The organism is uncultured Campylobacter sp. (assembly GCF_938030145.1).
In the GTDB taxonomy this organism is placed as follows: domain Bacteria; phylum Campylobacterota; class Campylobacteria; order Campylobacterales; family Campylobacteraceae; genus Campylobacter_B.
In genome coordinates this window covers 1-57,127 of sequence record NZ_CALHGM010000043.1, presented here as the reverse complement: position 1 = coordinate 57,127, position 57,127 = coordinate 1, and the positions used below count along the sequence as shown (strand labels likewise).

Sequence of the window (57,127 nt, the reverse complement as noted above, 5' to 3'; positions counted from 1 at the left end):
CTCGCATTTGCTTCGTCCAAGGCGATGTTTGCATATTTTTTCGAGGGTAAAAATTTGAGCGGCAATAACGGCGCGGCTTCCGCAGAGGAAAATTTGATGAGTAAAAATTCCGCTAACGGCAATTTCGGCGAGGCAAATCCAACGGGCGCAAATTTCAGCGGCGCGGAGCTTTACGTCACCGATTACGCAAGCGGCGAAATTTTGCGGGCGCAGGACGCGTTTTATGTTTTCGGCAGCGTGCTGCAAAGCGCCAGAGGCGACGATCTCATCACGTTTGCGAGGCTGCGCGACGCGCAGGACTTCATGCGCGAGAAAAAGGGGCATAAAATTTTGCAGTTTCGAGAAATCTCCGCCAAGCTGATCGATTATCTAAGATGATCGAGCCGCTTGGCAAAATTTAAATTCAGCTATTTTAGTATATTTTATTCATAAAAATTTATCTTTTATTTTAGTGCGCTATTAAGGGAATTTAAAGCAATTAAAAAATACAATCACGTTAAATTTTATCTATAAGAATTAAATAATGTAGTTTCTTAGTATATTTATTGAGAGCTGCATTCTCGCTTATTTTTAAAATAAATTTTAAGGAGACGTCATGGTAAACGACAAAATCGCAAAACAAAAAGGCTCACGCAAGAAGGCTGCTACGGATGAAAATTCCGCTGCGAATACGGGAGAAAATTCCGCCGCAGACGCACTCAAAAGCTCCTCCGCGTCCGTTTTCGACAAAAGTGCAAGCACTGCTAAAAATTCTGCCGCAAATTCTACGACTTTCGCCTCGCTTACTCGCGACAAAATTTCTAAAAATCGCGCCGCAGGTGAGAATTCCTGCGACGAGTGCGATTGCCAAGCTAAAAATTCCGCACCGAGTTACGATGATAGCGCAAGCTCTGCTTCAGGCACGAACTTTGCGGCGCGCTCAAGCACTCAAGGCGCAAGCAACGCCCAAAATTCCGCGATAGGCTCTACGATAAATTCCATAGCTGATTCTTTGATAAATTCCATCTCAAATCCTGCGAAGAGCCCAAGCAGCAAAGACCACTTCTCTTGCTCGCACGAGCATAGCGATAACTCCGCAATCCACTCGCATCTACGCGACGAAGATCTTGCGACCCACCCACACGATCAAGAAGAAAACCTCGCAGCTTATTTGCACGAATACGGCGCAAATTCTGCGGCGTATTCGCACGAGCGCGACGAGGATTCCGTCATCAGCTCACACGAGCACGACAAACATTGCCATGATCACAAGCCCCACTCTCACCGCGCGATTATCGGATTTGACGAACACGGCATCCCAAAAGTTTTAGTGCCCGCAGAGGCTAGTCCGCACACACATAAAGACGCGCAGGGCAATCTTTTCGAGCATTTTCATGAGGCGGAATTTACGGCGGATTATATGAAGGCGTTGCTTGAATACAAAAAGACCTTCCCCACAAAACAAGAAGTACTTGAGAAAACCCCCGATCCCGCCGTGCGTGAAATGATGCTTAGGATGGAGCAGATCGGCGTAGATACGGCGTTTGATCGCTTTGATAAACAGATGCCTATGTGTAGTTATGGACTTAGCGGGGTATGCTGTAAGATCTGTAATATGGGACCTTGCAAAATTACTAAAAAGGCCGATCGCGGCACTTGCGGTGCGGACGCCGATCTCATCGTATCGCGCAACCTACTGCGCCAAGTAGCTGCGGGCGTAGCTCAACACGGCGCACATGCCAGAGAGCTTCTGCTGTCGCTAAAATGGGCGGCACAAGGCAAGCTAGATCTGCCAATCATAGGCGAATACAAAATCATCAATACCGCCAAAGCCTTTGGAATTCCAACTGAAGGCAGAGAGTTAAAAGAGGTAGCGATCGAGCTTGCCGATACGCTTTTGACAGATCTTTCGCAAAGCAGCGGCGAGTATAAAACCATCACTGCGCTCGCACCCAAGGAGCGTCAAGAGGTATGGCGCAAGCTGGATATCTTGCCGATTAGTGCGTATAACGAAGTCTTTGAGGCGTATCACCGAACGGGTGTTGGCACGGACGGAGACTGGCGCAGCGTGATGCAGCATCTTTTGCGCTGCGGGCTTGCTTTTACATTCACCGGCGTAGTAGCTGCAAATATCGCTACGGATGCGCTATTTGGCGTAGGAGATCGCGTAACTTCCAAAAGCAATATGGGCGCGCTTAAAAAAGGCTGGGTCAATATCGCCGTGCACGGACATCTGCCGACATTGGTAAGCCTAATAGTGGAGATCGGAAATTCTAAAGAGTACCAAGACAAGGCTCGCGCAATAGGCGCGCAGGGGATCGCATTTTACGGCGTGTGCTGTTCTGGACTATCGGCGATGTATCGCAACTGGGGCGTCGTACCGCTCTCAAACGCCGTAACTGCCGAACTCGTCATAGGCACGGGAGCGCTTGATCTGTGGGTCGCCGATGTCCAAGATGTCTATCCTGCGATCATGGACGTAGCTAACTGCTTCCAGACCAAGGTCGTTACTACAAGCTCATCAGCTAGGCTCCCCGGAGCCGAGCATATAGGCTACGATCATCACCATAGTAATATCGCCGAGACTAGGAATTTAGCGCGTAAAATTCTAGACCGCGCATTGCAATCTCACGAAAAGCGCAAGGGCCTGCCGGTATATATCCCACCGTATGAAGTCGAGGCCGAAGTGGGCTTTTCGGTAGAATTCGTCCATAAGCACTACGGCGGCATGGAGCCGTTAGCGTACGCGCTAAAAAGCGGTGAAATTTTAGGCATCGTAAATATGGTCGGCTGCACCAATCCTAAAGTGCCTTATGAGCGCGCTATCATAGATGTCGCACAAACCCTAATCGAAAATAACGTCCTAATCCTAACCAACGGCTGTGCGTCGTTTCCGCTAATGAAGCTGGGCTTTTGCCAGAAAAGTGCGTATAAAAAAGCAGGCGCGTCGCTGCGGGCATTTTTAGAAAAAGACAAGCTTCCGCCGGTATGGCACGTGGGCGAGTGCATTGATAATACCCGCTCCAGCGGAATTTTCGCAGGTATCGCAGGGGTGCTAGACAAAAATCTCTACGAGCTGCCGCTTGCCTTCACCTCTCCCGAGTGGGCGAACGAAAAGGGCGTCGATGCCTCGCTCGGATTCCGCCTGATGGGTATCGACTCGTATCACTGCGTCGAGTATCAAATCCACGGCTCCGCAAACGTCATACACTTTTTCAAAGAGGGCACCAGGCGGGCGCTTGGCTCTGTGATGCACGTAGATACCGATCCGGTCGCGCTCGCGCTAAAAATGGTAAGCGATATGCGCCTAAAGCGTAAAGCTCTAGGCTGGCAGTAGCGACGGATGGATTCATTTCGCATCGCATTTTAAGCGATGCGAAATTTCATGATAAAATTTAACCCCTTGCGGGCAAATAAAATCCCGCGGCCAAACGGCAAGTAAAATTCTACAACTAAGCGGCTAGCAAAACCGAGGTCAAATAAAGATAAAATTTTCGCGCAGCATCCGTTCGTGGAATTCTAAATCAAATCTTCAAATCCTACGTAAAATTTCGCCGCACGCCGCGCCTGCTGCTAAATCGGCGGAATTTAGCCGGGCAAATTCCGCCATCAGGTTTAAGTCTATCTTTCGCGAAAGGATGAAATTTTAAAATTCCATCTTGGCGTAAATTTCGTAGACGCTCATCTGAAATCCGCAAGTTAAATTTTGCTAAAAGCCTTATTGCACGGAGCTGCACGCCATTAGATCTCGCCCGCATGTATGAAAGTTGAAATCATAAAAATTTAATATGATATGTGCTAAAATGCCACATCTGTTTAAGGATTTAGATGCATAAATCAAAGCCGCTGCAGTCTTTGCGTCATCATCGGTAGAAGATGTCGTGCGAGGCGGAGGCACTGCTGTCAAGTCCTGCGTTTGGCAGCTTGAGGCGGTGCGACAAAAGCGCGTCTATGCTGCACCTGCAAACATTTTCGGCTGAGACCGCACGGGCGCGAGGGCGTCACTACAAATCTTGCAGGCGGCTAAAATTTTCATCCGGATCTTTTCTGAAGTATTGATCTTGGAGCTATCACGAAGGAGTTTTGCCGCAAGCCTTTCGCTACGAGCCGGAGGGCGGAATTTAAAGCGAAATTTTAAGCGGGTTTCAACGAGGCGAAATTTCAAAGATTAAATTTAAGGCGAAAGATAAAATTTAAATCAAGGGAAGGTATGAAAAATTTTAAATTTATGCTCGTGCTGCTGATACTAGCGACGATTGCGACGATTGCGATATCGCTTTGTATAGGGCGCTTCGGCCTAAGCATCGCCGAGGTGCTAAAAGCGCTTGGCGGCGGCGAGGTAGCGCAAAACGTCCACAACGTCATCATGCAGGTGCGCCTGCCGCGTATCATCGCCGCGGTGCTCGTGGGCGCGGCGCTGGGCATCAGCGGCACGGCGTATCAGGGCGTCTTTAAAAACCAGCTCGTCTCGCCCGATCTCTTAGGCGTCAGCGCCGGAGCTTGCGTGGGCGCGGCGATCGCGATCCTGCTCGATCTAAATATCCTTTTAATTCAGCTTTTCGCCTTTATTTTCGGGCTTGCGGCAGTCTGCATTACGCTTCTGATCACGCGCGCGCTGCGTTCGAGCGCCACCATAATGCTCGTGCTTGCGGGCATCATCGTAAGCGGTCTGATGGGCGCGCTGATCGGATTTTTAAAATTTATGGCAGATCCCGAGACGAAGCTTGCAGACATCGTGTATTGGCAGCTAGGAAGCCTCGCGAAGGTCGATCCCTCCGTGCTAGCGATGATAGCGCCGGTGATGGGGGTTTGTATCGCTATCTTGGTGCTGATGAGCTACCGCATAAACGTCCTATCCATGGGCGATGCGACCGCGGGGAAGCTGGGCGTAAACGTCGTGCTGGAGCGGGGCATCATCATCGTCTGTGCGACGCTGCTAACCGCAAGCAGCGTGTGTATCAGCGGCATAGTCGCGTGGGTGGGGCTTTTGATGCCGCATCTAACGCGCATGATCGTGGGCGTTAGCAACACCAAAGCGATCCCCGCGAGCATATTTTTAAGCGCGATCTTCGTACTCATCGTAGATGACGTAGCGCGCAGTATAAATCAAAGCGAGATCCCGTTAGGGGTGCTTACGGGCTTTATAGGCACGCTATTTTTTATATTCATCCTGCTTAAAAACAAAAGGAAGCTAAATGGTTAGGGTTGAGAGCTTAGACTTCGGCTACGTAAAATCCGCCCCTCTGACGCTGCACGACGTGAATTTCAACCTCGAAGCGGGCGCGATGCTGACGATTTTGGGGCAAAACGGCGCAGGCAAATCGACGCTTTTAAATTTAATCAGCGGCACGCTTACGCCTCTGCGCGGTAAAATTTCAATCGACGGTAAGGATATGGCGAGCCTTGGCGCCAAAGGGCGCGCCGAGATCATCGGCTACGTCTCGCAAAGCGAGGTCTGCGAGTACGACTACAGCGTCTTTGAGTACGTCCTGATGGGGCGCACGGCGCATATCGGGATCTTTTCGCAGCCGAGCGAAAACGACTACAGGCTTGCGCAGCGCTACATGAAAATGCTTGAAATTTGGCACCTAAAAGACAAGATCATCACGCGCCTAAGCGGCGGCCAGAGGCAGATGGCGTCCATCGCGCGCGCCCTTTGCAGCGAGCCTAAGATCGTGATCTTCGACGAGCCGACCTCGGCGTTAGACTTTGCCAACCAATACAAATTCCTCCGCGCCACAAAAGAGCTTTTAAAAAACGGCTACACCGTCGTTTTAGCCACGCACAATCCCGACTTCGCACTGCTTTTGGGCGGATACGTCGCGCTCGTAAAAGGCGGCGGCGAGGTCGCATACGGCAAGGCCGAGCAGATCATAAAAAGCGAAATTTTAAGCAAACTATACGATCTGAAGCTCGATGTCAGCTACAACGAAAAGGTCGGCAGGGTCTGTTGCTTGACGTATCCGTTTTAATCCTAACTTCGCGGACGAGCACAGCTCGTCCTTGCGACGGGGAGCTTCGCTCCCTCGACCCACCTAAAGTTACAGAAATTTTGCTGCGCAAAATTTTAAAATTTATCGGTTTGGCTTTGCGCGATGACCAAGCCGCCGCTGCGATGAGGAGCTTCACTATTTCTCGTGAAGGCTAGAAAGCGCCCCGCGCTTCCTTCGCATTGCTTCGCTCGCCTAAAGTTTCAGAAATTTTACTACGTAAAATTTTAAAATTTATCTGTTTGACTTCTCGGCTCGAACAAAATAAGCGAAGCGCAAGGCGCTGCTGATGTTTCCTTGAAGGTCCGAGCCTGCGAGCGGGGCTATGCCCCACGCCCCGCTAAAGTTACGGCAGGCTAACGCCTGCATTTTTATCGGTTTAAATTCGCGGACGAGCTAAGCTCATCCTTGCGAGCGGGAGTGCAAGCACTCCCTGCACCTGAGCGGAGCAATACGAGCAGGCGTTAAGACGCTTGCGAAGTCTCCGCGAAAGATAGTCAGAAATTTTGCTGCGCAAAATTTTAAAATTTATCAGTTTGGCTTCGCGAGCAACAAAGCTTATATAGCGCTAGCAGCGGTAAAATTTTAACGTCCGCGGCGGAGTTTTTACGGCGGCGAAATTTTAAAATTTCAAAGCGGGCGGCGGGGTCGGAATTTTAAAATTTGCTCCGAATTTTAAGCATAAAAATCAAAATTTATCGTTACAATTACGTAAAATTTTTAAGGAGCAAAAATGAAAAAAATAGTGCTTTTAAGCGCAGCTGCAGCGCTTGCCGTAAATTTAAGCGCGCAGGAAAACAGCCTTGAGATCTACGCGAACTCTGCCTTCTTGCATCAAAACTTCGGCGCGCAAAAATCAAACTTCAGCGTGAACGTGCCGGAGTACTTGGATATCCGCAGCATCGAGATTGTGGGCTCTTGCGAAGTGCGCGAATTGTCTTTGGAAGAGAGCGAGCCCGTGAAAAACGCGGAATTCGCCAAAAAAGAGGCGGACGAAAAGAGCTTGCGCGAGCTAAGCGACCGCCTGGTCGCACTTAAGGCGCAGCAGCGCTTTTTAAGCGATTTTGCGAGCTTAAAAGATAGAAGCTTAGCAAGCTTAAAGGCGGATTCGCAAAAAATTTACGACGAAGTCTTGCTCGTAGCGGGTGAAATTTCAAAGACAGATGAGCAAATCGGAAAGCTCAAAGAGCGAATTTCAAAATATCATATCAAAAACGAACGCCGCTTAAACGCGAACTTTGGCTGCGATCCGAGCTTCGTTAAGATCAACTACCCCGTTGACGTAAGCGCCTACACGCACAACGAGCTCTCTGCAGATCTTGCTAGCGGCAAAATCGAGGTCGCGCAAAAACTCTCGGTGCAAAATCCGCTAAACGCCGAGCTAGCGAATTTGACGATCGCGCTGTATCCTTACGAATACTCCTCGCAGACCGCGCCGCAGCCGTTTTACCCGTGGTACGAGGGCGAACCTGCAAAGCCGGCGCCCGCAGCGGCGTATAAAAAGGATGTGATGCTAGAGGTGGCGGATATGCAGAGGGCGCCTGCGGCGGAGGCTAGATCGTCGTATGCAAGGACGGGCTCGAATATCGAAAGCTCACTCTCAAAGGTGTGGAAAATTAGCGGCGTAAGCCTCAAGGCGGGCGAGGCGGGCGAGTTCAGCTTCGATAAACAGAGTCTGGATGCGAAATTTGATCTGCTCATCGACGGCTACGGCAGCGAGGCGGCCTACGTGCGGGCTAAATTTATCCCCGAAAGAAGCATCGAGGAGAGCGAAACGCTAATAAAGCTCGACGGCGTGCAGATCGGGCTCGTGCATCTAGGCTTTGCCGCAAACGCGGAGGCTACAGCGTATCTGGGTAAAAACAGCCTGATCGAAGTTAAAAAAGAGCAGGCGAACAACTTCACGAAAAACTCATTTTTCGGCGGCGAAAGCAAAAATTCCATGGCTTGGGATTACGAGATCAAAAACGGCTCCAAGCGCGCTTGGAACGTGGTTTTGCAAGAGCGAGCGCCCGTTTCGACGCATGAGGACGTAAAGGTCGCGCTGAAAAACTCGCCCGAGCAGAGCAGCCTCGGCAAGGACGGACTACTTAGCTGGGACTTTGAGCTAAAGCCAGGCGAGAGCAAAAAGATCCACTTCGGCTACGAGCTAAGCAAACCGAAGAAGTAACGAGCTTTGGCGCTCGCGGTTAAATTTTGCGCAGCGGAGTAGCTTTTTGTGGCGCGGTTAAATTTTATGCAGCACCGCTTTACGAGACGGGCCCCTCTTTCGCCGCGCCGCTAAATTTTATACGGCAGACCGACTTTTTGCGGTGCGGTTAAATTTTGCCGGCATAAAACCAAGGCGCGGCTTTAGAGCTTATCTGAAATTTTTGGCGCCGCGTCGCTGAATTTTACGCGCCGTGCCCGGGGAAATTTAAGCGCTGCAAGAACCAAAAATTTAAATGTTGCGGCGATTTAAAATTGAGTAGCGCGGGATATGAAATTTAGCGGTGCAAAGGGGTTTTGGCGCGGGTAGAAAAACTTTTAGCATCGCTAAAATTTATCTCAAATTTAAAAAGCTCAGGGCGATGAACGCGGAGCAAAGGTATGAATTTAACGCAGCGGCGAGGGTGCGTTTGCTTCGCCGGCGGCATTTAAAGGATCGTAATGAAATTTCGCAAACTTAAATTTAAAATCCTAGCCGCGGCGCTACTTTTCTGCGCCGTGTTTATCCGCATCGTGCCCGATTACTCCGCTTCGCAAGGCTCCTGCGTAGTTACTATTTTTAGCTATTACAAATATCAAAAGGGATATTGTCTAAAAGAGAATAGAATTCTGAGCAACGAAGAGCTACTTCAAAATGCCGCTATAAATTATTTTAAAAGATATCACGACTATGAGGTTCTGCGAAATACCATTATCGATGAGCACGATATAAAAATTTTCGGCCATAGTTTTTATACGGCACACATCTCCAAGCTCTATCTAATCGGCGATTTTAATGAAGAAAACTGGTTTGATTTTTTGGTTGAAAATACCGACAGGAAGAGTTTTGATTATGAGATAAAAGACAAGACGCAAATAGATATCTCCGATCTATCAAAATATTTTGTATATAAGGATGAAATTTTAGGCTTTAAAAAGCCTATCATCTTATCCGAAGAGAAAAATCCATTTCATAACGGAAAAATGTTTTTAGAAAAATCATTTTTAATAAAAGAGAATCAATTTTTTGTGAATTATGCCAGACCTGATTATATAAGTTGGTATATTGAGCTTAACAATAAAGAAGATTTAACAAAAATCAAAAGCAAAGAAAATTTAATACGAATAAAAAACGGATATGAGAACTTAGAAAGCCTTAACGAAGTCTTGGCTTATACTCATATGAAAAATCTACGACGTAAATTCTCATACGATAATTGCGGAAATATAAATTTTGATATCAAAGCTCCGGCGGAACAGGAGCTGGATATGTGGATTCACGGCGGATAAGATTGGTTGAAATTTTATCTTAACGAATGTAACCGAAAAAGGATAAGAGATGGGCAAAAAAGAAACTGATTTGAGATTAGAATTAGAGGGCAATTACGGCGCCGATATATTGAGTTATTATTTGTGGGGGAAGAAAACTCCTCCTGGTCCGAAAGAATTAGCCTCTAACGAATGGATGGATAGAAAAGAAACGATATGAAATTCTACAGGTCTATTAAATTTAAAGCCCTAGCGGGCACGCTGCTTCTTATAATAATACTTTGTGCCGCATTTATCCGTATAATCCCCGATTATTCCACTTCACGAGGCTTTGTGATAGTTTCCCTTTCCGACTACGACAAATACAAGCAAGGATACTGCCTGAAAGAGGATAGAATTTTACCCAAAGAGGAGCTGTATAAAATAGCGATAGGACAGTATTTGGATTATGAGTTAAAACTAGAGCAAATGATCAATGATTATAGGATCTACGCCTATGGCAGTTCTTGGCGTAGCTCATATGAAATTGCATACTATGAACTAGAGAACATAAATTTATCTAATTGGTTTGAAGTATTAAAAAAGCATCATGATAATAATGAGACGTTTGAGGAAATTTTTATGAATAAACTAAAAGCTAAAAAAACCGACCCAAAGAAATATTTAAAAATAAATTTGAAAGATATGAGTGCCGGGTTTGATAGACCGATAATTATTCTAGACGGCGCTTATAAAGGACCAAATATTCATATATTGTTAGATAGATTTGTTTTAATTTATAAAAATTATATACAACGCAACCATTCCGAATACTTATTTGATAGAATGAATTTTTCTGAAAAGATCAAAGAATATTACCAGGAGAGAAACAAGGCGTCGTTTGATATAAAACAGGGTTTTGAGCTGGACAACTGCGGAAATTTAAATTATCCATTGGAAGAATATTATTTAGGTAGTAGAGAGGCGAAAGGCGGATGAAAAGCTTTGATTGTAAAATTTAAAAGAAGTAAAATTTGATAAATGCAGAGCAAAGGTATAAATTTCACAGGGCGGCGAGATATTTGCTGGCGGTGCCGATGGCTTTCTTGCTTGATTGGTGGGCGGCGGCATTGATTTTGGCGGTTTTGCCTTTCGATGGCGCGCTAAGGATTGCTGTTTTTGTAGCAATATTTGCGATTTTAGCTTGTGCGCTGCTTTGGTATTTGTTCAAAAGGTATAAAAATTTTAAGCTAAGCAAGCTGTTTGTAAAAAACCAAATCTTAGTTTGCTACTTTTTACGGTAGAAAATTTATCGCTCGGCGCTTTTTACGGTGGGTTTTTGGCATGCCTCGTGGCGGGGTATTTTTGGGGCGAGCGTGCCGCCGGCTGGAGCGCGGCGTTTGCGTTTGCGTTTGCGCCCGTTTGTCTGATCGTTTTCGTGACCTCGTATATGTTTAACGAAAAGAAAAGCTAAGCCTATGCGCCTTTCGCGCCCACTAAATTTTATCTCTCGCGCAGCACGGGCTTAGGCACGGATTTAGCTCGCACAAGCCGAGTATGAAATTTCGCCGCGGACAAAAATTTTGCGAACTGATAAAATTCTCGCTAGCCGCCACGCTTTGACATTTATGCAGAACACGCTTATGTCGCTGCGACATTTACAAAATTTTAAAACCGCGCGGAACTCGCCTCGCAAACGACGATTACGCCGCAGGCTTATCTATTTATTTATGCGGGCAGCGAAGCCTTCGGTGGGCTAAATACGAGACCTTTATCTTAGCCGCAAAGCAAATCCGAGCTTCGGCAGAGAAAAATGCGAGCAGCGCGAATGCAGAAGCAAAAACCAAGCGGGTGCGCCTGCCCCAAATCTAGCCCTTTATTTCATCATTTTTTCTAAAATTTCATAGACGAGATCAAGCTTCGTAAAGCCGTCTCTATCCAAAAAATGCCCGCCCTTCTCCACCTCGTAAAACTTAGCATCGATCTGCCCCGCTAGCTCGCGGCTGAAGCTAAACGGCACGATATAATCATCCTTTGCGGCAACCACCGCGCGCTGTTTTGCGGCGGCTTTTATGCGCTCAAAATCAAAGCCTTTATCCATAAACTCGTCTAAAATTTTAAATTGCGGATCGCTAAGCGGCTTTGTAAGCCCCGAGACCAGCACGATCCCCTCTACTGTGCCGCCCATGGCACTGCTTTGCAAAAAATTTAAGATAGTAGGGCATCCGAGGCTGTGTCCGACCAGATAGACTTCGCCTTTAAATTTTACGCTTTCTCGCAGAGTTTTCAGCCACTCATCAAGCCTCGGATTCGCAGGCGTAGGCATCGTTAAAATTTCCGCCCTCGCGCCCGATTTTTCAATCTCGCCTTTAAGCCAAACAAACCAGTGCTTCTTAGGCGAAGCATCGTAGCCGTGCACGATATAGACGCACTTTTGCATATTTTCTCCTTTAAATTTAAGCCCTTTGCGCGCTAAATTTTAAAATTTCAATCCGCGCGCTAGCCCCTACAGACCGTGATTTTATCGGCAAATTTACCCAAAAAATGATACCCCGAGCCCGCCTGCGCGATGATATCGAGCACCGCGTCCGCATCCCGCACGAGCGTGCCGCCCGCAAAGTCCACGCCGCGCTCAAACAGCGCCTGCGGCAGTAGCGGCGTGGTAGGCCCCACGAGTACGAGCTTGGCGCCGCTTTTTTTCAGACGCAAAAGCCCATCCAGCGTGTCGTTGATGAGCGTCGTAGCCGTGATTATCACGTTATCGGCGCGCGGCACGACGCTTGCAGCCTCGCTTGCAGGTAGGTAAAACGGCAGCTCGGCCTGCTTGAGCGTGCTTTTGTCAAGCTCTAAAATTTTAAAATCCGCGCCCTTTTTCATCAGTGTCTTGATGTAGGGCACCAGCGCGCCCACGACGACGCTAAAGCTGCCGCGCTCGATCTGCAGCTCATCAAAGGGATCGGCGCCGAATTTTACGTCGTAATCCGCGTGAATTTTATCAAAACACGCCCTTCCAAGCGCATTTAGCGCGGCGAGCGCGAGCGTCTTTTTAAGCGGCGCGGCAGAGCCCAGATCGCGTAGCAGATAGCGCACGCTCTTGCCTGCGATATTGCCCGAATCGGGCATCGCGCTTGCTTGCGAGGGGCAGCAAACGGCGCCCGATAGGGACTTTAGCGGCGTATAGCTAAGCCCGCACGCGCCTTCGCTCAGCTTCACGCCGCTAAAAAACAGCCCCACGACCGCGCGCTCGATCTTAAGTTCCAGCGCCTGGGCGCCTAAAATTTCTTTCGCACGCTCCAGCGTCTGATCTAAAATTTCGCTCATTTTAGCTCCTTTAATGCGGAATTTAGCGCCATTATAGCTTAAAATTTCGGCGCCCGTATTGATATAGATTTATTCAGCGCACGGCGGGCGAATGCGGCTTGGAATTCTAATCGGCGGCGGGACGAAGCGGCAGGCGCGAGCAAGCGGTTCGGACGGGTCAAATTTAACGAGCAAGCCGATGCGAGCAGGCAATGCGAGCTAAATTCCATAAGAGCGGACGAGTGAGAGTTTGGACATAGACGGGTAAATTTAACAATGGAACCGATACAGGCTGAATTTTAGGCTAGCTTAATGAGCGAATGCGGGCTAAATTTCAATGAATATGAATGGGCGCGAGCTTGGGCAAATACGAGCAAATTTAATAATTGCGTGCGAACGCAAACTCGGACGCGAGCTAAATTTAACGAAAGTGGCGGCAGCGGGCAAAATTTAATAAAAGGCGCGGGTAAAATTCAAGCCATACGCGGATAAAATTCAAACGACGAGTCGTATCTGCGACAAGTCGCGCCCGCTGCGGAGTTAAATTTTATTTCATATCTGCCGCACGGCTAAATTTTATTTCATATCCGCCGAAGGGTTAAATTTTATTTCCGATCCATCGCAGGACTAAATTTTATTTCCCGATCCGCTGCGAGGCTAAATTTTATTTTCAGATAGCAGGATGTTGATGAGCGGATTTAGCAGCGTCTCGCCGCGAGCGGCGCACAGCACGATCTCGTCATAGTAGTAGTCGCTCCTGCCGTAGTTGTGAAACTCATACGCCCCAAAGCCGTAGCCCATCGGCGTGATCTCGACGCGCGAGTACCAGGCGTCCTTGGCGATGATGTATTTTTCGGTGTCTTGCGAATAAACCCACACTACGATCTCGTCCTTATTTTTTTGCCGCATCAGCCACATGAAGACATTTGCGATGTCGTTGAAAAAATATGTATCGCCGTTTGGCATAACGGCCTGGGCGGTGTTGTACAGATCGTTTATCACCGTGCCGCTCTCGTGGCATAGGTATTTGCCGAATTCAATCTGCAGCGGCTGCTTATCCGTATTGCCGTGGCGGACGGAAATTTTGGATTCGGCTATATCCATAGACGATATGAGTAACCCCATCACGCAGGCGAGCAAAACCGCGGCAAAAATTTTCTTAATCATAGCAGCGCGCCCCGCACGAAGTAGTATTTGACGACGTAAGCGCTGCAGATGAGCGCGTTTAGAATGAGCCAGAACGAGGAGTATTTAAGCAGGTGGGTGTAGGCGCGCTTAGTGATAAGCTCCGTTAAAAACGGCACGATGCCGAAAAATATGCCCAAAAACAGCGAGCCCCAAATCGCGTAGCCGACGAAGTAATAATCCTTCAAAAGCATGCAGTACGGGCATTTGTGATTGGGCTGCTCGTAAACGTAAAGCCCGAAAAAATAGGTGATCGCGTAGTATGCGACGAATAAAAAGAGCAAATTTAGAGCAAAGCTAGCCATCGACTGTTTTAAGAAATTTAAGATCAAAATGGCGCCCAATATCGCGTAGAAAAAGGTCGCCAAAAGCGCCTGCGTGTATCCAAACGGGAGCTTCGGCGCGCGAAATACGACCGAGCAGCAAAACACCGGCACGCGCAGCGGGATGTTGGTAAAAAATAGAATTTCTAAAATAAACTCCGCCAAAACGCCCGTAAAAAGGATGGTAAAGATCAGGTATTTGCGCTTGAGATAGGGAAATTTGCCCGCTTTAAGATCGAGGCTGTTTAAAATAAGCCAGAGCCCAAAGCCGAAGATCAGTAAAATTTTTAAAAGCAACAGGATATTGCCGTAGCGGTTCGAGCCCACGACGCCTGCGGAGCACATCGCGCCGGGCACGACCGAAGAGAGCTCGTTTAAGCAGAGCGCAAAAAATATAAACAAAATGATCTTGCATGCTATCGTGAAGAACAAAATGGTGTTGATGAGATAGTTTCTTTTCTCCAGGGCGTATTGTAAATTTGAGGTGGCGTTAAAGTCCCAGTAGCGCATAATCCGCACGATATAAAACTGCGAGATCGACATCAGCGCTATTACGATCAGCTCCACGGCCAAAAACGCGATCACGCTACCCGATAAAAATACGCTCATGCTGAAATTTCCCCGTCTTTTAAAAACACGTATCGATCCACGAAGCTTAGCTCGTCGAAGAGTATATCGTGCGTCGCGATCAAAACGGTTTTTTTAAGCTCTTTGAGCTTTGAGAGCATCTCGATAAAACCGAGCGAGTTTTGTTTGTCTAAATTTGCCGTCGGCTCGTCGGCCAAGATAATCTGCGGCCCCATCACGAGCGCCCTTGCGATAGCGCAGCGCTGCTTCTCGCCGCCGCTAAGGCTGGAGACGATCTGATCTTTTTTATGCGCGATATTAGCAATCTGCATCGCTTCGTCTATGCGCGCGCCAAGCTCATCTCTGCTCAGCCGCTCAAGGCTAAGCGGCGCAAGGACGTTTTTATAGACGCTAAGCGCCTCAAGCAGGTTGAAAGACTGAAAGATAAAGCCGATTTTTTTATGGCGATACGCGGAGCTTTCGATATCGGCGAGCTTGGAGACGTTTGCGCCGTCAACCAAAACCTCGCCGCTGCTAGGCTTAGCAAGCGCGCCTATGATGGATAGAAGCGTGCTTTTACCGCTGCCGCTAACGCCTTTTAAGATTACGATCTGCCCTTCCTCGACGCTTAAGCTTATATTTTTCAAAGCGCGAAACTCATTCGCCCTGCCCTCGTTGTAAATTTTAAAAAGCTGCTTAATCTCTATCTTGCTCATTTGACCGCCTCACTCATATCGCCGATAGCGATGCGCCAGGATGGGATGATGACGAAGGCTAAAAACGGGATCACGCTAAAGACGAAGATCAAAAAGAGCATATTAAAATTTATCGCAGGCGTGAAGGTGATGAAATTTCGCAGCTCGCCGCCTAAGAATATATCGCGCAAAAGCGGCGCATCCAGGATAAAAACATAAGCATAAGCGCCCGCGACGCCGAGCAGATACGCACTTAGCGAGACGATGAAATTTTGAATAAATTTCATCGCGATGATGTCTTTTATGCAAAAGCCGATGCTGCGCAAGATTGCGATCTCTTTTTTCTTCTCGCCGTACGCGAGCGAAATTTGATTTTTCAGCAAGATGAAAAATGAGATCATCGCCACGGCGTAAAGCACCATAAAAATTCCACCCTTGTAATAATACAGATGCCTCACTTCTGCCACCGCGTCCTCGGCGCTAAGGGCTTGCGTGTTGGGGTATAAATTTACGATCTTAAGCGCTACTTCGCTTACTTCGTTGGGGTTGGGCACGCTTACGTAGAGCTTGGTGTATTCGCCCTCTTTCAGGCTTAGCACCTCGCGCGCGGTATCGGGGTTGAGATAGATCACGTCGTTTGAGACGATGCTGCTTTCGTGCGGCGAAATTTTATTAATCTTAATCGCGATTAGGCGCTGTTCGGTTAAGAAGTGAAACTCGTCCTCGTAGTACCACTCGCCCATCGCCGCTTTTACCCCCTCGCCTACGATCATTTCATTTTCGCTCAGGCTTTCGTCGCCTACGATATGAAACCAAACGCGCTTTTGAGCGAAGTAATACATCCCATCCACGGCGCCCTGCACTTCGCTGACGCCCGCGATTTTAGAGATATCGTAGATATAGCCGTCGTGCATCAGATCGCGTTTGCCCGCGCGTAGAGCCTCTACGACGATGTCGGGTCTGAGCTTGATGACCTTTTCGAGATCGTTTTGAATGGAGCCCGAGATGAAAAGCACCGAGCTTAAAATAAAAACGATAAAGGCAAAGATCGCAAAGCTAAAGAAGTGATCGGCTCTGTCTTTTCGCAGCAGAGTTACGGAGTAGTCGATGAAGCTTTTACTTATCATAGACGAACTCCGCGTAGGCTTTGCTCTTAAAGCTGCTTGAGAGCCGCACGTCCTTTATCTCGCGCGAGAGCTTTTGCAGACACTGTTCACCCTTTGCGCGATCAAAACTTACGTAATGTACCGCAATGAGCGCGTAAAGGGCGGCAAAAAAGATCGTTAAAGCGCAAATGAGCCTCATAGCCCTTCTATTACGCTCTCTTGAATTTCATCAAATTTAAGTACGCTCTTGCCTCCGTGATCTTTAGCGAAGGTCTTAGCCGCGCTCTCGCTATCAAACGCAATGAGCTCGTCGCCCATCGGTCCTAAGACGTTGGAGCCGAGCACGTAAAAGGCGCTTTTAGCGTCGATCTTATGAAGCTTGTAGTAGTCGGTTACGTAAATTTTATCAAAGCCCTTGCCCTTTTGGAAGTAGTATTTCATCATATCTTTTACACCGTCAAAATACAAATTCTCGCCGCCCTGAACCTCTATCATCGCCGCCCAGTTAGGGTTTTTGCCCACTAGCATGCCGCAGACCGGGCATTTAGCGCCCTCAGGCACGACGATCTTCTCAGGCTTTTTCGCTTTTGTATCTTTGCCGCTGCTGCCTAAATCTGCCGGCGCATCCCATAGATACAGCGCCGCGGCTTGTATGTGTTTGTCGTAGTCAGGTGCCTTGTTTGCGCCCTTTGCGTCGCAAGTTTTTTTAAGATGAGCTTTAAGCTCGGAGATGGCTTTGAAGCTTTTCGCTTCAGTTTTAGCGCAGTTTGTTTCGTAAAATTCTTTACCGTGCGCGTAAACGCCGCCCTCGCGCTTGGCTTTGATCATCTTATTATCGCCCGCGAAGTCCTGCCCCGCAATCTCGTAGGCTTTGGCAAAGTTCACTATCTCGCCGCCGTTTTCGGCTTGGAATTCTTTCGCGTCGGCTTCGGTTGAGAAGGCATATTTGCTATTTCGCGTCATCGTGCCTTTGACCTTGCTGCCCACGACGTAAAAGGCTTTATTTACGTCGATCAAATTTAGATTTTTCGTATCGACGACCTGCGCATCGCTTGGAATTTTCCCCTCCGTTAGCTCGTACAAGCAGTGCAGAGAAGCTACTTGCTTGCCGTTCCAAACATGGTTGGTTTTATAAAATTTAACCAAATTCATTCCGCAAACGGCGCAGTATTCTTTGCCCTCGCCGCTTCCTACGAGCGTAGCCTTGCTAGGATCCACGCTTTGAAACATAGGCTTTGCCGGTTTATTGGCCCCGTCCATCGAGGCACCGAAAACGAACGCGACGAGCGCAGCCGAAGCTAAAAACGAACGTAAAATCATACTGTCTCCTTAAAAATTTGATGTTTTAAATCTACTTACTAATCGAATTTAAAAATTCCAAATTCTCGCATCCCATCTTGATGCCGCCGTCGCAGCTTTTTTTGAAAAACTCTTTTGCTTTGGCATTATCGGACTTCACGCCCTTACCTTCGGCATACATTATGGCTAAATTATTGCAACCGTCGAAGTGGCCGAGATTGCACGCCTTTTCATACTGCTGCTTTGCTTGCTTATAATCCTGGCCCACCCCCTGCCCGAAGGCGTATAGATAGCCAAGGTTGTTACAGCCGATGCCGATGTCGCCACCGCAAGCTTTTTCATAAAAAATTTTAGCCTTTGCGAAGCTTTGCTGCACGCCTTCGCCTTTCAGATACAGATAGCCCAGGTTGTTGCAGCCCATCATATCGCCGTAGGTGCAGGCCTTCTCATAAAGGCTCGCCGCCTTAGCGACGTCCTTTGCAAGCCCCGCGCCGTTTGCGTATAAAAGCCCGAGCGAGGTGCAGCCTTCGTTATCTTTGCAGGCTTTTTCGTAATAAGCCGCGGCTTTGGTAAAATTTTGATCAGCGCCGTTGCCGCTTTCGTAGATATAGCCTAGATTATTACATGCAAGCGCAAATTTAGCGCTACACGCCTTCTCGTAGAGGCTGATCGCTTTTTCGAAATTTTTCTCTACGTTGCCGGTGCCCTCAAAATACAAAACGGCTAGATTATAGCAGCCCGAAGCTTTATTTTCCAAACCGCACGCTCGCTCGTAAATTTCTGCGAGTTTTTTATGATCGCCGCTTTGCTGTGCCTGAATGCCCTCGCTGATAAAGCCCGCATTTGCCGCGGCAGCCAAGGCTAACGCTATTAGAAATTTTTTCAAATTTACTCCTTCATATCGTTTTTACGTCCCTGCCTCTGAAAGCAAGAGCGATTATTAAAAAGACCGCCGCTATTATACAATAAAACGGCGCGGGTATCTGCGGCGCATCGCCCGCGGCGTAAGAGTGCATGCCGGTGAGGTAGAAATTTACGCCGAAATAGGTCATTATGATCGAGCTATACGCGAGCGTCGAGCTCACGCAATAAACATAGATCGAGCCGAGTTTCGGGATAAGCTTTAGATGCAGCACGATCGCATAGACGATGATCGAGACATATGACCAGGTCTCTTTGCTATCCCAGCCCCAGTATCGCCCCCAGCTCTCATTCGCCCACACGCCGCCGAAGAAATTTCCGAGCGTCAGCATCGAAAGTCCCACGATGAGGCTGATCTCGTTGATCGCCGTTATATATCTGATCTGCGCGTTAAGCCGCTCGCGATTGGCACTGTTTTTAAGCGCCATTAAAATAAGAGCCAAAAGCCCAAGCAGGCAGCTAAGCCCTAAAAATCCGTAGCTAGCCGTGATAACAGATACGTGGATGCTAAGCCAATACGATTTTAGCACCGGCACGAGGTTGGTAATCTGCTGGTTTACGAAGCTCATATGCGCTACCAGCATCACGATGCTGGCTAGCAAGCAGCTCGCGCTTAGCGTAAGTAGGGACTTTCTAAAAAATATGATCCCGGCAAGCGTCGCCGACCAGCCGATGTAGATCATCGACTCATAGCTATCGCTCCACGGCGCGTGAGCCGCGACGTACCAGCGCAGCGCAAGCGTAAGGGTATGTGCGGTAAAACATATCGCAAAGGCTGCGAATAAAATTTTTTGCGCGAGCATGAAGCGTTTGCCACAAAGTGCGCCCAAAAGCGCCAATATTAGAGCTACGCCGCCTAGGATCATATAGCAATAAACGAGCTTTTTAAAAACCGAAGCTTTGTTGTAAAACACCTCGGCCTTGACGCGGCTAACGCTAGGAAGAATAGCCGCCGAGGTGGCTCTTTGATAGTTTTTCAGCTCTGCAAGTGCTGCATCCGCTTTAGCCCAATCATTATCCGAAATTCCGTCTTGCAGGCCGTTTAGATAGTCATTTAGCACGCCTTTGATCTGCGGAGCGATCCTATAATCCGCAAAGGCGTCGTTCGGCGAGAGCCACGCGTTTTGCGGATCGTTCGGTACGGGGATAAATTTAAAAAACACTCCTCTAAAGGTCAGATATGCGATGTTTAGCCGCTCGTCGAATTTAATCAGCTCGTTATCGAGCACGCCGCGGCGCGAGGCGCTTTTTTCATTCGCCTCGTCCAGGGCGTGGGCGAGCTTGTAGTTGCCGTTTTCATCAAAGACCGAATTGAAGCTCGCATATCGCTCCTGCGGCGCTAAGCCTAGCATCTTTTTGATCTCGTCGTTTTTAATCCTGATGATCTTTTGATCGCGCCAAAACGCGGGATTTAGGCTCATTCCTAGGATCATCTGCTCGGCGCTTAAGCCATAGAGCGAATCCGTGCCTGAAATTTTATTTACGATCTCGCTTGCTTCGGTGCTAAGCGGCTTGATTCTGCCCATGTAATCTTGCACCAAGAGCTCCGCGAACGCGCCGTTTGCATGAACTCGCGAGTTAGTTTTAAGGTTTGCTAGATAGTTTTCATCCGCGGCGCGAAGCTCAATGCTGAAAAAAAGCGGCGCGATCAAAAGGAGCGCGGCGGGCGCGTTATTTTTGATAAATTTAGCGAGCTTTTTAAACCTGCTGCCCGCAGTAAAAAGATTGCCGATAAATCCGACGCAAAGCAAGAAATAGCCGAAATAAGTGGGGATTTTACCCGGATCGCGATTAAGCTCCAGCACCGTGCCCAGCTCGTCGGTGTCGTAGGAGGACTGAAAGAGCTTAAAGCCGTCAAAGTTTAGCGGGTGGTTCATATAAATTTCATGCTCTCCCGCGCTCTTGCTCTCTTTTAAAATTTCAACGTCGCTGGCGTAGGATGATGGACTTTGCGAGCCTGGGTAGCGCTCGAGCTTAAATTTCAAAAGCTTTACCGCAAACGGAAGCCCTATCAGTTTCGAGCCCCAGCTTAGCATTATCTCCTCGCCGTCAAAGTTTAAAATTTTAGGCTCCCCGAGCCAGCCCGCGCCGCCGCGCAGCTGCGCTTCTTGCTCGCTTCCGCCCTCAAAGCCCGCCTTTACCGCAAGCGTGCTCTGCTCGCCTTTGGGCGCGGGTTTGTAGGAGCTAAATTTGACGGTGAAGCTTTTAGAATTTATACTTTGCGTGAAGCTAAAATCGTTATCGCCGATCTGAGACAGATTTAGCGGATGCTCAAACAGCGCGTCTTGCGTGCGGATTTGCAAGTATGGCTTGACGCTTACCATCTCGTTTTCGCTCTCGCCCGCCCTTACGTGCAGCACGCCCTCGGTGCCAAAATAGCGCGTCAGCGCCGCGCCGATAAAGATGACGATAAATGCCGCGTGAAGGACGAAGGAGCCGAAGTGGCGCCACATTTTGGTTTTAATTATAATGCCGAGCAGGCTCAGCGTCGCCGCACCCATGACGCACTCGTACCAGCGCGCCTCATAGACTAAAATTTTAGCAGTTTGCGTATCGTAAATGCTCTCTAAAAAGGTCGCGACGCCGGCACCTGCGGCTAGAATAAAAAGGAGGCAGAGCGCGAACTTGTAAGAGATGAAAAATTTTAATATTTTTAGCGCGCTCATTAACCCTCCGCAGTTTTACATTATTATATCGTAAGTTTGACCTGCGTATAGTATAAACATTCTAAGAAGTAATACCCCGACCACGCTGGCAAGCGCGCTAACGTAGAACGCAAACGCGGTGTGAGCGATCTTTTTGCCCAGTGCGAAATTTAAAACGAGCGGTACGCAAAAACCAACGCCTACGACGCCTAGCCAAAAAAGACGCGCGTAAATTCCCTCGCTAAAGGCGACGCTCGCGGCTTTTTGCACGTCGCTGCCCGTTACTAGCGAGACGAAAATCATGCCGATTAGTAAAATTTCCATCGCTAAAACCGGCCACTCGACCGCGTGTAAAGCTTTAAGATCGCCGCCGTGCTGGTCTGCTTTAAAGAAAAGCGCGGCTATCAGGCTTGAGCCCGCAATGCCCGCCGATAAGCCCGATGCCACGAAAAGCGCGGGTAAAACGGCGGTATTAAGGATAGGAAATCTAACTAAAACCGAGATCAAAAAGCCCGTATAGGCGCAGATCGCGACCGCAAAAACTAGCGTAAGCGCAAGAAGCAGCGGGCGAAGCGCGTTTAAAATTTTCATTACGAGCGTGAAAAGCCCTTTTAAAAAAGTAAGTCTACGCGATAAAAATCCGCTAAGATCAGCTTCAAACGCATAAAGGCAGGCTACGAAGCTAAGCGGGATATAGACGCAAAGCGCCGCCACGCCCACGGACATAACCGATGTAAAGTTATAATTAATCAAAATTTTCCAAAAAAGAAGCGGCCGCTCTAAATCGGCTACCAGGCAGACCATACCCAGAAGGATCGCTACGAAAGATAGCAGCGATGCAGCCTTAAACAGCGGCGTGCTTTCGGTCTGTTTTTTATAAAATTTGACGAGGATCGCGACTACCAAAGCGCCGCCACTCATACCCGCTAGCAAAAGATAGACCGCGATCGGCCAGCCCCACTCCACGCCGTGCGAGAAGGTCGCAGTGAAATTTATAGCTCCGTTCATATCACACCCCCAGTTTTACCGCAGAAATATAGCGCAGGCTCGGCTTCGTACCACACTCAGGATGCATGCGCAGGCTATCTTTTACGCGAAGTAGCTTGCTGATGTGCGAGCCTTCGTCGTTTAGATCGCCGAACACGATCGCCTCGTATCTGCACGCCTCGATGCAGGCAGGCTCGTGGCCGTCTTTTAAATTCGTATCCAAGCAGAAGTTACAGCTCTCTGCGGCTTTGGTTTCGTGATTTATAAAGCGCACGTCATAAGGACAGGCCACGATGCAATATTTACAGGCGATGCAGTCGTCGGTGTTCATCGTCGTGATGCCGGTTTTTTCGTCCTTGTGGCAGGCTTTCGTCGGGCAGACATTCACGCACGGCGCGTCCTCGCACTGCTGGCAAGATACTCTAACATAGCGCTTTTCTTTCAAATTTAGCGGATCTGTTTTGTCCTGGATAAAAAGCCTCATTTGGCCTTTCGGAACCGAATTTACCTTTTTACAGGCGATCTCGCAGTCGGTGCAGCCCACGCATTTGTTCTGATCGAATATCATGCCGTAGTGCGGCTTTTTCGGCTCTTGCTTTTCGGCGCTTGCATTTGCGTCTTGCGCGCTTTTATCCGCGCTATTTTGTGCGAGTAAGCTTGAGGCGATTGCGCCAAGCCCTAAAGAGCCGAGTGCGGCGGATTTTATAAAATTTCTTCTTTGCTTTTGCATATTCTCCTCCGACTAAATTTAAGCAAAACTACTTTGTTTTATTCGCGTCGTGAAAGCTTTTAGCCTCGCTCTCGCTAAGCTTTTTCGCCGCTTCGGCAAGCTCGCCGGGCTTTAGAACCTTTAGTAGTTCGGCTTCAAAAATCACCACAGAACCCGCAGGAATTCTATCTACGTCCACGTTGCCGTAGGCTAAATTACTAGGGATTGTAAATTTATATTTCGAGCCTGTATTCATCAAAAGCAGCCCCTCGCGCAATCCGTCGATTAAGCCTATCATAGAAAGATGCGCCGGAATTTTAGATGCGAAAGTATCGTCAAATACGCTACCGTTCGTCAAATACGCCTTGTAGTTCATCACCACTACGCTCTCAGGCTTTGGCTTTTCGCCCATACCTAGCTTTAGAATTTCATATTGAAGACCGGATTTTGTGGTTTTAACGTCCGGATTTTTGGCATTTTTCGCCATAAATTCCTTGCCTGCTTTTAAATTTTTATCAAGCTCCGCTTTGGAATTTGTTTCTACGATCTTATTTAGCTTATCGGCTCTTTGATTCAAAAGTGCAATAATTTCCTCATCTTTTAGCTTCTGCTGCTTTTTAAGAGCGTCCAAAAACCCCTCTATCACCGCATCTAAGTCGTATTTGACACCTAACGCGGCTTGTGAATGCAGCTGGTTTGAAACATAGCTTCCGGTGGAAGCTCCGATGCTATAAGATTCTTTTTGTTCTTGCGTAGTTAAATTCGCGCCCAACGCGCAGCTTGCCAAAACGATAGGCAAGAAAATTTTTAGTCTTTTTTGCATACATTTGCCTTTTAAATTTCGGGGCCGCGAGCTTACGCGACCCCGAAAGAATTATAAATTATTATTTAAAATTCTTTGAGCCTCTTTAATATACTCTTTAGCGGCCTCTAGCCTTTGCTTAGTATATTTAAAGCCATGCATTCCCCATGAGCCGTCTTTTTCGATAAGATCGACGGTGTCTTGAGCTTTTTCTATTAGCTCGTAAACGCGAGTTTTATCGCTAGAGTTAAGCTTTTTAGTCTCAAGGATAGAGTAAATTCCTTGAATACCGATCTTAACTTGCGAGAAGTCGCTCTTAATCGGAGTTTGCCAGCCCATAACCTCATCGTAAACCTGCTTTTGGTTCTTGAAGTGAAGTGTCTCTTTTAGCTCGGAAACGACAGGGCTGTGGCAGCCTTTGGTATCTTGCATATCTTTATCCGCCCACGAGGTTCTGGCGCACGACCACATAAGATCGACGAAATTTCGTCCATCTTTATTTCTTTGGAAGTGCCAATCTTTCGCATCTCTTGGACCTTTGGCGGCATCGCCTGCGACTAGAGATTTTCTAGCAGGGTCGATGTCGATCTTCCAGATGTGCGATCTTCTTTGAGTATCGAATCCCGCGTTGTCTTGAAACTGAATAGCATAGAAGTTCTCGCAGCTCATCATAAACGGCATGTGGCAAGATGCGCAGGTGTTGTCTTTATGCGTATCAGCTCTTGCAGCGATGTAGGCTTGCTCTTGGTGGCAATCTTTGCACTCTTTTGTGATCTTAGGCTTTGTATAAAACGCACTCAAATAGCCCTGCTCGGAGTTATAATTTACGCCCTTTACGGTCTTGTCGCCAACTACCGGTCCGGTATTATCATGCGGATCGTGGCAGGTTACGCAGCGCATACCCTTCTCGTAGTGAGCGGTAAAGTAAGATTGAGAGCCCTCAGAGCCACATCCTGGTCCCATAGATTTAAATTTAGAGCTAAGAGATAGATCGGGATTTCCGTTGTTTAGCGGATTAGCACGAGCTAAATCAGGGCTATAGTTAAATCTTTGGTGGCAGCGTTCGCAGTTTGAGGTTCTAAAATTTGTAGCGCCGTCAAGGTGACCGCCCGCTCCATGACACTCTTCACAGGTGATACCTTTGGAGATAGTGTGCTTTTGAAGCTCTTTTGCATTACCCAAAGCAGCATAGAATTCTTTTTTAGTTTTAAAATCGAATTTGAATGGGTGGCAGACTTCGCAATACGAGCTGTTTGCTTGGAAAAACATCGATTTTTTGTATTTCGCAGCATATGACGCAAGACCTCTTACGTAACCGCCGTTATCTCCGTATTCCTCAAGCGTGCCTGGGAATTCCGGAACGATCTTTTTAATCTTTTTGACCGTCTCATCGTCTAAATTTAACGCCCAAGTCCTTTGGAATTGGTTGCCGCCGGCTACGATTTGACCGGTACCATCTCTTAGCAAGCCGCCCTCTACGTGATAGGTTCCGCGTAGAAGCCATGCATCTACGTAGCCAAATTTTGTCCTTAGATGTCCGACGGTCGCATAAATTACGTCAGGGGTAATACCTTTTGGAAGGATCGACGCCGTATCCGGGCTAAATACCGGATCAGTTAGGTTGTTATTAACCTCCGGGTGCTCGCCCGGGAAGCGGATAGTAGTGGCGTGGCGCGATCTGCTCCATGTCTCATACTGCGCAGGGTGGCACTCGCCGCATTTTTCAGGACCTATGAATTTATTCGGAAATTGCAAAGAAGAGCCCGCAGGGATTCTATACATCATAGAGCTATAGCCCTTGCCGTCGTCTCTTTTGCTAGCCTTTGAAAAGTCAAATCCATGCCCTTCCGCAAGCCACTCCAAACCTCGGTCGTGAACATCCATCTTACCAACCGTCTTACCGCCGTATTTGGTAAAAATCGGGTGATTTTTAAATAGCCAGTCATACATCTCTCGCTCTTCTACGACGTAGTCCTGCAAGGATATGACGCCTCTGCTTTGCAACGTGCCCTTAGGATTTGCGATGACATCTCGCGATTTTTGCGACATTTCCATCTCATGCCCCATGCCTTCATCAGCACAGGCTCCTGCGGCAAAAATGCTAATACAGGCTAGCGCGCCTAGTAGCATCTTATTCCATTTTTTCATGGCTCCTCCTTTGAAAATCGAAATTTTAAATTAGCAAAGTTCTACGCTCGAAATAATATCAACAAAAAAGGGTGAAAAAGGGAGAAATTTAATGAAATCTAAATTTAACGAAAAGAGATCGTAAATATCGCGCCTTCGTCGGAATTCGCAGCGCTTATGCTCCCCCCGTTTTTTTCGATTATCATCTTGCTCATATATAGTCCGAGCCCGCTGCCCTGCTGCTTTGTAGTAAAGTGCGGCTCAAAAATTTTATCTAGCTGCGCTTCATCGATGCGGCTTGCGTTATTTTCGATCGTGATTACCCGCTCGCCCTGCTTTAAAAACGAGCAAATTTTAATTTCACGCCGTTTAAGCGGTACGTCTAAAAACGCCTCCTTTGCGTTGTTTATGATGTTTATTAGCACCTGGATGAGCTCGTTTACGTTGCCGTAAAGGGTGAAATTTTCCTCTACCTGCACGCTTATGTCGATGACGTGCTTCTTAAGCGAGGCGTTTAAAATTTTACGCGCCTGCTCTATCGCTTCGCCGGCGCTAAATTCCCTCTTCGGCATATTCGGATTGAAGAAATTTTTAAAATCCTCGATCGTATCGCTCATAAATTTCACCTGCTCGCCCGCGTCTTTTATGCCGCCCTCGAGCCTTTCTTTTGAGAGCTTGCCCCGTTCGTTGTAAAGCTCTAAATTTATGAGCGTGGAGCTAATCTGAGATAGCGGCTGGCGCCACTGGTGCGAGATATTGCCGATCATCTCGCCCATGAGCGCGAGGCGGCTTTGATTTATCAGTAAAAGCTGCGTTTGCATCTTTAAAGTCGCGTTTTTTTTGTGAATTTTATAGATACAAAATATACAGATCAAAAACACCACAAGCAAGCTTAGGCCGCTAACGACAAACTCTTTGGTGTGATAGAGCAGAATGCTTTTTATCGGAATTTTAAAGCTTATCATCGCGATCGTATCGCCTAGACCGCCTTTGAAATTCCCCACATAGCCGTAGAGCTCTTGCATCTTTTTAGGTGCTGCGTTGATGCTGTGGCACTCAGTGCACGAAGGCTGGGAGTTTGTTATCGGCAGGCTCAAAAGATACGAGGCGCCACCTTTATCGTAGACGATCTTGGAGTATTCTTTATATCTGTTTTCTTTAAAGCCCTCTAAAATTTCATTCTCAAACTCACTTCCCTCGTGCTCGGGATTGAGCGGATCGGTAGCGACGAGCTTGTAGTCGTAGTTAATGTGATTTTTGGCGAGCTGAATTTTATAAATTTCGCGCGTTATGTAGGTCGAGGACATCAGCCTCGGATCGAAAAAATCCTCACTCAGAAGCTTTTTTTCCTTAAGTTCGTTTATTAACGGGCGCTGCACGGTCGATACGTAATCGCGCACCGCATTCATCGTATCTAGGATATAAAACGCCTCGCGCCTCGTGTCTTTTAGCGCAAGCTCGCGGTAGAAGTTAAAAACCAAAGCCGTAATTACGATATATAGCAGCACGAAAAGCGCTACGATAAATTTAAATTTATACTTCAAAGAGATACCCTACCGCATATAAATTTTTGATCACGTCCTTGCCTATCTTGCGGCGTAGCTCTTTGACGATCGCCTTGATCGCCTCCTTGCTGGGCTGCTCGAACTCCCACATATAGTCGAATAGCTGCTCGTAGGTTACGGTTTGATTTTTGCGCGCTAAGAAGTACTCCAAAAGCTTGCTCTCGCTTTTGGAAAGATGACAGGCGCTGTCTTTGACGTAGATGATCTTTTTGGCAAAATCATACTTCAACTCACTGCTTATGCTAAATATCGGCGCGTGATTTATCAGCTCCGCAGCGACGTCTTGCAGCGCCTTTATAAAGGCGTTTTTGTCGTACGGCTTAGGCAGATACCTAGTGATCTTAAGCTCCACCGCCCGCCACAGATACTCCTGCTCGGTATGGCTCGAAAGGATCACGATCGGCACGCCGATGCCGGCAGCTCGGATCTTTTTAACGACCTCTAGCCCGTCCATATGCGGCACGCCGATATCAAAAACCAGCGCGTCGTACGAGCCGCTCATCGCCTCATCAAGCGCCTCCAGCCCGTCCTTAACCCCCACTACTTCGCCGAAAAACAGCTGTAGCGATTCGGTTATATTTTTTAAAATCCCGGGCTCGTCCTCTAGGCAAAGAACCCTTTTATTGGACAAAACGTCCAATAATTCGTAATCTTGCATACTCTATCCGCCTCCAAGCTTAGCGCATTTCATTCTTAATCATCTCTTAAATATAACTCGCTTAAATTATATAAATTTAGCATTAAACTAACGTTAAAAAATATACCAAAGCGGTTTGCACGCAAATTTAAACCTCAAACCGCCTATGTGCGAGCTTTGCGCCTGCATAAGTCGGCTTAAAAGATCACAAGAACGTAAAAAGGTGGGGCGATAAGCTTGATATTAAATTTTACCGCCTTGCAGGCGGCATATGAAAGGCAGTAAAATTTTATTTGAGAGGTGCTTGCATATGCATTTCACAGACAAAGGCAATCAAATCATAAAGATCTATCAACTCCACAGCTCGGCGGGATAGAATTTTAAAATTTAGCCCAAGCCGGGCATACTAAAGTTAATGTGAATGCTCCATCTTTGAGTGATCCATGCCGCCGTGATCCATGTTCTCCATCGAGCCATGATTCATATGCGAATGATCCATCCCCTCCATCGAACCCATATCGTGGCTCATCCCACTCATCGAGCCATGATCCATCATAGAATGTTCCATGCCACTCGCACCTGGATCGGTCATTCCAAAAATCATCGCGACGTGTCCTAGCACCAAAAATACAATCAGCGCCAAGAAATGAAATTTAAGCCTAGCTCTAAATTCCGCTCCTTTTGCGATAACTCCGAGCTCCAAAAGTAGCAGCACCAGCGCAGGCAGCGCCGCCGCTACGTATGCCGCCAAAGCTAAGGCGTCCGCAGCGCCACGTAAATGAATGACGGGCAAAATTTTAACCGCTACGTAAATGATTAATATCGTAAAATAAGCGCCGAGAATGATGCTAAGGCATTTATTGATTTTTAGTGCCAAAGAGCCCTCCTTCGCGCGGTACAAGCTAAAAAATTCGCTCGCTACTATCGCTTCTGCTAAGCCCATCGGCACCGCCATAAATAAAATCAAATTCCACGGCTGATTTGCCATCAAAAGTTCCATGTAATTCGTCATTGCCATGTTTTCTCCTTATTTTGATTTAAAGGGCGCAATTCTAGCGGCTTTCGGTAAAAAATTTTAAAACAATAGATAAGATTAAGTGCACCTTTAATCTTATCTTTCCATAAAACGATTTGGGCTGCGTCTTAAAGCTCGCCCGCAAATATTAAATTTTTAATCTCGCCTCGTACGCCGCCTCTTCGTATCTAACGCAAAATTTAGAAAATTTATATTTGCAGATGCAGATACATTAAATTTATCCGAAACGCTTTAAATTCCGTAAAATTTCAGTTTTGTAAAGATAAAATTACAAAATTTTTTTAAAAGGATTCAGAATGAAAAATTCCCTCTTGTTCGCCTGCGCAGCGCTGTTTGTATGCGCTTGCTCCAATTCTGAGCAGCCAAAGCCAGGCGTTTCGCATTGCAGCGAGCCTAAAATGGACGAGGCGTCGCATCAGATGATCCAAATTTGCGGCGAAAGCGAGGATCCGCAAATCGAAAATATGCAGTGCAACGAAAACGGACTTTGCTTCGGCACCGCAAAAATCAGGTAGCCGAAGCGTCTCGCGGGCGCAGAGCTAAATTTAACTATTTTAAAGCCAAGATCGAGCGCCCGCAAGCGGTCTAGGCCGCGCTTTAAAATTTAGCCAGCAGTTTAAATTTAGCCCCGCTTCAGGCGCTGATGCATTTTATCTATCTTATTTTTTAGCTGCGCCCGCCAATCAATTTTTTTAGCTGCGCCCGCCAATCAATCGAGCTGCTCTTGGCGTGATAAAATTTTAAAATTTCATCACCAAACACGGCGCGTGATTTAGGATTTAAAAGTAAGCGCGGCTCAAATTTCATAAGTTTAAAATTTAAAAGCGACATGCAATTTAAAATTTTACGCCTCTCAAATACTAGCGGTGCGAAATTTCGCGCAAGCTCAAAATCCGCGCCAGGCAATTTTGTGCCGTTGCAAAATTTCTAGATCGCAACTCCGCTCAGTAAGAATTTTTGGCGGTGCAGAAGGGGACGCAAAATCTGCGCCGTGTAATCCCACGCGGATCGCACCGCACAAATTTCTATGTCGCACGCCGAGACTCATAATCTAATCTCGCTACAAGATCGCTTGCGAAATAGTACAACATCCTTAGTCGCATAGCGCAGCCTTGCTCACTGCGTGGTCGAGGTCCGTAGCTGTAGTGCAAATGGCGCAAAATTCTTTGCCGTGCGGTAGGAGTTCTCAGAGCAAAAAAGACGCGGTATCCTCTATCGGCGGTGCGAGTTTATAGTCTCTAACTCGCACCTTAAAATTCCGCTTCAAACTCATTACTTAAAATTTCGTCTCAAAAAATCACGTATGAGAAATTCCGCTTTATCTTTACGGCTTAAAATTTCGTACGGATTGCACCGAGCAAAATCTCGTCACTGCGCGACGTAATCTTAAAATTTCAGCGGTGAGCTCGTAGCGATATTAAATTATGCTTCATTATTACGACTTAAATTCTATCACAAGCCCGCAGATTTAAAATTTTACTTCAAACGACGCCGTGAAATTTCTACCCTCCTAGATACATATCTCGCGGTGCCTGTGCCACTCGCACTTAGCGGTGACGCTATCCTTTGCCGATAGCAACCCTCGCACAGGGCGCCTGCCACAGCCCATAGAAAATAAAGTGCGCCTCTTTCGTAATCGTAGCCTCTAAAAAATTTTAAGCGACCGCAAAATTTTAAAATTTAAAAGCAACCTTCGATTAAGCCGATTTTTATAAATTTGGATTTGCTTTGTAGCAGCGCAATCTGGTGAGCAAGGCGCAACTATAAGTTACGCAGCTAGCTTTACGTCAGCTGCTTAAACATTTCGATCTGTTCCTTCGTAAGCTCGATCAAATCATCGTTTGCGTATTTAAGCGATGTCTCCAGACTTGCGATGAGCTCCTTACGGACGAAGCTCACGCTAAAAAGCGTCGCCCAAAATCGCGCTCCGCTGCCCGTGCTCGGATCTTCCAAGACCGCTCTAATCGCAGCTACCGCAGCAGCATCGTCCGCTGCACCTAGCACCTCGTCCACGAGCGGATATTCACCTGCGCCGTCGCCCTCGTTTAGCGAGCGCAAAAGCGGCTCAAGCGCCTCGTCACAGGGATTATCACGCAAGAACTCCCGCACCGCGCGAAACTCTGCCGCGAGCTGATCCGAAAGCTGCGTAGGCATCGGCTGATGAAGTCTCAAAAAGTCTAATGCCGTTTGCTTGTCCATAAAATTCCTTTTAAATGATATGCGCGATTGTAGCTAATTTTGGATTGCAAAGAGATAAATTTACTCTAATTTATCAGCTACTTCCGTCATAAATTCTCAATAATCTTAAATAATTAGATAGTGATTTTATAGTGGCTTTTAGGGGCGATTTTCGATGGGCTTTGCGCGGATTACAAAATAAAATTCCAAAATTTTATCCAAACAAAAAAGCCCCTGCGAAGTGCAGGGGCTTACAAGCTTGATCTGTTTAGTCCGGCAAAATTTAGCAGACTAAGAAGGATTATTCCTCGATCTTGCCGGTTTTGATGCGGCGCTCATAGATTTCGCGCATCTCTCTGATGTCGTTTTTGACCTCGAATATGCCGTGCCAATGCGAATAATCAGGTCCTCCCATTAGCGCACCTTGGCGCATTCTGCGACCCTCGTGGTGCCATGAAACATAATAGATTCGCTGGAACGCATCCGCCCAAGGATCGTCTTTTAGAAGTTTCTTTTCCTTAAGCTCTTTTAGCATCTTAGTTGCTTCGTCGTTGTAAACATTATATAGAAGTACCTGCTTATCGCCCACCTCAAAGAAATTATTCGTATGGGTGCTTGCATGGCACTCTTTGCATACTTGCTTCATCTCGGCACGTGCCGCCTCAGGACCGTTTAGGTTACCTGCCAAAGGATTGCCGACGTTTAGTTTGCCGGTATTTAAAAACTCGCTTACCGCAGTCTCATTACCGCCGGTGCGTAGATTGCTCTTAGGCTGCCACAAATTCCACTTCAAGCGTTGAGATACGTTGTGAGTGGAGTTTAAATCGCCAACACCGCCGCTCATATGGCAGGTCGCGCATGTAGGGGCGCGGTAATCAGGAACCGCCCAAGTACCAGGAGCGCTATCGAATTTCCACTCATTGCCTTCAGCGTTAAATACGTGTCCGTGCATTGAGTTATTGTAAATTTCGATATCCGGATGATCAGGTCCTAAGTGGCAAGATGCGCAAGCAGCAGGCTTACGAGCTTCAGCAATCGAAAATTTATGACCAGAATGGCATGATTTGCATCCGCCTACGCTACCGTCCGGATAAACCGTACCGATGCCGTAAACGGGCCAGGTCTCTTTGGTAGGCTTGTTATGCTCATCCATTTTAACGACGCCACCGTGGCATTGAGAGCAGCCGGTAATATCAGGCGCATGTTTAAGATCAGGGATATCACGTCCTTCGTAGTGATACATTAGATCAACCATTCCTTTGTTGGCTTGCATTTGCATAGCGCCTCTTGCGTGACCGCTGTTTTCAAACTCTTTAACCTCGTTGCTGTGGCATTTGGCACAGGTTTTTGGGCTAACTAGCACCGAAATATGATTGTCTGTGTCTTTCGGATGCGGCTCTTTAGCTGCCATAGGGCTATCTGCTGGCTGCGAGTGGCAGTCGGTACAGCTAACGCCTACGTGGGCGTGGCGACTCATCTTCCAATCCGCAACGACGCCCGGAGTTTTTTCGGCATGGCACTCGACGCAGCGTCTAGCTAGCGGCGTAAGCTGCCTATTTACCTTTAAATTCTTCGTAAGACTAACGTTTACAGAATTGCTTACGTTCGCGTCCGACGCGGACATATTCGCATGCTGCGCGGGCATTTCTGCGAATGCAAACGATGCGATACAGGCTATTAAAATAGCGACTTTTTTTAGCATTACTTCTCCTTTACTTGGTTTTGTTATTTTCTCGGTTGTATTTATCCCAATATTTGGCAATCTCTATACCCATATTTTTGTGGCCGACGTTTTCGTGGCACTGCACGCAGGTTTTGCCGGTAGTGCCCGCGAAATAATCCCTATGCGCGAGCCAGGCTTTATTTACTTGATTATTCTGCTCTTTTAAATTTCGATGGCAACTTAGACAGCCGCTTTCATAAACGAAATGATTTCGCTCCTTGCGTTTTTCTTGCCAGTCGATCTTATCGGCATCGGTAAAGACCGTTTTGTAGACATCATTTGCGGAGGTTAGAGCTTTAGTCCAAAGATACATAAAGGTATTTTCATGAGAGACGTGACAGGCGACGCAATCGGCCTTGAAGCCTTGCGGGTTGTTGCCGCCGTGAACATCGTTGTGAAAGGCGTTTGCCATCGGCTGCATCGTATGACAGGACACGCAGAATTTATCGGTGCCCGTAAGGTGAACCATCTCCGCAATCCCAAGAGAAAGTATCATTCCTATAAGCACACAAGCGCCCACGAGTAGCACAAGAGTTTTCTTTTTCATAGGTTTCCTTGATTTTAAAATTTCTTCGCAAAATTTTTAGTATTTGATAATTCGTAAAGCGGTATTTTATTATAAAAAGATTAAAAACCGCTTATTTTCTAGCCTTTTGTTAAAATTTATTAAATGAAGATAAAATTTTAAACTAAGTTTTTAGTTTAACGGAATATAATCCATTAAAATTTCAATACAAGGAGAGATCATGAAAACGATCCAAGCGAATGAAATTACCAAAGTAGTCAGCGAGCTTTGCAAAAAAGCCTGTTATCAAGTCACGCCCGACATGCGCGCAGCATTTGAGAAAGCGCGCGAGAACGAGACTTCGCCTATCGGCAAAGATATCTTAGGCAAGCTCTTACAAAATGCCGATTTGGCGGCAAAAGAGGTCGCGCCGATCTGCCAAGATACCGGTATGACGGTGGTTTTTGTCGAACTTGGTCAGGATGTGCATATCGAGGGCGGATATTTGGAGGATGCTATCAACGCAGGCGTCGCGGACGGCTACGTAGGCGGCTATCTGCGTAAATCCGTGGTCGCAGAGCCGCTTTTTGAACGAAAAAACACCACGAATAATACCCCTGCGGTCATCAATACCCGCATCATCCCCGGCGACAAGCTTAAGATCAAAGTAGCTCCTAAGGGCTTTGGTAGCGAAAACAAATCGGTGCTAAAAATGCTTGTTCCCGCAGACGGCATCGAGGGGGTAAAAAAGGTATTTTTAGAGGCGGTCAAATACGCAGGTCCTAACGCTTGCCCTCCTATGGTCGTAGGCGTCGGTATCGGCGGCACGATGGATAAGGCGGCGCTTTTAGCCAAGCAAGCCGCGGTTCGCTCGATCGACAGCAGAAATCCCGACGAGCGCTACGCCAAGCTAGAGGATGAACTACTGGAGATGGCGCGCGCTACGGGCGTCGGTCCGCAGGGTTTGGGCGGCATAAACACCGCCGTTAAGGTAAATGTAGAGTGGTATCCGACCCACATAGCGGGGCTCCCGGTCGCCGTTAATATCAACTGCCACGCGGCTCGCCATGCCGATGCCGAACTATAAGGAGGAAATTATGTCAGAAGTTAAAAGAATTACCGCACCTTTCGATAAAAGCGTAGTAAAAAGCCTAAAGGCGGGCGATAACGTCCTAATCAGCGGCACCATCATCGCAGCTCGCGATGCCGCGCACAAGGCTCTAACCGAAACCCTCGCTCGCGGCGAGAAGCTACCTGTAAATTTAGCCGGCGAGACTATATATTATCTGGGGCCGACCCCTGCCAAACCGGGTCAGGCTATTGGCGCTGCAGGACCTACGACTAGCGGGCGCATGGACAAATACACTCCGACGATGATAAACGAGGTAGGCATCAACGGCATGATCGGCAAGGGCTACCGCAGCGACGCCGTCGTCGAAGCGATGAAAAAATCTGGCTGCGTCTATATGGTCGCTATCGGCGGCGCGGGCGCGCTAATCAGCCAAAGTATCAAAAAATATGAAGTATTAGCCTATCCCGAGCTCGGCCCCGAGGCGGTTGCGCGACTTACGGTCGAGGATTTCCCAGCTATCGTAGCGATCGACAGCGAGGGCAATAACTTCTACGAAGTCGGACAGGCACCTTATAGAAAAATTTAAATTTTGCTAGCGGCGTCCGCGCGGTGCTTTTTTGTGGCGCGAGCGTTCGTAAATTTATCGGCGTCCGCTCGGGCACCCTAAATTTCGCAGCATAATTTGCGGCGTTTATTTCGCGAAATTTTACGACTCGGCGCAGTGAAATTTTATAGCGAATTTAAAGCGCGCCCGTAAAATTTTATCTCTCTTACGACACGGAATTTTTAAAATTTCGTGCCGCTTAAATTTCTACCAAAATTTCGCCTTTGCTTCATTTAGACGATCCACCGCTAAAATTTAACCGTAAATTTACGCAAGTCTAAATTTTAAAATTTCGGCGTCGTTCGTAAGCAAATTTAAAGCTCGCTAGCGCCATAATCGGATTTAAATTTTAGGAGGGGCGATTGAGCGCAGGCGAGCTGGAGCAGATCAGACTGGAGCTTTTGTATAAGGCGAAAAGAAATATGATCTTAGCGGCAGCGTGCATGCTCTTTTACGGCGCGTTTTTGTTATACAAACTGCGCGACGGAGGAAGCATGGCGGATTTGTTGTCCCTTATCGGATTATTCGCGGTTGTTCTTATAGTGGCCGTTTTGTGCGATGAAAGCTCCATAAAAGCTAAGATAATCTACGCTGCCTGCCTTTTTGCTATGAGCCTATTTCTAAACGATTTACAAAATCGCCCCACGATTTCCAAATATATCTTACTCGCGATTATAATTTTAATCTTGGCTGCTTATAGCTTATTCGTATTATTTAGAGTCTTCAAACGAGATTATTCGATAAAATTTCGGCGCGCTTTTAAAGAGCACTATCTAATGCCTTATTTCAAGGCGTTCGGCTATCGATACGATATTGGAGGCAGTATCGATCCCGCCAAGCTTAAGCTCTCCGGGCTCTTTTTTCGACTAGATAAATTCAAAGGCGGCAACGACAGGGTCTCGGGCGTTTATGACGGCGTGAAGTTCGCATTTTGCGACGTGAGCTTATTTAATAGATTTTCGGAAAGCGAAATCCTCGGCACCTTTTTCTACGCAGAATTTAACAAACGCATAAGTGCCAAAACCCTGATTTTTCCCGCTCGCGCCGGCGCGCCGAACACAGGCGGGCTAAAAAAGATCGATATGGACGATGCTGAGTTTAACGCCGCCTTTGCTGTGTATTGCGAGGACGCGATGGGCGCGATGTATATTCTAACGCCAGCCTTTATGCGCAGGCTCTTGCGCTTCGCAAGCGCCGTAGCCGCGCCCGTCAGTCTTAGCTTCGCAGATAGCAAAATTTATATTTTCGTAAATACGGGGCGCGATAATTTCGAACCGGACATCGACGAAAGCGTGCTGCGCCGTGACCCTGCCGCGCAGCTCAAGCGCGAGCTTTCGCACTTTTTAGCGATCGTAAAAAACCTAAAACTAAACGAAAGAATTTGGAGCTAGCGAGCGGCTCGCCGCAGTTTGGCATGCTACGGTCTCACGCTCCGTGCCGCGGTCTCGCACGCCGTGCTGTGGCTCCACATGCTACAGCTCTGTGCGCCTTAAAATTTGAAATTTTAAAACTCCGCTTTTTGATTTCGCGCTTTGGAATTTTAAACGCTTTAAAATTCCGTGCGTTTTGAAATTTAAAATTTTAATACACACCGAGGAATTCTGCACCGCAAAATTTAAAATTCTGAAATTAAAATTCCGCGCCTTGAAATTCTACGCTTCAAAATTTAGAATTTTAAAATTTCGCAGCCGAAATCTTATGTGCCTAAAATTTGAAATTTTGCCGCGCCTTAAAATTTAGCGCACCCGCCAAGTATCGCGGTACCCATCAAAGCCCCTGCGCGCTAGAGGGCGCGGCCAACTCCTCTATAATTTTACCGTGCTCGCAATGAGTTATTTTACTCTCTATCGTAAATTTTTCGCCGTCAAATTTAAAATATCTATATTCATTGATTAGCTCGCCGTCAGGGTATTTGTCGCTAGATTTTACCTTAAGAGCGCCCAACGCGCCGTTTTCAAAGGTCAAAAACGTCTTTTTAGCGTATTTGCTCTTTATCTCGTCGCTGCCGTCTAAGTATGAGAAAAAATCATATTCTATGCCGAAGCGAGCGGAGTCGTGCGGCGCCAAAGAGCTCATCTTAGAGCAGTCGCAATCTGCGCCGCATGAGCGGACGTAATGAAATATATCAGCCATTTTTATACCCGTTTCGCTTGCTTCTACCGCCTTAAGCTTATCGCTTGCGAGTTTGCTAGAGCCTTTTGATACTCCGTAAACTAGATATAGATTTTCTTTAACTTTAAAAATTTTTATCACTCGCTCGCCACCCCATGCGGTATCAAGCGCCCATTCGCCGCAGTCGCAATCCCGCCTGCCGCCAATGACGCAGTTTTGCAGCTGCTGCGCACCCTTGTCCGCAAAATCCATAATGAAATTCTGCCCGCCGCTTGCGTATTGATACGCTACGTAGCTCGCGCCCATCGTGCCGCCGGTGCTGATATCTACCGAATATGCCCGAAACTTGCCGTCCTGCGAGATCGCCATATTCGGGGCGAACCTCAAGGATTTTAAAATTTGCGGAGCGCTCTCGCCCGCGCTTTGCAAAAACTCCATAAACGCAGCCCTTAACCTAACGATGCTCTCGCAAGGCGTACCATCGGGGCGATGCCCGGCTTCGTCAATCTCCTGAAGCGCCGTGCTTAAATTTGCGGTTAAAATTTCTAGGCTTTGATCTTTTTGAGCGCTGTTTGCACCTCCTGCCAAAGCGGGCGCTGCCTCGGCGAACATGAAGCTTAATAAGCACAAAAACGAGATTAAAATTTTCAAGTCGCATCCTTTAAATCTTTGATTTTCGATAGATTATAGCGCAAATTTGCGCCCTCAATTTAAAACCCGAATCCGCTCGCTGCGAAATTCTATGAAATTGCGAAATTTGAAATTCCTTGAAGTTGCAAAATTCCGCGAGGCTGTCGCTTGAAATTCTCCCTTCAAAGCATAAGGCTAAGCAGCAGCAAAAATCCGATGAAGCTTAGAGCGTTGCCGAAGGAGCCGCCGATGTGATCGCCGAGCCGCGTCAACACGAGCGCGCCGCCTAGACGCAGACCTATTTGTAGCGCCACGCTCGCGATAAAATCCGCTACGCGCCGAAGTCCGCTGCGCGTATCGCCTAGCTCGGTGCTGCGGTTTTGGTTCCACAGTCCGCTTACGCGGTAGTCTTTGTAGCGGGCGCGGAGAATATCACCGTTTTGCAGCTCGAAGCTCTGCGGGGCGTCCTTTGTATTGGCGGGTGCCGCGGCTTCGGCGAAGCTGGCGGAATTTATAGAATTTGCTACGCTAGTAGAATTTACAGAGCTTGTAGAATTCGCTGATTTCGCAAAATTCTTAACGCTCGTAGAATTTTCTGCGTTTAAATTCTTAAATTCCGCAGAATTTTCGCCGTCCACAAGCTCCGCTAAATTTTGATCTGTGAGTATCCCGTCGGAAACGATCTGCAGCTTGCTATCGCCCGATAAATACACTCCGTCCAGCGCGAAGCCAAAATAATAAACGTCATCGCCTTTTAGCACGCGCACGCCGCTAGCACAGCCCTCCGCTTCGCCGCTTCGCTTGGGCTCTTTGGAGTGCGGAAGCGCTGCGAATATGCGTCCGAACTTTGCGGCGCGCCAGTCTCTTCGCATAAATCTAAAGCTGCAATACGCAAAAGGCGCGAGGACGGGCAGGGCTATCGCCACCGCAGGATCGCTCTTTTCAAAAATAAAGATTATGCAGTAGATGCTCATCGCGGCTAGCACTACGCCGAAGGCTGCGAATATCGCGGCAAGTGCCGTGCTACCGGCGTCCTTCCAGCGCTGCGCGCCTAAGCTTAGATTAACGAAATCTAGCGGAAGGGCGGAGGCAGTGGAGTTTGACAAAGCGCCGCCACGGCTCTCGCGGGTAGAATTTAAAGAGGTGGAGCCGCTTAAATCTTTGCAATTCAAACTCGAAGTATAAAGTTCCGTATTAGCGTTCGCCTGCTCGTTAAAGCCTTCGCGGATCAAACCCAAAGCGGCGGAATTTATGCCGCTGCGATCTTTGTCCGATAAATCAGATGCTGTAGAATTTTGGCGCGCACTTGCCGCCGTATCGCTATATGCGTCGCGGTTTGAATTTGCGGCAGCGGAATTTCCGCTACTTGGAGTTTCTCAGCTAGAGCGTGGCTCGGAATTTTCGCCGCTTAAACCTACGCCGCTTAAAGCCTCGCGATCGGAATTTAAGCCTCTCAAAGCTTCGCGGCTGGAATTTGAGCTTGAAGCCTCATATATCACCGCCAGCTCGTCGCCCTCGCGTATCGGCAGATAAAGTCCGTCTCTTTTTAAGTCTAAATTTCCCGCAAAGCGCAAGCCCTCCAGCGTAAAGCTAAATTTAGCCGCACCTGCAGCCGCGGGCTGTAGCTTCAAATCCCTGGCCGTGCCGCGAGCAAGCTTGATACGTAGCGGCGAAAGAAATTTAGCAAACCTCATGCGTGCCTTTGAGATCTCGCAAAATTCCGTTCCTCCTATTTCGCGGCGGATTTTTTGCGGATCTGGATATTGATGAGCTCAACAAGCAGCGAAAACGCCATCGAGAAGTAGATGTAGCCCTTAGGTATGTGAAAGCCCAGGCCGTCGGCGATCAGCGAGACGCCCACCAAAATCAAAAATGCAAGCGCTAAAATTTTGATCGTCGGGTTTGTGTCCACGAAGCGCGCGATCGCGCTGCTAGCGAGCATCATCACGCCCACGGCGATGATCACTGCGAGGATCATCACGGGTAGGTGCTGCGCCATGCCCACGGCGGTGATGACGCTGTCGAGTGAAAAGATAATGTCCAAAACGGCGATCTGCACGAGCGTGCCGCCGAAGCTTGCCTTGCCGCTGCTAGCGCTGCGCTCGTGTGCCTCGCCCGTAGCGCTGGAGTGGATCTCGAGCGTGGATTTGACGAGTAGAAACAATCCGCCGCCAATCAGCACGAGGTCGCGTCCGCTAAAATCGCGCGCAAGCACGCTAAATAGCGGCTTAGTTAGCCCCATGATCCAGCTTAGGCTAAGAAGTAGCAGTATGCGCGTGAACATCGCAAGCGCGAGCCCCATTATACGGGCGCGCCCGCGCTGCGCCTCGGGCAGGCGGCCGCACAAAATCGCGATAAAGATGATATTGTCGATGCCAAGCACGATCTCAAGCCCCGTGAGCGTCGCCAGGCTGATCCATGCCTCAGGTGAGGCGATCCATTCAAACATCGGTTTCCTTTGGGTGAAATTTAAGCCGTGATGATAGCGAAAGTTTGGTTAAAATTTCTAAATTTTACCGCCTTCGTGTGCGAAACTGCGCGGGGAATTTCGGCGATGCGATGCGGACGGTTTATCTTGGAATTTTACCGCAAATTTATCGTGGCAAAATTGCGGCGCGCGGAATTTCGTAGATTAAGAGCGTAGAATTTTGGCGGCGAAATTTTAAAATTTAGGCTCTAAATTTATACGTTTTTAAGCAGGGGGGGGGGTAGCATTATTTTCAGAATTTATCTCAAAGGAGCGAAGATGAAATATGCACTAAGTGTCGCGCTTGCGACATTGATTTTAACAGGATGCGGCGCAGACGAAGTAGAGCTCGTGAAAAACTATACTCTGCCCGATTTTAAGTCGATGAGTATCGGCACGGCGATCGAGGGCTCGAAAATGTGTAAAAATATCACGTGGAGCAAAGAGGAAAACGGCGGATTAAAGACGGTCAAAATGGTTTGCGACCTGAATATGGAGAAAGTACTGGCAAATATTATAGAATCAAATAAAAAGCGCGAGCAAGATATGTTGAGCCGTATTTTAGATAGTGCCATGATCTTTTGTGGAGGAAAGACTTATGATAAGCAAGATCTGCTTAAGATAGCGAACGAGCATTGCAAAATAAACAATGCGAAATTTCAAGAAACGCTCAAGACTAAAGGGAAAATAGATTATGACGATCAAAAAATGCTAGTTGATTGTGACGATACGTTAAAAGATGAAATACTAAAGCCCGGCGATTCTAGAATTAACAAAACAAATTCTATGGGTGAGATTACGATGTTTTTGAAAGAAGCCGCTTATTTGTCGCAACTAACGCCCGAACAAGAAAAAGCGCAGCTAGGAAAAGCGGCAAAGCTATCATCCTCCACGATTGAGCTAAATTTTGTGGTAAATGCCGACAAGAGCGTGAGTTTATCCGATAAATTTAAATTTACCCAAGACGGCAAAGAAGATTCCAATAATAGAATAAGCTCAAAAAAGATTCTTACGGGCTTCTACGAAAGGCAATAAGCGCCTGAACTAGCAGCTAAATTTGATAAAATTTTAAAATTTAGCCGCCTTTTTATATCAAAATTTCATCCAAAATTTTGCGCGCGGTTTTAAATTTAAAGCACGATGCCTTCTCGTCGCCAAGGCTAAATTTAAATTTTAGCTTCATTGCGGCGCGGGGGCTGAATTTTCGCTGCGCGAAATTTTAAATTTTATTCAACATACCGCGCGGCGCGGATAAGCTAGCGAGCCGAGCTTGAGGTTTTAGATAAAATTCGACCTTGTACGGACTCTTACGAGATACAAAAGTACGGATTAAAATTCCTGTAAACAGCGCAAGAGTAGACTATAGCCGAGAGCGCAGGCTGTGGGCTATTAAATTTCTTGCTAGCTAGCCAAAAAGCGTATTCTGCCCGCCGAAACTAGCGACTCGCCGTATTAACCAAAATTGGAAGTTTGTGCCTTCGAGTATGAGTTTCGGCGCCGTTTTCCGACGGAGTATCAGTCTAAATCAGCGCACTTCGTCTTTGGATATTAGTTTTGTACCGTCCAAAATATCAACCGAAATCGGCGGTTTTTCCTCGCTGATCAAGCAAGCTTGCTGCCGCGTTAATCAAACAGCGAGGGTTGCAGCGATTTGATCTTGTAGCTTGCGCGGTGAAAAGGCGTGAGCCCGTACTGCTCGATCGCCGCGATGTGTGCGCGCGAACCATAGCCTTTGTTTTGCGCGAAACCGTATTGCGGGTAGCGCTGCGCGAGCTCATACATCGTGCGGTCGCGCGTGACCTTGGCGAGGATGCTCGCCGCGCTTACTTCGGCGATTTGAGCGTCGGCCTTTACGAGCGTCTGAAGCCCGCGTACGCCGAAGTTTGCGTTACCGTCGTAGATGATCTGTCCGCTAAAACCCATAAAATACGCGAGAATCTGCTCAAGCGCCGATCTTAGACACGAGCTTAGGCCCGCCTCATCGACCTGTGCGCTTGAAATTTCGACGATTTTATAGCGCGAGTTTTTGGTGATCTGGGCGTAAAGCTCCTCGCGGCGCTTCTCGCTTAGCTTTTTGCTATCGGCAAGTCCCGCGATCTCGCGCTGCAAGACGCAACCAGCGACGCAAAGCGGTCCTGCAAGACAGCCGCGCCCTGCCTCGTCGATACCGCAAATCTGCCCGCTCACTGCGCGTCCTTTCGCACGACTGGCGCAGCCCCGCTTAGCAGGTCGTGTAAGTTCAGCCTATCTTTGCGAAAGAAGCAGATCAAAAGCCCGATGACGCTAAAGCCCGCAAGCACGAAGCATCCAAAGCGCGCTAAGGCTCTAAAGAAGCTTACTTTGCGCCCGCTGCGAACGTCGATGAGGTAAAGCCCCGCGAGCTTGTAGCCCGGCGTCTGGGCGCTGCGAGCGTAAAATGCCGCGCAAATCGCGCCGTACGCGAGCCAGATAAGCGCGATCGCGGCTTGGTTGCGCCACAGAGCTTCCTTTGAACCCAAGACGAGATAGGTAACGCCGTAGAATAGGGGCATCGCGATGATGAAAAGATCGACGATGAAGGCCTTTACACGCAGAAAAATCGGTGAAATTTTAGCTTTTTGTTTTGCCATTTTGCTTCGTTTTGGATTAAATTTTAAAATTCCGGCGCGCTAAATTTAGAGCCTAGAGGATAAAATTTAATCTCGTTGCGGTTTGTTAGCAGCAAATCGGCGCCTAGTTTCCGCGACTACCGGGCTTGATCGCCTTGCTTCCGGTAGCACAAAGCGGGCAGGTCGCAGGCTCGTAAATTTCAAACTCGAAATTGCCTAGCGCAAAAAACGGCTTATCCGCGGGCAGCTTGGCACCGCCCTTTGCATCGCTGCCCGCTAAATTTGCGACCTTACAAAATCCGCGATTGGCAAGCGCGGCAAAGCCCACGACCTCTCCGCCGAGGTCTTCGATGAGCTTTACGCTCTCAAGAGCCGAGCCGCCCGTCGTGATGATATCGTCGCAGACGATAAATCTCTCGCCCTTATGCACTTCAAAGCCGCGGCGCAGGCTCATCACGCGATCTACGCGCTCGGTAAAGATGAAGCGTTTTTTTGCCGCTCGAGCTAGCTCGTAGCCCGCTAAAATTCCGCCCAGCGCGGGCGAGCAGACGCTGTCAAACTCCACCCCCGCCCTTTTAATAACGGCGGCGAGCTCGTCTGCGAGCTGCCCTGCTAGCTGCGGATCTTCAAGTACTTTGGCACTTTGCAGATAGAATTCCGAATGGTTGCCGCTTGAAAGTAGAAAATGCCCTCGCAAATATGCGCCGCAGTCGCGATAGATTTTTTCTATATTCACAGCTCAGACCTTCAAAAGCTCGGCTTCTTTGGCCTTAACTGCGTCGTCGATTTTACTTGAGTAAGAGTCGGTGATCTTTTGCACCTCGTCATAGCCCTTTTTGGCGTCGTCTTCGGAGATCGCTTTGTCTTTTTCGAGCTTTTTGATCTCGTCGTTAGCGTCTTTGCGGACGTTGCGAATGCCGATTTTGGCCTTCTCGCCCATTGCTTTTGCTTTTTTAGCGTTTTCTTGGCGTTGCTCGACCGTCATCGGCGGAAAAAACAGCTTCACGCTCTCGCCGTCATTAGTTGGGTTTACGCCGATATTCGCCGCTGCGATCGCGCTTTCGATCGCCTTTAGCATCGGTTTTTCCCACGGCGTGATCGAAATCGTTACTGCATCGGTCGAAAGGACGGTCGCGACCTGATTTAGCGGAGTCTGCGAGCCGTAATAATCCACGAAAATATGATCCAGGATCGCCACGCTTACCTTGCCGGTGCGTAGCGTCGTAAAGTCCTTTTTCAAAGCCTCGATAGCTCGATCGCCGTTTGCTCTTTGCTCTTTGTAGATAGCTTCTAGCATTCAAATCCTTTAAATAAAATTTGCGAAATTATAGCGTTAAAAAAATAAGAATAGCATTTAAAAGCGCGGATTTTGCGCTTTTAAATTTTAAAATTTAGAGTTTATTTGGTTGTGTTTTGATCTGCGGAAGCAGCGCTGGCATTGGTATCGCTTGATGCTTGCGACCGAGCAGGTGCGCTAGCTGCGGTAGTGCCGGTCGCAGGAGCTGCTGGCGCTTCGATTTTCGTATCCGTCGCATTGCTCTCGCCGCTAATTATGGAATTTGACTCGGTGCTTGCCGGAGCGAAATTAGGCTTTGCACCAGAAGCAGGTATGGATGGCACGCCAGGGACAGCGTTTGGCACGGATTTAGTAGCATTTGCTTCGATCTTTACGCGATCGACTACGGAAGATTTAGCATCTTGCTGATAGAAATACGCAAGCACCAGTGTATTTATCACAAATAGAATTCCCATTGCGGCGGTAAATTTAGCTAAAAACCCCGCCGGACCCTTCGCTCCGAATAAGCTTTCGTTGCTTCCGCTGTATGCGCCAAGCCCAATAGAAGAGCTCTTTTGCAGCAGAACGGAGATCGTAATTATCACGGCGAAGACGACTTGTAAAACTAAAAATAACGTAGTCACTATAAAACCTTTTGAAAAAATTGAATTTGCGATTATAATAAAAGATTTATAAATTTTAAGTTAAGAGTGCACCGCACGAAGCGGTGCGTAAAATTTAGTCTCTACTTGCGCCGAAAATTCTTAGCAGCGAAAGGAAGAGGTTGTAGATGTTTAGATACATATCTACGGCAGCCATTATCGGTGAAGTGTAGGTGCCGTTTATAATATTTTTAGTATCGTAGATGATATACATCGAAAAGATTAAAGCCGAAAAAGCTGAAATCGCTATATCAAGCACGGTGCTTTTGAAAAAGAAGTAGTTCAAAAGGCTTAGCACGATAATAGCCACAAGCGATACCAATAGCGGCTTGCCCCAAGAGTCGAAATTTGTCTTTGTATTCATCGCATAAACGGTAAGAGCACCGAAAGTAATCGCCGTAGCCACAAACGCATGCGTTACTACATCTCCAGCGCCTGCTGCGATATAAATAGCGATCAATTTACCTAGAGTAAGACCGGTAATAAAAGTAAATGCAAAAAGCAAAACTAGCGCGATCGTGTTGGCGCCGCGATTTACAGCTGCTTGCATACCGAAGATCAGCCCCATTAAAACTACCAGATATAAAATCGGATGAAGAGCCAAGCTCACGCCGAAACTCATCGCCACAAAAGCCCCTGCCGCCGCAGCTATCATCGAAGCGGTTAGAAGCGCGTAGGTTTGTTTAATGGTCTGAGAGATTCGTCCTTGTTCCAGTGACGCGTCCGATAGTTCATAGCCGTCCGCGTAATTTCGTCTGTCGTATAGACTCATATTTTTCTCCTTCTTTTGATTTATGAGCGGGGAGTTTAGCGAAAATTTGGTAAATATATAATTAAAAATTCCTAGAATTCTATCTATTTATGAAAGTAATATATAATTCCCGACTTTTTTAAGGAGAAAGTATGCCCAGCCAGTTAATAAATGGAGCTATTAAATTTATGGAAGAAAATTTTGCCGAGCATGCCGAGCTTTTCGGGAGTCTGGCAAATCATCAAAAGCCCCACACACTTTTTATCGGCTGCTCCGACTCGCGCGTGGTGCCAAGCCTAATTACCTCGACGCTTCCAGGAGAGCTTTTCGTCGTACGAAATATCGCAAACGTCGTTCCTCCATACCGCATTAGCGAGGAATTTTTAGCGACTACCTCAGCGATTGAATACGCGCTGTATTCGCTAAAAATCAAAAATATCATCGTTTGTGGGCACAGCAACTGCGGTGGCTGCGCTGCGCTATTTTACGACGCAAAAAAGCTCGAAAAAATTCCAAACGTAAGGCGCTGGCTAAATTTAATGCAGCCTGTAAAAGACGAGGTCGAAAAACTCAAAGATCTCGGCACCGACAAGCGCGAGTGGATCACCGAGCGGCTAAATATTATAAATTCCATGCAAAATTTACTTAGCTTTCCTGGCATCAAAGACGCCTACAAAAACGGCGAGATTAAAATTTACGGCTGGCACTACGTCATCGAAACGGGCGAGCTATTCAACTACGACGACGAAGGCGCGCATTTTACGCTATTAAATAAGGGAATGGATTATGAAAAAATCTATAATTAGCTTTTTAACGATTAGTCTTTTTAGCGCCGCTTTAGCGTTTGCAGACCTCAACACGACCGGTGAGGGAAGCTTTGTAGAGACGAATTCTTCTACTCCAGAGGCAAATCTTACTTTAGAAAACAACAAAACCGAGATCAAAAAAGAGGTCGCTAAAATTTTATCCAAATCTCTCGGTGCAGAGGATGGTAATAAAACTGAAGTAATAAATATGATCGCAGAAAAGGTTGCTAAAACGGAGACTTCGCAGAAAAAAGCTCCTAACGGCGAGACGCTTATCTCTGTAATCAAAGAGATTAAAAAGCTAAATTTGCAGCGCAGCTCCCTGCTTAACGGCGGCGATGCCAACGCGAGCAAAAACGAGCTAGACGCCATCGATCGCAATAAAGCTAAGCTCTTTGATCGCCTACCTTTTGCGATTACGCAGCAGGATATGGATATCGAAAGCATAATGTCGTATGCGCAAAATAAAAAGAATATCCAAACTACGCTAAAAAAATACGCCAAAAAGCAGAGCTCTCCCGAATACGTAAATGCAAGCGCGGATTTAGAAAAGATGGAGATGGCAGAGATCTTTTATACCTCGCTTATGAAAATTGAGGATATGTTTGTAAACGGCGCAAGCAGAAGCGCGCTTGAAAGCGAGCTAAGTAGCACGCTACTAAATATCCAAACTAGGGATTTTAGCAAACTTAATGATTTGAAAAATAATCTAAGCAGTCAAGAGCAGATAGACGCCTTAGAGTCTAAAATCAACGATTTGAAAAACGACAAGCAGACCTACGACGAGGTGCTTACGTATCTATCGCGAAATAGCGATCTACTCGCAAGCAGCGTGGTTTTTACGAGCTTAAATTTTAAATCGGTGATCGATTATATCAACGATAAAATTCCGTTTAAGCTCAGCCACGTAAATTTCGGCAAGCTCATTCTAATCACGCTGATTACGCTATTTTTCTACTCGCTTCGCAGGCTACTTGCCAACATCATCTATTTCGTGTTTAAATTCTTCAATAAAAGCTTTTCACTAGATAGCGAAACTCTAAAAACGCAAGTAGTGGGCATTATCAAGCGTCCGATGGGTATTTTGCTGATCGCTTATTCGGTTGATATCTGTCTTAGTATCTTTTATTATCCAGCGCCTGTGCCGATAAAATTTGCAAATTTATTCTCGATCGTTTACGTGGTACTTTGGGCATGGCTCATCATTGAAATCATTGATGGTTACGGCATTGTCGTGCTTGGAAACATCACGAAAAAAGGCGTCAGAAAAGACATCATAAATCTAGTCGTTAAAATTCTATATGTCATCGTAATCATCATCGCCGCACTTTTGGTACTAAAGCGTCTGGGCTTTGACATCTCAGCGCTTATGGCATCGCTTGGAATCGGCGGACTTGCGATCGCGTTTGCGACCAAGGACATCATCGCAAATTTCTTCTCATCCGTGATGTTATTATTCGATAACTCGTTCTCGCAAGGAGATTGGGTCGTATTAGGAGACATAGAAGGAAACGTCGTAGAAACGGGCTTTAGAAAGACGACGATCAGGACCTTTGATAACGCTCTTGTTTTTGTGCCGAATTCCAACATAATGGCGCAAAATATCAAAAACTGGAGCCGCAGGAAGGTAGGACGGAATTTAAAGCTTACCGTAGGCGTCGAATACGGCGCGAGCACGGCTCAACTGCGAAAGTGCGTAAACGATATCAAAGAGATGCTAAAATCTCACCCGGGCATCGCTCAATCTGCAGATACAGCATTAAATTCTAAAGATTTTCGTATGCGCTATAGACAAAATATGGTCTCTATCGACGATTTAGCGGGCTATAAAAGCACTATGTTCGTGGCGTTAGATAGCTTTGGCGATTCGTCTATTAATATTTTAGTTTACTGCTTCACAAAAACCGTAATATGGGCAAATTTCATCCAAACTAAAGAGGATGTTTTATTTAAAATAATGGAGATCGTGGAGCAAAACGGACTATCGTTTGCCTTCCCATCGCAGAGCGTTTATATCGAAAATATCCCGGAAATAGCAAGCGAATGCGTAAAATCAAAAGTAAATTCCAACGACAAAGGAGAGCAAAATGGCTGATTTCGATGACTTCGAAGACGAAGAGTTCGATGAGGACGAATATGAGGACGATGATTTAATCGGAGGTGACGAGAGTTACAACTACAACTACGACGAGGATGATTACAGCTACGAAGACGACGACGGTTTTAACGATTATAGCGATTTGGACAGCGAGGATTATTAGTGTTTAGATCCAGGGCGCTGCCTTTTGATCCGCGCACGAATAAAATCGCGAGCTTGCAGAGTTTGAAATTTCATCACGGCGGGCTTTGCGAGGACTATGTCTCCGCCCTAAATCGAGACATTGCGGATACGCCGATACAAAACGCGGATCTTTTTACGATCATCACGCAGTCGTTCAAGGAGGCTCGCGGAGAGGAGTGCGAGTTTTCGCAAATTTCAAAGCTTTATCAAATTTGCCTAGGTTTTAGCCGTATTTTTAACAATGCCTCTGAAATTTACAACCACGATTTTTACTTCGACTGCATCGCGCAGCCAAGCGAGCCTAGTGGCGAGCTGGAGGACGCTTTGGCGCAGGCTTTCGGCGGGATGGAAAATTTTAAAAGCGAGTTTTTAAAGCGCGCGATGGGGCTTTTTGGCAGCGGCTGGTGCTGGCTCATATGCGACGAGCGCGGCACAAATTTAGAAATCATCACGACGCAAAACGCGGATACCCCGATCGCACGCGGCAAAATTCCGCTTTTAGCTTGCGATCTTTGGGAGCACGCCTACTACATAGATTATCAAAATGCGCGCAAATCCTACGTGGAGAATTTCTTGCATTTTGCGGATTTCGGCTTCGCAAGCGACGCCTATTCGTGGGTAAAAGAGCAAGGGCTTGGCTCCGTGAAGCTCTACATCGGCGAGCTTCATCCAGCCGCATCTTCGCGCTGCGATTGCGGCTGCTGCGGATAAAATTGGACTTTCGTTACACAGCTTCGAGCGCTGCGGATTTTCGGTTCTCTATGCCCGCCGCGCTCTAAATTTCAAATAGCTCCGCCTTTCAACGCTTCTTTTGCCGCACGGATACTGCGCCATATAGCCTGCGTTGCTCTGCGAGCGCTCACGGCTTGTCGGTTTGCCGCGTACTAAATTTACGTAAATTTGATTTTGAACCCATTTAGCGTCCACGGATTAAAATTTAAGATTTTTAATTTGAAGTTTGCTTGACTATAGTTCACCGCTCGTTACGCGCCAAATTCCGAGTGCTTCTTCTTTTCAGCGCTTATATCTTGTGCGCAAATACCGCGTTGCACGGACTCCTATACGAAATTTAGCTCTATATGGCTCTGCTTTCTTAAAATTTTTGCCACCTGCGTATTGAAATTTAACGCTACGAGCGAGCATCTTGCAAAATTTTAAAGTTGCAATAAGCCCATGAAATTTTCATACCGAAATAAGCAGCGCATTCTTTGCTTCCGTAATTATATACAGAGGCACTCTCTGCATCCCTGCTTTGTTCACCCATGCCCTATTCGTAAAATTTTGTTTAGTAAAGCGGTCGGCAAATTTTAAAATATCAGCCAGATAAAATTTGCCGCGCCAAAGACAAGGTTGCGGTGAATTTGAATTTGGGCCTGAATAGCACGGCTTGCGACTTGCGAACCGCGGTCTAAATTTAACAAAATTTGATCATCAAATTTTACTTTTTGGCAGTTGAAATTTTTAGCGTCGTTTCGGCTTGAAATTTCGCTTTAAATTTTAAAAATTTGCACCGTGCCAAAGTTGCTCGTTACGCGGAAAAAACAAGCCGCATCGAAACCAAGCTATGCCGCGTCAGGCGATACATGCGCGCTATGTGTGCCAAAATACAGCGTGGGGTTTTAACCGCATCAGCTCAAATTACGCGGCGAGCTGCGCTGTGCGAGACTTCGTTAATTAAAGCGCCGAGCCGTATTCGCGTGCCGTGTAAAGCCGCTCGGCGTAGAATTTTACTCGCTCGAAATGCAGCGTGCCGCTTCACAAGCACAAAATTTAATCCGTTAAGGCGCCACTTGACGGCGCGGTATATGTGTCGAAAACCAAAAGCCCAAGGCTCGCTTGCTTAAAATTCAAAGACATACTCAATAAAATTTAAAACCACGCTCGCTCGAAAGGTAAAGCTAAATTTATTTAAAACGCGAAGCTACGCTCGTTAAAACGCAAAATCTCGCTCGCTTTAAGTACGAAGCCGTGAGTGCTGAAAACGCGAAGCTACGCTCGTTAAAACGCAAAGCCGCATCTACTCAAAATTTTTAAGCCTTTTCAAAATTCCAAGCCCGCAAAATTTTAAAATTTAGCCCGCTTTACTCCCTCGCTAGCCCGTTTTTATCGGATTTGTCGCTGATTAGTTTGCCGCTTTCGTCGTATTTTTTGGCACGCACGAGCCTACCGCGCTCAAACTCGCCCTCGGCTTCGAGCTTTCCGTCTGCGTAGTAGTGCTTCGCCGTGCCCGTCTCGAGCCCATCCTTGAACGTGACTCTGGCCTTGAGTGCGCCGTTTTCGTGATATGTTTCATAAAGCCCGTGCTTACGCCCATCTCTGAACATTACCTTCGCCGCAAGCGCGCCGCTTGCGTAGTATTGCTTACTTGTGCCCGTTTGCCTGCCGCGCTCAAACTCGTATTCGCCCTGCAGCGCGCCGCCCTCGTAGTATTCGCGCACGACGCCGTCACGCTCGCCATCTTTGAAATTTTCTACTACGCGCGTCTTACCGTCCTCGTAAAACAACTTCCAAACGCCCTGTTTGCGGTCATCCTTGTATGCGCCCATCTGCTTTAGTGCGCCGCTTTCGTAATACCATTTTTCCGTGCCTTGGCGCTTGCCCGCTTTGTATGTTCGCACGCCGCGCGCTTTGCCGCTTTTGTAATAATCCACGTCCTTGCCGTTTCGCAGCCCGCCCTTATACGGATGGCGCGCGCTTACTTCGCCGCTTTCGTAGTAGTCGGTGAAAACGCCCTCGCGCCTATCCGCTTTATACGTGCCCTGCTGCTTTAGCTTGCCGCTTCCCTGATAATACAGCTTGTAAAAACCCTCGCGCTTGCCGGCTTTGTATTCGCTCTGCGATCTCAGCTCGCCGCCGTCTGCGTAGTAGCTCTTCGCGACGCCGTCGTATAGGCCGCCCTTTAGCGGATATTCGTTTGAGGGCTTATCTCTGCCGTCAAAGTAATCGCGCTGAAGCACCGCGGTGCCGTTCTTTACGTCGATCTCTCTGATAAGCGTGGGCGGCAGCGGCTTTGCTCTGGGGTAGACGACGCCCATAAAATTTACGTCGTAGAGATCCTCGACGCTATAATGCAGTACCTTGAGCGTCCCGCTGTAGGGCTTGTCCGCTACGAAATACAGGCCGTTTTTTAGGATCGGCTCGGGTTGCATTACGATTTTTGGCTCCAGAGCTTGCGCGCCTAGCGCCAAAAGCGGAAGCAGAAGCAGGAGCTTTAATGCGCTTGAAAAGATAAAACTTCGCATTAAATTTAAGCTCAAATTGAGCGAATTTTGCGCGGCTTTGCAGGTTTTCATATTTTGCTTCCTTTGGCTTGGTTAAATTTGAAGAATTTTAAAATTTGAAGCTAAATTTTAGATAAATCCTCACGGAGTTTAGGCTGTGGGTTTGGTTTATGATGCGGGCAGAGCGCAAGCCGTACCCGTAAGCCTCGCGCGCGCTGTTTAATGGAGCCGAGCGCTAAATTTAGGCGCGCTTTAACATATCCGCGACGATCGTCCACTCGCGTACCAGCCTTTCAAAATTAAAATTTGCATTCGCAGGGCTCGTGGACGGCAGCTTGACGGGCTCTTTGCCGGTCGCGTTTAAAATTTGAGTTTTTAGGTATTTTTCGCAGATTTCGTGCGCCCTGCTGCCGTTTGCGTAAACTTGTACGATGCGCGCGCCGCTAAAGATCGGCTCCAAATTTGCAGGCACGACGGCGGTCATTTTGGCGTCGCTCGAGCCCTTTATCTCGCAGCAGATCGCAGCGTCGTAGATGGCGATGCCGCGGGCGAGCAGGAATTTTATCTTTTCGTCCGTACTCGCAGGCGGCGGCGCGTTTAAAATTTGCGCCAGCACGCGCCAGAAGCGGTTTTGCGGATTTGCGTAGTAAAAGCCAAATTTACGAGAAACGACGGAGGGAAAGGAGCCGAGGATTAAAATTTTAGAATTCTCATCGAAAATCGGTTTAAAAGGGTGAGTTTGGCTCATTTTACACCCGCTTTGTATTCGCCGAAAACGCCCGCTAGAGCGCTATAAAATTTATCTTTCATTTTTACTTTATCTCTCGCAAATCCCCGAATTTCGCCCGTAAAGCAACTTAGAGCTGAAGTTGCGCGGCGGCAAAGATTTCGGCGCGCCTGCTTGCTCTGATACGGCGCGCGGTAAAATCCTACTGAGCCTGCCGCGACGCGATTTGGGTCTAAATTTCAGCCTTTGTAAATCCTAAACCGAGCTTTCGCGGCTAAATTTAGTGCCTCGCGACGGCAAAATTTTAACCCTCGCGGCAGTTAAAATTCCGTCCGCCGCCGCAACCGTCTCCGAGCCGCTGCACGCTAAATTTTAGGTACCGAGATTACGCGCACGAGCTCGCCTTTTTTGAGCTCTTTGACCTCTAGCGGCGCTACGAGCAGGACGCTATCGTCGTCTAAATTGTTTAAAATCGCGCTGGAGCCTTGCTTTTTACTTTGCAGGCTAACAAAAAGCCGCCCCTCTCTGTTTTGTAAAACGGCAGGCATAAACTCCAGCCACGGCGTCTTTTTTACGTAGTCGTGATCTAAGATTGCGCTAAATTCGGTGTTTTCGTGCACGCCGAAGGATCTTTGCAAATATACGCGCAAAAACAAAATGCACGTAATAAGCGCCGAGAGCGGGAAGCCGGGGAACGCGAAGATATATTTTTCGCCGGTTTTGGCTACGCGCACGTGGCGGCCCGGTTTGATCGCTGCGCCCTTTACGATTAGCTCAAATTTTGATTGTAGCGTGCTTTGCACGAAGTCGTAGTCTCCAACGCTCACTCCGCCGCTGGTTAGAAGTATGTCTGCGCTATGCAAGGCCGATAAGATCGCGCCTTCTAGCTCTTTTTCGTCGTCGCGCGCGATCGGCATTATCATCGCTTCGCAGCCTAGCTGCGTTACTAAATTTGCAAGCGCGATGTGGTTGGAGCTGTAAATTTGAGCGTCGTTTTCGAGTTTTTCGCCCAGATCCTTGATCTCGCTGCCTGTGGCTAGGATCGCTACTTTTGGGCGGACGAATACGCTTATGTGAAATAGACCAAGCTCTGCTAGCAGCGCGATCTGCGAAAAGCCGAGCTTCGTGCCGCTTCTAAGCAAAAGTTCGCCCTCGCGGTAGCTCTCGCCCGCCGCGCGCACGGCAAAGCCCGCCGCGACAGGCTTTATGACGACGATCTCGCCTGCTTGTACCTGCACGTTTTCGATAGGCAAGAGCGTGTCGCTGCCCTCGCACATTAGCCCACCAGTGAAGGTTTTGACGCACTCGCCCGCCTTTGCCGCGGCGCCAGGCATCTTGCCTGCAGGCGTCGTGCCGACGATCTTAAATTTTGCCCCTTCGCTTAGATCTGCGCCCTTTAGCGCGTAGCCGTCCATCGCGGCGGTCGGGCGGCGCGGAGTGCTAAAAGGTGCTGCAACATCGCTTGCCAAAATACGCCCCAGCGCCTGCGTGATCGCGACCTTCTCGATGCGCGAGGACTTTTGCACCGTGTTTGCGAAGCGCTCCATCGCGCTTTCAAATTTTTCAAATTCCATCATTTGCCTCCTACGATTTTATAAATTTGATCTTCATTTATCAGTTTTGAGTTAAATTTCACAACGAGTTCGCCATCGGTCTCGTAAATTTCAATAATGCCCTTTACGCCCTGTAGTGCGGAAAAATCGCCGCCTTTAGGAAAGTATAAATTCTTAAAAAGTTTTGGATCGCTCAGCCTAGAAAGTAGCACAAGCCAGATCACACCCAAAACCGCGACGCCAATGCCTAGCGCTTCGATACCAATTTTGCCAAAAAGTGCGCCGCCGCATAGCCCGCCCAAAAAACTGCCAAAAAATCCGAACGAATTAAAAATCCCAAGCGCGGCGCCTTTTTGAGCGACTTTGGCAAATTTGGACGCAAGGCTTTGCATAATGGGCTCATGCGCGTTAAATCCCACGAAAAAGAGCATCACACCCACCACGAAAGCGCTCGCCCCGCTAGCAAACGCAAAAATCAAATACGAAGCGATGAAAAAGCAGATGCCGATAAGTAGAATTTGCTTAGCTAGTGCGCGCTTTTCGCCTAAAGCGCCGCTCGCACCCATCGCAGTAAAGCCGAATACCGCGCCTAGAGCATAAATTTTGGTCAAATCACTTTTGGAAAGCCCGAATTTTTGCACGAGCAAAATTGGAATTAGAAAAAACGCTGCCGTCATGAAAGCTTTTTGAAAAAAATTCGTTAAATTCATAAGCATTAAATTTTTGTCACTCAAAAGTGAGCCGAGCGGGACCTTTTGACGCAGAGAGCGGATATGCGGTTCGGTAGGTACTACGAAAAAAAGCAGCATCAAACATAAAAGCGTAAGCGCTGAACTTAGATGAAATAGGCTGGCAAGTCCAAATTTGGCGCTTAAAAGCGGACTTAAAATCATTGCGACACCAAAGCTCACGCCTATCATTGCGCCCATTACCGCCATCGCCTTGCCGCGCTCTTCCTCTCGCGTAAAATCGCTAATTAGTGCGGTAGCTACGGCTCCTACGGCACCGCAGCCTTGCAAAAAGCGCCCAAAAATCATCGTATAAATGCTCTCACTCGCCGCGCAAACGCAAGCGCCCACGATAAAAAGCACCAGCCCTATCGCAAGGGTTTTTTTACGTCCGATCTTATCGCTTAGCACCCCAAACGGGGTTTGCAGGATCATCTGCGTAATGGCGTAAATTCCAAAAAGTAGGCCGATGAGATCTTCGTTGGCGCCGCGCAGGCTAAGGGCGTAGAGACTGAGCACCGGCAGCAGTATAAACAGCCCGAAAAATCTGGTAGCGATTATAAAACTAAGCGGCAGGACGCTTTTTAGCATTGTTGTGAACCTTAAAAGTATAAAATTTCTGGCGATTATAGCCAAAAATCGTAATGAATTCTTTGATTTTGGGTAAAATGGCGCATTAAATTTAAGGAGAGCGGATGAAAATTTTACTTGCGACGAGCAACGCGGATAAAGTAAAAGAGATAAAAGAATTCTTCGCAGAATATGAAATTTACGCGCTCGGCGAGGTGCTGGATCCTTTTGAGATCGACGAATGCGGCACGAGCTTCAAACAAAACGCACTTATTAAAGTTCGCGCAGTGTATGAGGCGCTAAAAAGTAAAAATTTGCAGAGCGAATTTTTCGTGCTAAGCGATGATAGCGGTATCTGCGTGGACGCGCTGGGCGGGGCTCCGGGGATATTTTCGGCGCGCTTTAGCGGAGCGGGTGCAACGGATGCGAGCAATCGCTATAAATTAGCAAGCGAGCTGAGAGCTTTAAATTTAGACTCCTCGCCCGCGCATTACACCGCGGCGATCGCGCTAAAATGCGCTCTGGGCGAATTTTGTACGCACGGCTTTATGCACGGCACGGCGATAACACAGCAGCGTGGGCAAAACGGATTCGGATACGATTTTATGTTTATTCCGCGCGGATTTTACCGCACGATCGGGGAGCTGTCCGCTGCGGTGAAATTTAAAATTTCGCACCGCACTAAGGGGCTAGCGCTGATGCAAATTTTATTAAAAAATTTAGAAAAACAGATGCGACTTGTTAAATTTCATTAAATTTAAAGCCGCAAAAAGCGGAATTTAAGAAAAAATATATATAATACGCTTTTCATTCAATCCACGAAAATCTACGGAGCGTAGCGCAGGCTGGTAGCGCATCTGGTTTGGGACCAGAGGGTCGAAGGTTCGAATCCTTTCGCTCCGACCATTGTGGTGAGTTTAGCTCAGTAGGTTAGAGCATCAGATTGTGGTCCTGAGGGTCGTGGGTTCGATTCCCACAACTCACCCCACTTTATGCGCTCGTAGCTCAATTGGATAGAGCAACAGACTTCGGATCTGTAGGTTGAAGGTTCGACTCCTTTCGAGCGTACCACTGATTTGATATTTTGCGCTCATAGCTCAGTTGGATAGAGCAACGGCCTTCTAAGCCGTAGGCCAGAGGTTCGAATCCTCTTGGGCGTACCATATTAAGCTCATATTAAGAGCTTTTTGGCTAATATGCGCTTTCTTTTTTGCGGATGTGGTGAAATTGGCAGACACACCAGACTTAGGATCTGGCGCCTCACGGCATGAAGGTTCAAGTCCTTTCATCCGCACCATCCATTCTACGCGTTCCGGATTAGCTCAGCGGTAGAGTAGGCGGCTGTTAACCGCTTGGTCGCTGGTT

Annotated in this window: 54 protein-coding genes and 5 tRNA genes (1 of these 59 cut by a window edge); 25 read left to right on the top strand and 34 right to left on the bottom strand. The window is 47.6% G+C overall.

The features are described 5' to 3' along the window. The 9 genes from Q0323_RS09655 to Q0323_RS09615 form a co-directional block, all read left to right on the top strand. Nucleotides 1–378, top strand: the 3' portion of a protein-coding gene (locus Q0323_RS09655; protein ID WP_298053957.1) for a nitrous oxide reductase accessory protein NosL. 261 nt of this gene lie to the left of the window's left edge; 378 of the gene's 639 nt are visible here — the last part of the coding sequence; its start codon lies beyond the left edge, outside the window; it ends in the stop codon at nt 376–378. Nucleotides 379–595: 217 nt separating this feature from the next. Then, nucleotides 596–3,316: a carbon monoxide dehydrogenase gene (locus Q0323_RS09650; RefSeq protein WP_298053955.1), complete on the top strand. Its 2,721-nt coding sequence runs from the start codon at nt 596–598 to the stop codon at nt 3,314–3,316. A gap of 873 nt (nt 3,317–4,189) precedes the next feature. Beyond that, nucleotides 4,190–5,182 carry an iron ABC transporter permease gene (locus Q0323_RS09645; protein ID WP_298053953.1) on the top strand — a complete coding sequence of 331 codons (993 nt, stop codon included), beginning with the start codon at nt 4,190–4,192 and terminating at the stop codon, nt 5,180–5,182. Then, nucleotides 5,175–5,951 (top strand): ABC transporter ATP-binding protein, encoded by a 777-nt coding sequence (locus Q0323_RS09640; RefSeq protein WP_298053951.1) that lies wholly within the window; start codon nt 5,175–5,177, stop codon nt 5,949–5,951. The genes Q0323_RS09645 and Q0323_RS09640 overlap by 8 nt, the downstream gene beginning before the upstream one ends. Before the next feature lie 751 nt (nt 5,952–6,702). Next, the gene (locus tag Q0323_RS09635) at nt 6,703–8,139 is read left to right on the top strand and encodes a DUF4139 domain-containing protein (protein ID WP_298053949.1); all 1,437 of its coding nucleotides are present in this window, start codon (nt 6,703–6,705) and stop codon (nt 8,137–8,139) included. 479 nt (nt 8,140–8,618) lie between these two features. Beyond that, nucleotides 8,619–9,446: a hypothetical protein gene (locus tag Q0323_RS09630; RefSeq protein WP_298053947.1), complete on the top strand. Its 828-nt coding sequence runs from the start codon at nt 8,619–8,621 to the stop codon at nt 9,444–9,446. 49 nt (nt 9,447–9,495) lie between these two features. Further along, nucleotides 9,496–9,645: a hypothetical protein gene (locus Q0323_RS09625; RefSeq protein WP_298053946.1), complete on the top strand. Its 150-nt coding sequence runs from the start codon at nt 9,496–9,498 to the stop codon at nt 9,643–9,645. After that, nucleotides 9,642–10,403, top strand: coding sequence for a hypothetical protein (locus Q0323_RS09620; protein WP_298053944.1), 762 nt, complete (start codon nt 9,642–9,644; stop codon nt 10,401–10,403). The genes Q0323_RS09625 and Q0323_RS09620 overlap by 4 nt, the downstream gene beginning before the upstream one ends. 340 nt (nt 10,404–10,743) lie before the next feature. Continuing rightward, nucleotides 10,744–10,878, top strand: coding sequence for a hypothetical protein (locus Q0323_RS09615; protein ID WP_298053942.1), 135 nt, complete (start codon nt 10,744–10,746; stop codon nt 10,876–10,878). A gap of 402 nt (nt 10,879–11,280) precedes the next feature. Here the strand turns inward: Q0323_RS09615 and Q0323_RS09610 are convergent, their stop codons facing one another. Both Q0323_RS09610 and Q0323_RS09605 read right to left on the bottom strand, forming a co-directional pair. Then, entirely contained in the window at nt 11,281–11,844 is a 564-nt protein-coding gene (locus Q0323_RS09610; protein ID WP_298053941.1) for an alpha/beta hydrolase, read from the bottom strand. 59 nt (nt 11,845–11,903) lie between these two features. After that, complete coding sequence (locus tag Q0323_RS09605) at nt 11,904–12,725, bottom strand: DUF364 domain-containing protein (RefSeq protein ID WP_298053939.1); 822 nt, start codon at nt 12,723–12,725, stop codon at nt 11,904–11,906. Nucleotides 12,726–13,016: 291 nt separating this feature from the next. On the opposite strand from Q0323_RS09605, the gene Q0323_RS09600 reads away from it, so the two are divergent. Then, complete coding sequence (locus Q0323_RS09600) at nt 13,017–13,196, top strand: hypothetical protein (RefSeq protein WP_298053936.1); 180 nt, start codon at nt 13,017–13,019, stop codon at nt 13,194–13,196. Nucleotides 13,197–13,361: 165 nt separating this feature from the next. Here Q0323_RS09600 and Q0323_RS09595 read toward each other — a convergent pair whose 3' ends face one another. The 15 genes from Q0323_RS09595 to Q0323_RS09525 all read right to left on the bottom strand — a co-directional run bounded on the left by Q0323_RS09595 (nt 13,362) and on the right by Q0323_RS09525 (nt 29,290). Beyond that, entirely contained in the window at nt 13,362–13,871 is a 510-nt protein-coding gene (locus Q0323_RS09595; RefSeq protein ID WP_005870878.1) for a hypothetical protein, read from the bottom strand. Next, complete coding sequence (locus Q0323_RS09590) at nt 13,868–14,821, bottom strand: hypothetical protein (RefSeq protein WP_298053934.1); 954 nt, start codon at nt 14,819–14,821, stop codon at nt 13,868–13,870. Before Q0323_RS09590 ends, Q0323_RS09595 begins: the two co-directional genes overlap by 4 nt. Beyond that, nucleotides 14,818–15,495, bottom strand: coding sequence for an ABC transporter ATP-binding protein (locus tag Q0323_RS09585; protein ID WP_297963023.1), 678 nt, complete (start codon nt 15,493–15,495; stop codon nt 14,818–14,820). The genes Q0323_RS09590 and Q0323_RS09585 overlap by 4 nt, the downstream gene beginning before the upstream one ends. Then, a complete protein-coding gene (locus tag Q0323_RS09580; RefSeq protein ID WP_298053930.1) occupies nt 15,492–16,601 on the bottom strand; it encodes an FtsX-like permease family protein in 1,110 nt (369 codons plus the stop codon). Before Q0323_RS09580 ends, Q0323_RS09585 begins: the two co-directional genes overlap by 4 nt. Beyond that, complete coding sequence (locus Q0323_RS09575; protein ID WP_298053927.1) at nt 16,591–16,779, bottom strand: hypothetical protein; 189 nt, start codon at nt 16,777–16,779, stop codon at nt 16,591–16,593. Before Q0323_RS09575 ends, Q0323_RS09580 begins: the two co-directional genes overlap by 11 nt. After that, nucleotides 16,776–17,900, bottom strand: a complete 1,125-nt coding sequence (locus Q0323_RS09570; RefSeq protein ID WP_298053924.1) for a nitrous oxide reductase accessory protein NosL — start codon at nt 17,898–17,900, stop codon at nt 16,776–16,778. Before Q0323_RS09570 ends, Q0323_RS09575 begins: the two co-directional genes overlap by 4 nt. 31 nt (nt 17,901–17,931) lie before the next feature. Next, the gene (locus tag Q0323_RS09565) at nt 17,932–18,765 is read right to left on the bottom strand and encodes a tetratricopeptide repeat protein (protein ID WP_298053922.1); all 834 of its coding nucleotides are present in this window, start codon (nt 18,763–18,765) and stop codon (nt 17,932–17,934) included. Nucleotides 18,766–18,775: 10 nt separating this feature from the next. Further along, nucleotides 18,776–21,466: a cytochrome c biogenesis protein CcsA gene (gene ccsA, locus Q0323_RS09560; protein ID WP_298053919.1), complete on the bottom strand. Its 2,691-nt coding sequence runs from the start codon at nt 21,464–21,466 to the stop codon at nt 18,776–18,778. 15 nt (nt 21,467–21,481) lie between these two features. Next, complete coding sequence (gene nrfD / locus Q0323_RS09555) at nt 21,482–22,453, bottom strand: NrfD/PsrC family molybdoenzyme membrane anchor subunit (RefSeq protein ID WP_298053916.1); 972 nt, start codon at nt 22,451–22,453, stop codon at nt 21,482–21,484. A 1-nt stretch (nt 22,454) separates the two neighbouring features. Beyond that, complete coding sequence (locus Q0323_RS09550; RefSeq protein ID WP_298053914.1) at nt 22,455–23,162, bottom strand: 4Fe-4S dicluster domain-containing protein; 708 nt, start codon at nt 23,160–23,162, stop codon at nt 22,455–22,457. Between the two features lie 28 nt (nt 23,163–23,190). Further along, a complete protein-coding gene (locus Q0323_RS09545) occupies nt 23,191–23,964 on the bottom strand; it encodes an FKBP-type peptidyl-prolyl cis-trans isomerase N-terminal domain-containing protein (protein ID WP_297994881.1) in 774 nt (257 codons plus the stop codon). Nucleotides 23,965–24,015: 51 nt separating this feature from the next. Further along, nucleotides 24,016–26,091 carry a cytochrome C gene (locus Q0323_RS09540; protein WP_291940175.1) on the bottom strand — a complete coding sequence of 692 codons (2,076 nt, stop codon included), beginning with the start codon at nt 26,089–26,091 and terminating at the stop codon, nt 24,016–24,018. 104 nt (nt 26,092–26,195) lie between these two features. Beyond that, entirely contained in the window at nt 26,196–27,614 is a 1,419-nt protein-coding gene (locus Q0323_RS09535; protein ID WP_298053911.1) for a DUF3365 domain-containing protein, read from the bottom strand. Beyond that, nucleotides 27,604–28,293 (bottom strand): response regulator transcription factor, encoded by a 690-nt coding sequence (locus Q0323_RS09530; RefSeq protein ID WP_298053909.1) that lies wholly within the window; start codon nt 28,291–28,293, stop codon nt 27,604–27,606. Before Q0323_RS09530 ends, Q0323_RS09535 begins: the two co-directional genes overlap by 11 nt. Nucleotides 28,294–28,684: 391 nt before the next feature. Further along, nucleotides 28,685–29,290: a DUF6803 family protein gene (locus Q0323_RS09525; protein ID WP_298053907.1), complete on the bottom strand. Its 606-nt coding sequence runs from the start codon at nt 29,288–29,290 to the stop codon at nt 28,685–28,687. A gap of 314 nt (nt 29,291–29,604) precedes the next feature. Here Q0323_RS09525 and Q0323_RS09520 point away from each other — a divergent pair, with 314 nt between their 5' ends. Further along, complete coding sequence (locus Q0323_RS09520; RefSeq protein ID WP_298053905.1) at nt 29,605–29,823, top strand: hypothetical protein; 219 nt, start codon at nt 29,605–29,607, stop codon at nt 29,821–29,823. A 1,267-nt stretch (nt 29,824–31,090) separates the two neighbouring features. On the opposite strand, the gene Q0323_RS09515 is transcribed toward Q0323_RS09520, so the two are convergent. The 3 genes from Q0323_RS09515 to Q0323_RS09505 form a co-directional block, all read right to left on the bottom strand. Further along, the gene (locus tag Q0323_RS09515) at nt 31,091–31,507 is read right to left on the bottom strand and encodes a hypothetical protein (protein WP_298053901.1); all 417 of its coding nucleotides are present in this window, start codon (nt 31,505–31,507) and stop codon (nt 31,091–31,093) included. A 280-nt stretch (nt 31,508–31,787) separates the two neighbouring features. After that, nucleotides 31,788–33,188, bottom strand: a complete 1,401-nt coding sequence (locus Q0323_RS09510) for a multiheme c-type cytochrome (protein ID WP_298053899.1) — start codon at nt 33,186–33,188, stop codon at nt 31,788–31,790. Between the two features lie 10 nt (nt 33,189–33,198). Further along, nucleotides 33,199–33,756, bottom strand: coding sequence for a NapC/NirT family cytochrome c (locus Q0323_RS09505; protein ID WP_298053896.1), 558 nt, complete (start codon nt 33,754–33,756; stop codon nt 33,199–33,201). Between the two features lie 199 nt (nt 33,757–33,955). On the opposite strand from Q0323_RS09505, the gene Q0323_RS09500 reads away from it, so the two are divergent. The 3 genes from Q0323_RS09500 (at nt 33,956) to Q0323_RS09490 (ending at nt 36,781) form a co-directional block, all read left to right on the top strand. Further along, the gene (locus Q0323_RS09500; RefSeq protein ID WP_298053894.1) at nt 33,956–34,801 is read left to right on the top strand and encodes a fumarate hydratase; all 846 of its coding nucleotides are present in this window, start codon (nt 33,956–33,958) and stop codon (nt 34,799–34,801) included. Between the two features lie 10 nt (nt 34,802–34,811). Next, nucleotides 34,812–35,372, top strand: a complete 561-nt coding sequence (locus Q0323_RS09495; RefSeq protein ID WP_040303892.1) for a Fe-S-containing hydro-lyase — start codon at nt 34,812–34,814, stop codon at nt 35,370–35,372. A 380-nt stretch (nt 35,373–35,752) separates the two neighbouring features. Continuing rightward, a complete protein-coding gene (locus Q0323_RS09490; RefSeq protein WP_298053891.1) occupies nt 35,753–36,781 on the top strand; it encodes a DUF3137 domain-containing protein in 1,029 nt (342 codons plus the stop codon). Between the two features lie 376 nt (nt 36,782–37,157). On the opposite strand, the gene Q0323_RS09485 is transcribed toward Q0323_RS09490, so the two are convergent. The 4 genes from Q0323_RS09485 to Q0323_RS09470 all read right to left on the bottom strand — a co-directional run bounded on the left by Q0323_RS09485 (nt 37,158) and on the right by Q0323_RS09470 (nt 40,581). Further along, nucleotides 37,158–38,153, bottom strand: coding sequence for a hypothetical protein (locus Q0323_RS09485; protein ID WP_298053889.1), 996 nt, complete (start codon nt 38,151–38,153; stop codon nt 37,158–37,160). A 161-nt stretch (nt 38,154–38,314) separates the two neighbouring features. Further along, the gene (locus Q0323_RS09480; RefSeq protein WP_298053887.1) at nt 38,315–39,238 is read right to left on the bottom strand and encodes a hypothetical protein; all 924 of its coding nucleotides are present in this window, start codon (nt 39,236–39,238) and stop codon (nt 38,315–38,317) included. Nucleotides 39,239–39,508: 270 nt separating this feature from the next. Then, complete coding sequence (locus Q0323_RS09475) at nt 39,509–39,826, bottom strand: hypothetical protein (RefSeq protein WP_298053884.1); 318 nt, start codon at nt 39,824–39,826, stop codon at nt 39,509–39,511. 35 nt (nt 39,827–39,861) lie between these two features. Then, nucleotides 39,862–40,581, bottom strand: a complete 720-nt coding sequence (locus Q0323_RS09470; protein ID WP_298053883.1) for a TerC family protein — start codon at nt 40,579–40,581, stop codon at nt 39,862–39,864. Between the two features lie 297 nt (nt 40,582–40,878). Between Q0323_RS09470 and Q0323_RS09465 the strand changes: the two genes are divergently transcribed. Continuing rightward, nucleotides 40,879–41,634, top strand: coding sequence for a hypothetical protein (locus Q0323_RS09465; protein WP_298053881.1), 756 nt, complete (start codon nt 40,879–40,881; stop codon nt 41,632–41,634). A gap of 588 nt (nt 41,635–42,222) precedes the next feature. Here Q0323_RS09465 and Q0323_RS09460 read toward each other — a convergent pair. From Q0323_RS09460 to Q0323_RS09435, 6 genes are all read right to left on the bottom strand, one after another. Further along, a complete protein-coding gene (locus Q0323_RS09460) occupies nt 42,223–42,786 on the bottom strand; it encodes a ribonuclease HII (protein ID WP_298053878.1) in 564 nt (187 codons plus the stop codon). After that, nucleotides 42,783–43,208, bottom strand: coding sequence for an RDD family protein (locus Q0323_RS09455; RefSeq protein WP_298053876.1), 426 nt, complete (start codon nt 43,206–43,208; stop codon nt 42,783–42,785). Before Q0323_RS09455 ends, Q0323_RS09460 begins: the two co-directional genes overlap by 4 nt. A gap of 103 nt (nt 43,209–43,311) precedes the next feature. After that, nucleotides 43,312–43,923, bottom strand: coding sequence for an orotate phosphoribosyltransferase (gene pyrE / locus Q0323_RS09450; RefSeq protein ID WP_298053873.1), 612 nt, complete (start codon nt 43,921–43,923; stop codon nt 43,312–43,314). Nucleotides 43,924–43,926: 3 nt separating this feature from the next. Further along, nucleotides 43,927–44,484, bottom strand: a complete 558-nt coding sequence (frr, locus tag Q0323_RS09445; RefSeq protein ID WP_297895901.1) for a ribosome recycling factor — start codon at nt 44,482–44,484, stop codon at nt 43,927–43,929. Nucleotides 44,485–44,585: 101 nt separating this feature from the next. After that, nucleotides 44,586–45,107: a preprotein translocase subunit SecG gene (gene secG / locus Q0323_RS09440; protein WP_298053871.1), complete on the bottom strand. Its 522-nt coding sequence runs from the start codon at nt 45,105–45,107 to the stop codon at nt 44,586–44,588. A gap of 94 nt (nt 45,108–45,201) precedes the next feature. Continuing rightward, entirely contained in the window at nt 45,202–45,897 is a 696-nt protein-coding gene (locus tag Q0323_RS09435; RefSeq protein ID WP_297880079.1) for a Bax inhibitor-1/YccA family protein, read from the bottom strand. 131 nt (nt 45,898–46,028) lie between these two features. Here Q0323_RS09435 and Q0323_RS09430 point away from each other — a divergent pair, with 131 nt between their 5' ends. Genes Q0323_RS09430 through Q0323_RS09415 form a run of 4 tightly spaced genes read left to right on the top strand, consistent with a single transcriptional unit; the run spans nt 46,029 to nt 49,674 of the window. Then, nucleotides 46,029–46,682: a carbonic anhydrase gene (locus Q0323_RS09430; protein ID WP_298053867.1), complete on the top strand. Its 654-nt coding sequence runs from the start codon at nt 46,029–46,031 to the stop codon at nt 46,680–46,682. Next, entirely contained in the window at nt 46,663–48,777 is a 2,115-nt protein-coding gene (locus Q0323_RS09425; protein WP_298053864.1) for a mechanosensitive ion channel family protein, read from the top strand. The genes Q0323_RS09430 and Q0323_RS09425 overlap by 20 nt, the downstream gene beginning before the upstream one ends. Beyond that, nucleotides 48,770–48,943 carry a hypothetical protein gene (locus Q0323_RS09420; protein WP_005870938.1) on the top strand — a complete coding sequence of 58 codons (174 nt, stop codon included), beginning with the start codon at nt 48,770–48,772 and terminating at the stop codon, nt 48,941–48,943. The genes Q0323_RS09425 and Q0323_RS09420 overlap by 8 nt, the downstream gene beginning before the upstream one ends. Continuing rightward, nucleotides 48,943–49,674, top strand: coding sequence for a superoxide dismutase (locus tag Q0323_RS09415; protein WP_298053861.1), 732 nt, complete (start codon nt 48,943–48,945; stop codon nt 49,672–49,674). The genes Q0323_RS09420 and Q0323_RS09415 overlap by 1 nt, the downstream gene beginning before the upstream one ends. A gap of 1,370 nt (nt 49,675–51,044) precedes the next feature. Here Q0323_RS09415 and Q0323_RS09410 read toward each other — a convergent pair. From Q0323_RS09410 to Q0323_RS09395, 4 genes are all read right to left on the bottom strand, one after another. Continuing rightward, nucleotides 51,045–52,256: a toxin-antitoxin system YwqK family antitoxin gene (locus Q0323_RS09410; protein ID WP_298053858.1), complete on the bottom strand. Its 1,212-nt coding sequence runs from the start codon at nt 52,254–52,256 to the stop codon at nt 51,045–51,047. 169 nt (nt 52,257–52,425) lie between these two features. Then, the gene (locus Q0323_RS09405) at nt 52,426–52,932 is read right to left on the bottom strand and encodes a DNA-deoxyinosine glycosylase (RefSeq protein WP_298053855.1); all 507 of its coding nucleotides are present in this window, start codon (nt 52,930–52,932) and stop codon (nt 52,426–52,428) included. Nucleotides 52,933–53,276: 344 nt separating this feature from the next. Further along, nucleotides 53,277–54,488: a molybdopterin molybdotransferase MoeA gene (locus Q0323_RS09400; RefSeq protein ID WP_298053851.1), complete on the bottom strand. Its 1,212-nt coding sequence runs from the start codon at nt 54,486–54,488 to the stop codon at nt 53,277–53,279. Beyond that, nucleotides 54,485–55,783 (bottom strand): MFS transporter, encoded by a 1,299-nt coding sequence (locus Q0323_RS09395; RefSeq protein ID WP_298053849.1) that lies wholly within the window; start codon nt 55,781–55,783, stop codon nt 54,485–54,487. The genes Q0323_RS09400 and Q0323_RS09395 overlap by 4 nt, the downstream gene beginning before the upstream one ends. A 104-nt stretch (nt 55,784–55,887) precedes the next feature. Between Q0323_RS09395 and Q0323_RS09390 the strand changes: the two genes are divergently transcribed. The 6 genes from Q0323_RS09390 (at nt 55,888) to Q0323_RS09365 (ending at nt 57,059) form a co-directional block, all read left to right on the top strand. Then, entirely contained in the window at nt 55,888–56,517 is a 630-nt protein-coding gene (locus tag Q0323_RS09390) for a non-canonical purine NTP pyrophosphatase (RefSeq protein WP_298053848.1), read from the top strand. Nucleotides 56,518–56,591: 74 nt separating this feature from the next. Further along, nucleotides 56,592–56,668: transfer RNA gene (locus Q0323_RS09385), tRNA-Pro, on the top strand. Between the two features lie 5 nt (nt 56,669–56,673). Further along, nucleotides 56,674–56,750: transfer RNA gene (locus tag Q0323_RS09380), tRNA-His, on the top strand. A 6-nt stretch (nt 56,751–56,756) separates the two neighbouring features. Further along, nucleotides 56,757–56,833, top strand: a tRNA-Arg gene (locus tag Q0323_RS09375). Nucleotides 56,834–56,848: 15 nt separating this feature from the next. Further along, nucleotides 56,849–56,925: transfer RNA gene (locus Q0323_RS09370), tRNA-Arg, on the top strand. A 49-nt stretch (nt 56,926–56,974) separates the two neighbouring features. Continuing rightward, a tRNA-Leu gene (locus Q0323_RS09365) sits at nt 56,975–57,059 on the top strand. Nucleotides 57,060–57,127: the final 68 nt, after the last annotated feature.

What these genes read in the sequence shown, in the direction of transcription:
- nrfD (WP_298053916.1), bottom strand. Translation starts at nt 22,453, where the DNA reads ATGAACGGAGCTATAAATTTCACTGCGACCTTCTCGCACGGCGTGGAG.
- Q0323_RS09525 (WP_298053907.1), bottom strand. Translation starts at nt 29,290, where the DNA reads ATGGCAATGACGAATTACATGGAACTTTTGATGGCAAATCAGCCGTGG.
- Q0323_RS09650 (WP_298053955.1), top strand. Translation starts at nt 596, where the DNA reads ATGGTAAACGACAAAATCGCAAAACAAAAAGGCTCACGCAAGAAGGCT.
- Q0323_RS09420 (WP_005870938.1), top strand. Translation starts at nt 48,770, where the DNA reads ATGGCTGATTTCGATGACTTCGAAGACGAAGAGTTCGATGAGGACGAA.
- Q0323_RS09465 (WP_298053881.1), top strand. Translation starts at nt 40,879, where the DNA reads ATGAAATATGCACTAAGTGTCGCGCTTGCGACATTGATTTTAACAGGA.
- Q0323_RS09430 (WP_298053867.1), top strand. Translation starts at nt 46,029, where the DNA reads ATGCCCAGCCAGTTAATAAATGGAGCTATTAAATTTATGGAAGAAAAT.
- Q0323_RS09410 (WP_298053858.1), bottom strand. Translation starts at nt 52,256, where the DNA reads ATGAAAACCTGCAAAGCCGCGCAAAATTCGCTCAATTTGAGCTTAAAT.
- Q0323_RS09545 (WP_297994881.1), bottom strand. Translation starts at nt 23,964, where the DNA reads ATGCAAAAAAGACTAAAAATTTTCTTGCCTATCGTTTTGGCAAGCTGC.
- Q0323_RS09630 (WP_298053947.1), top strand. Translation starts at nt 8,619, where the DNA reads ATGAAATTTCGCAAACTTAAATTTAAAATCCTAGCCGCGGCGCTACTT.
- frr (WP_297895901.1), bottom strand. Translation starts at nt 44,484, where the DNA reads ATGCTAGAAGCTATCTACAAAGAGCAAAGAGCAAACGGCGATCGAGCT.
- Q0323_RS09600 (WP_298053936.1), top strand. Translation starts at nt 13,017, where the DNA reads ATGAGCGAATGCGGGCTAAATTTCAATGAATATGAATGGGCGCGAGCT.
- Q0323_RS09605 (WP_298053939.1), bottom strand. Translation starts at nt 12,725, where the DNA reads ATGAGCGAAATTTTAGATCAGACGCTGGAGCGTGCGAAAGAAATTTTA.
- Q0323_RS09510 (WP_298053899.1), bottom strand. Translation starts at nt 33,188, where the DNA reads ATGCTAAAAAAAGTCGCTATTTTAATAGCCTGTATCGCATCGTTTGCA.
- Q0323_RS09405 (WP_298053855.1), bottom strand. Translation starts at nt 52,932, where the DNA reads ATGAGCCAAACTCACCCTTTTAAACCGATTTTCGATGAGAATTCTAAA.
- Q0323_RS09520 (WP_298053905.1), top strand. Translation starts at nt 29,605, where the DNA reads ATGAAAAATTCCCTCTTGTTCGCCTGCGCAGCGCTGTTTGTATGCGCT.
- Q0323_RS09570 (WP_298053924.1), bottom strand. Translation starts at nt 17,900, where the DNA reads ATGATTTTACGTTCGTTTTTAGCTTCGGCTGCGCTCGTCGCGTTCGTT.
- Q0323_RS09550 (WP_298053914.1), bottom strand. Translation starts at nt 23,162, where the DNA reads ATGCAAAAGCAAAGAAGAAATTTTATAAAATCCGCCGCACTCGGCTCT.
- Q0323_RS09495 (WP_040303892.1), top strand. Translation starts at nt 34,812, where the DNA reads ATGTCAGAAGTTAAAAGAATTACCGCACCTTTCGATAAAAGCGTAGTA.
- Q0323_RS09455 (WP_298053876.1), bottom strand. Translation starts at nt 43,208, where the DNA reads ATGGCAAAACAAAAAGCTAAAATTTCACCGATTTTTCTGCGTGTAAAG.
- Q0323_RS09595 (WP_005870878.1), bottom strand. Translation starts at nt 13,871, where the DNA reads ATGATTAAGAAAATTTTTGCCGCGGTTTTGCTCGCCTGCGTGATGGGG.
- Q0323_RS09470 (WP_298053883.1), bottom strand. Translation starts at nt 40,581, where the DNA reads ATGTTTGAATGGATCGCCTCACCTGAGGCATGGATCAGCCTGGCGACG.
- Q0323_RS09475 (WP_298053884.1), bottom strand. Translation starts at nt 39,826, where the DNA reads ATGAGGTTTGCTAAATTTCTTTCGCCGCTACGTATCAAGCTTGCTCGC.
- Q0323_RS09640 (WP_298053951.1), top strand. Translation starts at nt 5,175, where the DNA reads ATGGTTAGGGTTGAGAGCTTAGACTTCGGCTACGTAAAATCCGCCCCT.
- Q0323_RS09500 (WP_298053894.1), top strand. Translation starts at nt 33,956, where the DNA reads ATGAAAACGATCCAAGCGAATGAAATTACCAAAGTAGTCAGCGAGCTT.
- Q0323_RS09540 (WP_291940175.1), bottom strand. Translation starts at nt 26,091, where the DNA reads ATGAAAAAATGGAATAAGATGCTACTAGGCGCGCTAGCCTGTATTAGC.
- Q0323_RS09610 (WP_298053941.1), bottom strand. Translation starts at nt 11,844, where the DNA reads ATGCAAAAGTGCGTCTATATCGTGCACGGCTACGATGCTTCGCCTAAG.
- Q0323_RS09620 (WP_298053944.1), top strand. Translation starts at nt 9,642, where the DNA reads ATGAAATTCTACAGGTCTATTAAATTTAAAGCCCTAGCGGGCACGCTG.
- Q0323_RS09390 (WP_298053848.1), top strand. Translation starts at nt 55,888, where the DNA reads ATGAAAATTTTACTTGCGACGAGCAACGCGGATAAAGTAAAAGAGATA.
- Q0323_RS09575 (WP_298053927.1), bottom strand. Translation starts at nt 16,779, where the DNA reads ATGAGGCTCATTTGCGCTTTAACGATCTTTTTTGCCGCCCTTTACGCG.
- ccsA (WP_298053919.1), bottom strand. Translation starts at nt 21,466, where the DNA reads ATGAGCGCGCTAAAAATATTAAAATTTTTCATCTCTTACAAGTTCGCG.
- Q0323_RS09585 (WP_297963023.1), bottom strand. Translation starts at nt 15,495, where the DNA reads ATGAGCAAGATAGAGATTAAGCAGCTTTTTAAAATTTACAACGAGGGC.
- Q0323_RS09425 (WP_298053864.1), top strand. Translation starts at nt 46,663, where the DNA reads ATGAAAAAATCTATAATTAGCTTTTTAACGATTAGTCTTTTTAGCGCC.
- Q0323_RS09580 (WP_298053930.1), bottom strand. Translation starts at nt 16,601, where the DNA reads ATGATAAGTAAAAGCTTCATCGACTACTCCGTAACTCTGCTGCGAAAA.
- Q0323_RS09400 (WP_298053851.1), bottom strand. Translation starts at nt 54,488, where the DNA reads ATGATGGAATTTGAAAAATTTGAAAGCGCGATGGAGCGCTTCGCAAAC.
- Q0323_RS09645 (WP_298053953.1), top strand. Translation starts at nt 4,190, where the DNA reads ATGAAAAATTTTAAATTTATGCTCGTGCTGCTGATACTAGCGACGATT.
- Q0323_RS09635 (WP_298053949.1), top strand. Translation starts at nt 6,703, where the DNA reads ATGAAAAAAATAGTGCTTTTAAGCGCAGCTGCAGCGCTTGCCGTAAAT.
- Q0323_RS09515 (WP_298053901.1), bottom strand. Translation starts at nt 31,507, where the DNA reads ATGGACAAGCAAACGGCATTAGACTTTTTGAGACTTCATCAGCCGATG.
- Q0323_RS09435 (WP_297880079.1), bottom strand. Translation starts at nt 45,897, where the DNA reads ATGAGTCTATACGACAGACGAAATTACGCGGACGGCTATGAACTATCG.
- Q0323_RS09590 (WP_298053934.1), bottom strand. Translation starts at nt 14,821, where the DNA reads ATGAGCGTATTTTTATCGGGTAGCGTGATCGCGTTTTTGGCCGTGGAG.
- Q0323_RS09625 (WP_298053946.1), top strand. Translation starts at nt 9,496, where the DNA reads ATGGGCAAAAAAGAAACTGATTTGAGATTAGAATTAGAGGGCAATTAC.
- Q0323_RS09505 (WP_298053896.1), bottom strand. Translation starts at nt 33,756, where the DNA reads ATGAAAAAGAAAACTCTTGTGCTACTCGTGGGCGCTTGTGTGCTTATA.
- Q0323_RS09530 (WP_298053909.1), bottom strand. Translation starts at nt 28,293, where the DNA reads ATGCAAGATTACGAATTATTGGACGTTTTGTCCAATAAAAGGGTTCTT.
- Q0323_RS09395 (WP_298053849.1), bottom strand. Translation starts at nt 55,783, where the DNA reads ATGCTAAAAAGCGTCCTGCCGCTTAGTTTTATAATCGCTACCAGATTT.